General features: G+C 55.1%; 49 protein-coding genes and 1 pseudogene (1 of these 50 only partly in view). 15 read left to right on the top strand and 35 right to left on the bottom strand.

The window, feature by feature from the left end; all coding sequences use genetic code 11:
• Positions 1-110, bottom strand: partial view of a nucleoside triphosphatase NudI gene (gene nudI / locus MKZ79_RS11780; RefSeq protein ID WP_336142407.1) — the 5' end (the start) only. The gene continues 316 nt to the left of window position 1, outside the view; 110 of the gene's 426 nt are visible here — the first part of the coding sequence; its start codon is at positions 108-110; its stop codon lies off the left edge, out of view.
• Positions 111-520: 410 nt separating this feature from the next.
• The gene (locus tag MKZ79_RS11775; protein WP_336142405.1) at positions 521-3,415 is read right to left on the bottom strand and encodes an EAL domain-containing protein; all 2,895 of its coding nucleotides are present in this window, start codon (positions 3,413-3,415) and stop codon (positions 521-523) included.
• A 376-nt stretch (positions 3,416-3,791) separates the two neighbouring features.
• Between MKZ79_RS11775 and sbmA the strand changes: the two genes are divergently transcribed.
• The gene (sbmA, locus tag MKZ79_RS11770; RefSeq protein WP_336142402.1) at positions 3,792-4,997 is read left to right on the top strand and encodes a peptide antibiotic transporter SbmA; all 1,206 of its coding nucleotides are present in this window, start codon (positions 3,792-3,794) and stop codon (positions 4,995-4,997) included.
• A gap of 42 nt (positions 4,998-5,039) precedes the next feature.
• On the opposite strand, the gene MKZ79_RS11765 is transcribed toward sbmA, so the two are convergent.
• The 6 genes from MKZ79_RS11765 to gltP form a co-directional block, all read right to left on the bottom strand.
• Positions 5,040-6,686 (bottom strand): dihydroxyacetone kinase subunit DhaK, encoded by a 1,647-nt coding sequence (locus MKZ79_RS11765; RefSeq protein ID WP_336142400.1) that lies wholly within the window; start codon positions 6,684-6,686, stop codon positions 5,040-5,042.
• A gap of 686 nt (positions 6,687-7,372) precedes the next feature.
• Positions 7,373-7,789: a type II toxin-antitoxin system YafO family toxin gene (locus MKZ79_RS11760; RefSeq protein ID WP_336142399.1), complete on the bottom strand. Its 417-nt coding sequence runs from the start codon at positions 7,787-7,789 to the stop codon at positions 7,373-7,375.
• Positions 7,780-8,307, bottom strand: coding sequence for a hypothetical protein (locus MKZ79_RS11755; RefSeq protein ID WP_336142397.1), 528 nt, complete (start codon positions 8,305-8,307; stop codon positions 7,780-7,782). The genes MKZ79_RS11760 and MKZ79_RS11755 overlap by 10 nt, the downstream gene beginning before the upstream one ends.
• A 126-nt stretch (positions 8,308-8,433) precedes the next feature.
• The gene (locus tag MKZ79_RS11750; protein ID WP_336142395.1) at positions 8,434-9,978 is read right to left on the bottom strand and encodes a methyl-accepting chemotaxis protein; all 1,545 of its coding nucleotides are present in this window, start codon (positions 9,976-9,978) and stop codon (positions 8,434-8,436) included.
• Positions 9,979-10,253: 275 nt separating this feature from the next.
• Complete coding sequence (locus MKZ79_RS11745) at positions 10,254-15,308, bottom strand: autotransporter outer membrane beta-barrel domain-containing protein (protein ID WP_336142393.1); 5,055 nt, start codon at positions 15,306-15,308, stop codon at positions 10,254-10,256.
• A 482-nt stretch (positions 15,309-15,790) separates the two neighbouring features.
• Positions 15,791-17,086: a glutamate/aspartate:proton symporter GltP gene (gene gltP, locus MKZ79_RS11740; RefSeq protein ID WP_336142391.1), complete on the bottom strand. Its 1,296-nt coding sequence runs from the start codon at positions 17,084-17,086 to the stop codon at positions 15,791-15,793.
• Between the two features lie 529 nt (positions 17,087-17,615).
• Between gltP and acs the strand changes: the two genes are divergently transcribed.
• The 3 genes from acs to actP all read left to right on the top strand — a co-directional run bounded on the left by acs (position 17,616) and on the right by actP (position 21,690).
• A complete protein-coding gene (gene acs, locus MKZ79_RS11735) occupies positions 17,616-19,568 on the top strand; it encodes an acetate--CoA ligase (RefSeq protein ID WP_336142389.1) in 1,953 nt (650 codons plus the stop codon).
• 167 nt (positions 19,569-19,735) lie between these two features.
• Positions 19,736-20,044 carry a DUF485 domain-containing protein gene (locus tag MKZ79_RS11730; protein ID WP_336142388.1) on the top strand — a complete coding sequence of 103 codons (309 nt, stop codon included), beginning with the start codon at positions 19,736-19,738 and terminating at the stop codon, positions 20,042-20,044.
• Positions 20,041-21,690 (top strand): cation/acetate symporter ActP, encoded by a 1,650-nt coding sequence (gene actP, locus MKZ79_RS11725; protein ID WP_336142386.1) that lies wholly within the window; start codon positions 20,041-20,043, stop codon positions 21,688-21,690. Before MKZ79_RS11730 ends, actP begins: the two co-directional genes overlap by 4 nt.
• A gap of 37 nt (positions 21,691-21,727) precedes the next feature.
• Here the strand turns inward: actP and MKZ79_RS11720 are convergent, their stop codons facing one another.
• The 9 genes from MKZ79_RS11720 to MKZ79_RS11680 all read right to left on the bottom strand — a co-directional run bounded on the left by MKZ79_RS11720 (position 21,728) and on the right by MKZ79_RS11680 (position 30,401).
• Complete coding sequence (locus MKZ79_RS11720) at positions 21,728-22,498, bottom strand: hypothetical protein (protein ID WP_336142385.1); 771 nt, start codon at positions 22,496-22,498, stop codon at positions 21,728-21,730.
• Positions 22,499-22,554: 56 nt separating this feature from the next.
• A complete protein-coding gene (locus MKZ79_RS11715; RefSeq protein ID WP_336142384.1) occupies positions 22,555-23,103 on the bottom strand; it encodes a fimbrial protein in 549 nt (182 codons plus the stop codon).
• Positions 23,100-23,597 (bottom strand): fimbrial protein, encoded by a 498-nt coding sequence (locus MKZ79_RS11710; protein WP_336142382.1) that lies wholly within the window; start codon positions 23,595-23,597, stop codon positions 23,100-23,102. The genes MKZ79_RS11715 and MKZ79_RS11710 overlap by 4 nt, the downstream gene beginning before the upstream one ends.
• Before the next feature lie 47 nt (positions 23,598-23,644).
• Entirely contained in the window at positions 23,645-24,403 is a 759-nt protein-coding gene (locus MKZ79_RS11705) for a fimbria/pilus periplasmic chaperone (RefSeq protein WP_336142380.1), read from the bottom strand.
• A 16-nt stretch (positions 24,404-24,419) separates the two neighbouring features.
• Entirely contained in the window at positions 24,420-26,969 is a 2,550-nt protein-coding gene (locus MKZ79_RS11700; RefSeq protein WP_336142378.1) for an outer membrane usher protein, read from the bottom strand.
• Between the two features lie 412 nt (positions 26,970-27,381).
• Positions 27,382-27,918, bottom strand: a complete 537-nt coding sequence (locus MKZ79_RS11695) for a fimbrial protein (protein WP_336142376.1) — start codon at positions 27,916-27,918, stop codon at positions 27,382-27,384.
• Between the two features lie 676 nt (positions 27,919-28,594).
• On the bottom strand, positions 28,595-29,140 hold the full coding sequence (locus tag MKZ79_RS11690; RefSeq protein ID WP_336142374.1) for a YfaZ family outer membrane protein: 546 nt from the start codon (positions 29,138-29,140) through the stop codon (positions 28,595-28,597).
• 141 nt (positions 29,141-29,281) lie between these two features.
• Positions 29,282-29,980 (bottom strand): LrgB family protein, encoded by a 699-nt coding sequence (locus MKZ79_RS11685; RefSeq protein WP_336142372.1) that lies wholly within the window; start codon positions 29,978-29,980, stop codon positions 29,282-29,284.
• Positions 29,973-30,401, bottom strand: coding sequence for a CidA/LrgA family protein (locus MKZ79_RS11680; protein ID WP_336142370.1), 429 nt, complete (start codon positions 30,399-30,401; stop codon positions 29,973-29,975). The genes MKZ79_RS11685 and MKZ79_RS11680 overlap by 8 nt, the downstream gene beginning before the upstream one ends.
• Positions 30,402-30,500: 99 nt before the next feature.
• On the opposite strand from MKZ79_RS11680, the gene MKZ79_RS11675 reads away from it, so the two are divergent.
• The 7 genes and pseudogenes from MKZ79_RS11675 (at position 30,501) to MKZ79_RS11645 (ending at position 34,372) form a co-directional block, all read left to right on the top strand.
• Positions 30,501-31,403, top strand: a complete 903-nt coding sequence (locus MKZ79_RS11675; protein ID WP_336142368.1) for a LysR family transcriptional regulator — start codon at positions 30,501-30,503, stop codon at positions 31,401-31,403.
• Positions 31,404-31,503: 100 nt separating this feature from the next.
• Complete coding sequence (locus MKZ79_RS11670; RefSeq protein WP_336142366.1) at positions 31,504-32,328, top strand: DUF3289 family protein; 825 nt, start codon at positions 31,504-31,506, stop codon at positions 32,326-32,328.
• Entirely contained in the window at positions 32,325-32,807 is a 483-nt protein-coding gene (locus MKZ79_RS11665) for a DUF943 family protein (protein WP_336142365.1), read from the top strand. Before MKZ79_RS11670 ends, MKZ79_RS11665 begins: the two co-directional genes overlap by 4 nt.
• A 46-nt stretch (positions 32,808-32,853) precedes the next feature.
• A pseudogene (locus MKZ79_RS11660) lies at positions 32,854-32,955 on the top strand (LysR family transcriptional regulator); the annotation flags it as partial.
• A gap of 100 nt (positions 32,956-33,055) precedes the next feature.
• A complete protein-coding gene (locus MKZ79_RS11655; RefSeq protein WP_336142363.1) occupies positions 33,056-33,514 on the top strand; it encodes a DUF3289 family protein in 459 nt (152 codons plus the stop codon).
• Positions 33,498-33,884 carry a YPO3983 family protein gene (locus tag MKZ79_RS11650; protein WP_336142860.1) on the top strand — a complete coding sequence of 129 codons (387 nt, stop codon included), beginning with the start codon at positions 33,498-33,500 and terminating at the stop codon, positions 33,882-33,884. Before MKZ79_RS11655 ends, MKZ79_RS11650 begins: the two co-directional genes overlap by 17 nt.
• Positions 33,881-34,372 carry a DUF943 family protein gene (locus tag MKZ79_RS11645; protein WP_336142362.1) on the top strand — a complete coding sequence of 164 codons (492 nt, stop codon included), beginning with the start codon at positions 33,881-33,883 and terminating at the stop codon, positions 34,370-34,372. The genes MKZ79_RS11650 and MKZ79_RS11645 overlap by 4 nt, the downstream gene beginning before the upstream one ends.
• Before the next feature lie 58 nt (positions 34,373-34,430).
• Here MKZ79_RS11645 and MKZ79_RS11640 read toward each other — a convergent pair whose 3' ends face one another.
• From MKZ79_RS11640 to soxR, 4 genes are all read right to left on the bottom strand, one after another.
• The gene (locus tag MKZ79_RS11640) at positions 34,431-36,080 is read right to left on the bottom strand and encodes a Na+/H+ antiporter (protein ID WP_336142360.1); all 1,650 of its coding nucleotides are present in this window, start codon (positions 36,078-36,080) and stop codon (positions 34,431-34,433) included.
• Positions 36,081-36,252: 172 nt separating this feature from the next.
• Positions 36,253-37,602 (bottom strand): NCS2 family permease, encoded by a 1,350-nt coding sequence (locus tag MKZ79_RS11635; RefSeq protein ID WP_336142359.1) that lies wholly within the window; start codon positions 37,600-37,602, stop codon positions 36,253-36,255.
• A 346-nt stretch (positions 37,603-37,948) separates the two neighbouring features.
• Entirely contained in the window at positions 37,949-38,611 is a 663-nt protein-coding gene (locus tag MKZ79_RS11630) for a glutathione S-transferase family protein (RefSeq protein WP_336142358.1), read from the bottom strand.
• A 45-nt stretch (positions 38,612-38,656) separates the two neighbouring features.
• Positions 38,657-39,121 (bottom strand): redox-sensitive transcriptional activator SoxR, encoded by a 465-nt coding sequence (gene soxR, locus MKZ79_RS11625; protein WP_336142357.1) that lies wholly within the window; start codon positions 39,119-39,121, stop codon positions 38,657-38,659.
• 112 nt (positions 39,122-39,233) lie between these two features.
• Here soxR and soxS point away from each other — a divergent pair, with 112 nt between their 5' ends.
• Positions 39,234-39,620, top strand: a complete 387-nt coding sequence (soxS, locus tag MKZ79_RS11620; RefSeq protein WP_336142356.1) for a superoxide response transcriptional regulator SoxS — start codon at positions 39,234-39,236, stop codon at positions 39,618-39,620.
• On the opposite strand, the gene MKZ79_RS11615 is transcribed toward soxS, so the two are convergent.
• Complete coding sequence (locus MKZ79_RS11615) at positions 39,617-40,918, bottom strand: diguanylate cyclase domain-containing protein (protein ID WP_336142355.1); 1,302 nt, start codon at positions 40,916-40,918, stop codon at positions 39,617-39,619. The genes soxS and MKZ79_RS11615 overlap by 4 nt on opposite strands.
• An 804-nt stretch (positions 40,919-41,722) precedes the next feature.
• Between MKZ79_RS11615 and MKZ79_RS11610 the strand changes: the two genes are divergently transcribed.
• On the top strand, positions 41,723-42,004 hold the full coding sequence (locus MKZ79_RS11610) for a YjcB family protein (RefSeq protein WP_336142354.1): 282 nt from the start codon (positions 41,723-41,725) through the stop codon (positions 42,002-42,004).
• Between the two features lie 38 nt (positions 42,005-42,042).
• Here MKZ79_RS11610 and MKZ79_RS11605 read toward each other — a convergent pair whose 3' ends face one another.
• From MKZ79_RS11605 to MKZ79_RS11590, 4 genes are all read right to left on the bottom strand, one after another.
• The gene (locus MKZ79_RS11605; RefSeq protein WP_336142353.1) at positions 42,043-42,996 is read right to left on the bottom strand and encodes an ATP-grasp fold amidoligase family protein; all 954 of its coding nucleotides are present in this window, start codon (positions 42,994-42,996) and stop codon (positions 42,043-42,045) included.
• Positions 42,902-43,189, bottom strand: coding sequence for a hypothetical protein (locus MKZ79_RS11600; RefSeq protein WP_336142878.1), 288 nt, complete (start codon positions 43,187-43,189; stop codon positions 42,902-42,904). Before MKZ79_RS11600 ends, MKZ79_RS11605 begins: the two co-directional genes overlap by 95 nt.
• 155 nt (positions 43,190-43,344) lie before the next feature.
• Positions 43,345-44,292, bottom strand: a complete 948-nt coding sequence (locus MKZ79_RS11595; RefSeq protein ID WP_336142352.1) for an ATP-grasp fold amidoligase family protein — start codon at positions 44,290-44,292, stop codon at positions 43,345-43,347.
• A gap of 8 nt (positions 44,293-44,300) precedes the next feature.
• Positions 44,301-45,557, bottom strand: coding sequence for a polysaccharide biosynthesis protein (locus tag MKZ79_RS11590; RefSeq protein WP_336142351.1), 1,257 nt, complete (start codon positions 45,555-45,557; stop codon positions 44,301-44,303).
• Between the two features lie 541 nt (positions 45,558-46,098).
• Here MKZ79_RS11590 and MKZ79_RS11585 point away from each other — a divergent pair.
• Positions 46,099-46,494: a transposase gene (locus MKZ79_RS11585; protein ID WP_336142350.1), complete on the top strand. Its 396-nt coding sequence runs from the start codon at positions 46,099-46,101 to the stop codon at positions 46,492-46,494.
• 878 nt (positions 46,495-47,372) lie between these two features.
• Here the strand turns inward: MKZ79_RS11585 and MKZ79_RS11580 are convergent.
• Together MKZ79_RS11580 and MKZ79_RS11575 are read right to left on the bottom strand one after the other, a co-directional pair.
• Complete coding sequence (locus MKZ79_RS11580; RefSeq protein ID WP_336142349.1) at positions 47,373-48,332, bottom strand: DMT family transporter; 960 nt, start codon at positions 48,330-48,332, stop codon at positions 47,373-47,375.
• 76 nt (positions 48,333-48,408) lie between these two features.
• Entirely contained in the window at positions 48,409-49,233 is an 825-nt protein-coding gene (locus tag MKZ79_RS11575) for an AraC family transcriptional regulator (protein ID WP_336142348.1), read from the bottom strand.
• 260 nt (positions 49,234-49,493) lie between these two features.
• On the opposite strand from MKZ79_RS11575, the gene MKZ79_RS11570 reads away from it, so the two are divergent.
• Positions 49,494-50,429: a VirK/YbjX family protein gene (locus MKZ79_RS11570; RefSeq protein ID WP_336142343.1), complete on the top strand. Its 936-nt coding sequence runs from the start codon at positions 49,494-49,496 to the stop codon at positions 50,427-50,429.
• A 39-nt stretch (positions 50,430-50,468) separates the two neighbouring features.
• Here the strand turns inward: MKZ79_RS11570 and MKZ79_RS11565 are convergent, their stop codons facing one another.
• The 7 genes from MKZ79_RS11565 to MKZ79_RS11535 form a co-directional block, all read right to left on the bottom strand.
• Positions 50,469-50,900, bottom strand: a complete 432-nt coding sequence (locus MKZ79_RS11565) for a DUF3828 domain-containing protein (protein ID WP_336142340.1) — start codon at positions 50,898-50,900, stop codon at positions 50,469-50,471.
• A 283-nt stretch (positions 50,901-51,183) separates the two neighbouring features.
• The gene (locus MKZ79_RS11560; protein WP_336142338.1) at positions 51,184-52,107 is read right to left on the bottom strand and encodes a carbon-nitrogen hydrolase family protein; all 924 of its coding nucleotides are present in this window, start codon (positions 52,105-52,107) and stop codon (positions 51,184-51,186) included.
• Between the two features lie 170 nt (positions 52,108-52,277).
• A complete protein-coding gene (locus MKZ79_RS11555) occupies positions 52,278-53,552 on the bottom strand; it encodes a phospholipase D-like domain-containing protein (RefSeq protein WP_442897152.1) in 1,275 nt (424 codons plus the stop codon).
• A complete protein-coding gene (locus MKZ79_RS11550; protein WP_336142336.1) occupies positions 53,545-54,180 on the bottom strand; it encodes a MotA/TolQ/ExbB proton channel family protein in 636 nt (211 codons plus the stop codon). Before MKZ79_RS11550 ends, MKZ79_RS11555 begins: the two co-directional genes overlap by 8 nt.
• Before the next feature lie 16 nt (positions 54,181-54,196).
• Complete coding sequence (locus MKZ79_RS11545) at positions 54,197-56,440, bottom strand: TonB-dependent receptor family protein (protein WP_336142859.1); 2,244 nt, start codon at positions 56,438-56,440, stop codon at positions 54,197-54,199.
• A gap of 28 nt (positions 56,441-56,468) precedes the next feature.
• A complete protein-coding gene (locus MKZ79_RS11540; protein ID WP_336142333.1) occupies positions 56,469-57,203 on the bottom strand; it encodes an energy transducer TonB family protein in 735 nt (244 codons plus the stop codon).
• A gap of 1 nt (position 57,204) precedes the next feature.
• Positions 57,205-57,606: an ExbD/TolR family protein gene (locus MKZ79_RS11535; protein WP_336142328.1), complete on the bottom strand. Its 402-nt coding sequence runs from the start codon at positions 57,604-57,606 to the stop codon at positions 57,205-57,207.
• Between the last annotated feature and the right edge of the window lie 65 nt (positions 57,607-57,671).

Below are 57,671 nucleotides of genomic sequence, written 5' to 3'. Positions count from 1 at the left end.
CCAGATAACGCCCATTGTCCCGGAAATACGCCACGATCGGCAGCCATTTTACAGAGCAGAAACTCGCCGTCATTTTGTATAACAGGGCACACAATTATTCTCTGACGCATTTTATCTCCTTAATAAGAGTGCTGGAGAAAAAAGCATCCCGGGTACCTGGATTATGAAAACAGAGATTGCAGCGTGCAGTTATTCTAAAATCTAAAAGCAGGTTACTAATATTCATTACAAATCCTTTAACGTTGAATTTCAGCACCATACCCATAAAAAAAGAATGGATATCGCTACACCATACGCTCAGACCGGACAGGTTTAAAGCTTAAATCTCGTACAAGTGTTTAGCGCGGCGGCAGAGCCTGATGTTTCCCGGCTTATGCCCCTGATTAGGGTCAGAACCGGGAGCCGCAGGAATTTCAACGGTTGCAGCGCAGTATCTTATTTTTGACCAAAAAAAACGGAAGTTTCCTTCCGTTGCTATTGCCGATCGTCTGCTGACAAGCGCTGAAACGCCCTTCGTTTTCTATTCCAGAATCGCAGGCCGAATTTTCGTCTCCTGCTTTTCATTGACGCCAAACAGCTTGAGGCGCGTTTCCGACGGCTGCGGGCGGCCGAAATAGTAGCCCTGGAACAGCGTGCAGCCTTCAATCTTCAGCTGCTCGAACTGCTCGCTGTTTTCCACGCCTTCCGCCGTAATCTGAATATCCAGGCTGCGGCTCATACCGGTAATGGCGCGAATAATCGCCAGTGCCTCGCGGCTCTCTTTCATATCGTTAATAAACGACTTGTCGATTTTGATTTTATCGAAGGGAAAAGATCGCAGATAGCTGAGCGAGGAGTAGCCGGTGCCGAAATCGTCCAGCGCGATGCGTACGCCCAGCTTTTTCAGCTTTTGCAGAATGCGGATATTCACCAGCGTGTTGTCCAGCAGCACCGATTCGGTGATCTCCACCTCCAGCCGATGCGGCGCCAGACCGGACTCTTTCAGCGCCGCCTCTACGACAGAGACCAGCGAGCTGTTTTTAAACTGCAGCGGCGAGAGGTTAACCGCCACGCTCTGGTGATCCGGCCACTTCGCCGCCTCGCGGCAGGCTTCATGCAGGGCAAAGGCGCCCAGCGAATGAATCAGCCCGGTTTCTTCCGCCACCGGAATAAAGTCGAGCGGCATAATCAACCCCTGTCTTGGGTGATGCCAGCGCATCAGCGCTTCGTAGCTGATGATCTGCTGCCCTTCGCCGTTAGTGATCGGCTGATAGTAAAGCTTGAGATGACGATGGGTCATTGCCTCGCGCAGATCGGTTTCAATCATGCGCCGCTTGCTGGCGGCTTCGCCCATTTCACTGGAGAAGTGCTCAAAGCGGTTGCGGCCATTACGTTTGGCCTCGTAGAGCGCCATATCGGCGCAGCGCAGCAGCTCGTCAGGCGTAGTCAGGCCGCCTGCGGCGATAGAGATGCCAATGCTCAGTCCAACCGACAGGTTGTGCCCGTCCACGCTGAAGGTTGGCCGGATCGCCTCGATCAGCCTTTGTGCCACGGCTTCCGCCTCCAGCTGCTGCGTCAGGCCGGGCAGCACAATAGAAAACTCATCGCCGCCGTTGCGCGCCAGCGTGTCCTGTTCGCGCAGCACGCCGCGCAGGCGACTGGCGACGGCGCGCAGCAGATCGTCGCCGACCTGGTGGCCGAGCGCGTCGTTAACGTTTTTGAAATTATCCAGATCCAGGCAGAGCGCCGCCGTCTGCTTGCCGGTATCGAAATCGTTACGCAGCGCCTCGTTCAACCGCTGGCTGAACAGCACGCGATTCGGCAGGCTGGTCAGGTTATCGTGATGCGCCATATGGTGGATACGCGCGTCCGCCGCCCGCTGATCGGTGACGTCGTCGGCAATCAGCAGCACATAGTTATTGTGAGTGTCGTTACCGTGAATGATGGAAGCAGATGCGTTAATGATGCGCTCGCCGCCGCGTGTACGCAGCATCTGCTCGTTTTTATGCACGCCTTCGTTGCGTTGCGCGGCGGTCGCCAGCTGAGCGAAGTAGCTGCAGAGTTCCGAAGGCATAAAGTCGGCCAGCCTCTTGCCGCTCACCTCTTTCATTTTTACGCCCAGCAGCTGCTCCGCCTTGCTGTTCAGCAACAGCACCTCGCGCGACACCACGTCTTCCACTATCACGCAGGAAGGAATGTTAGCGATAATGGTGTCGAGAAAAGTCGATAGCGAGGCCATTTTCTGGCTGTTCTGCTCCGCCAGATCTTTGGCGCGCAGGATCTGCTGTTCATACTCGCGCACTTCGGTACAGTCACGAGTGATTTTGGCGAAGCCGAGCAGTTTGCCCTCTTCGGTATAGATAGCTTCGATAACCACATGCGCCCAGAAAGCGCTGCCGTCCTTGCGATAGCGCCAGCCCTGATCTTCAAAGCGACCAGCGCTTTGCGCGATAGACAAATTTTTATCAGGCAGACAGGCGAAACGATCCTGCGCGCTGTAAAAGCAGGAGAAGTGTTTACCGACGATCTCGCTGGCGGTGTAGCCTTTGGCTCGATGCGCGCCCGCGTTCCAGTTCACCACATGCCCTTTGGGATCGAGCATATAGATAGCGTAGTCGGTGACGCCTTCCACCAGCAGGCGGAACACCTGCTCTCTTTCGCGCTGTTCGCGCAGCAGGCGCTGCTGTTCGGTACAGTCGCGAGTGATTTTGGCATAGCCGATCAGCTTGCCGTCGTCATCATGAACGGCGTCGATCACCACGTGTGCCCAGAAAGAGGTGCCGTCTTTGCGATAGCGCCAGCCCTGCTCTTCGAAGCGACCGGTGCGCAAAGCGGTTTTCAGGTTAGTTTCCGGAAGTTTAGCCAGCCGATCCTGAGTGCTGTAGAAACAGGAGAAATGCTTACCGACGATTTCATCGGCGGTATAGCCTTTGGCACGCCTTGCCCCTTCGTTCCAGTTCACCACGTAGCCGTCCGGATCCAGCATATAGATGGCGTAGTCGGTAACGCCTTCCACCAGCAGGCGGAATTTTTGCTCCTGCGCGCGCTGTTCGGCAAGCTGGGCCTGCTGTTCGGTGCAGTCGCGGGTGATTTTGGCAAAGCCGACTACCGCGCCGTCGTCGTCGTAGACGGCATCGATAATAACATGCGCCCAGAAAGCGCTGCCGTCTTTGCGATAGCGCCAGCCTTCGGTTTCAAAACGCCCGACTTCTCTGGCGGTTGCCAGGCTGCGCTGCGGCACGCCTTTTTGCTGGTCTTCCTCGCTGTAAAAACAGCTAAAATTTTTGCCGATAATCTCTTCCGGCAAATAGCCTTTCGCCCGCTCCGCGCCCGCATTCCAGTTGGCTACGGTGCCGTCAGGCTCCAGCATATAAATGGCGTAGTCGACTACGCTCTGTACCAGCAGCCGGTACATGACATCGTTATTTTCGTTCATTCTCTTTCCGCCTGGAGGACGCTGTCCCGAAGAAGGCCTGGCCTGCAGATAAGCCCGTAGAAGCAGGCTTTTCCCGTAAGTCTGACTTTTCTGAGAAAATCCCGCGCCGCTGTTCCCTGTAAAAACTTGCTGAATCAGGCTCCGGAGCCTGAAGGGGCTTAATAGTTATCGGCTTCGTCTAAATAATATTCAGCATTTATTTTCCCTTTATCGTTCAGGGAGATAAAACAGATTTTTATCGAAAAAAACAGACCTTATAAGCAATTGAAACCGAATTATTACCGAAACAGGCAATCTGACACCAGCAGATACAAAGCACGCAAGACCATTAACAGGGAATCGCGTTAGATAGGCAGATTCCCGTTCTGGAGTTGCTATGTTTAAATCCTTTTTCCCTCGGCCCGCGCTGTTTTTCAGCAGCGCCGCTATCTGGTGCGCCGTTGCTATCGTCGTCTGGTTCGCAGGCGGCAAAAACTGGCTCTTTCATTTTGCGCCCTTTGCGCATCAGGAGCCGCTGCCCAACAACGCGCTGCGCTTTATTGCTCCTTCGGCAATCGCTTTTTACCTCTATTATTTGGCTGCTTTCGCGCTGTTTGCAGGTTTCTGGCGCTGGTTCAGCCCACATCCCTGGCAGCGCTGGTCGGTAGCCGGTTCAGCGCTGATTATCTTTGTGACCTGGTTTTCCGTGCAGATGAACGTGGCGGTCAACGCCTGGTACGAGCCGTTTTACGATCTTATCCAGCGCGCGCTAACCCATCCCAATTCGGTGCCGATCGCCACGCTTTATCAGCAGCTTGTGGGGTTTCTTAGCATCGTGCTGATTGCCGTGCTGGTGGATGTGCTGAATATGTTTTTTATCAGCCACTATATTTTTCGCTGGCGTACGGCGATGAACCACTACTACATGGCGCACTGGTCGCGGCTGCGCGGGATTGAGGGCGCAGCGCAGCGCGTGCAGGAAGATACTATGCGTTTCGCCTCCACGCTGGAGGATATGGGCGTCAGCCTGATCAACGCCGTGATGACGCTCATCGCTTTTCTGCCGGTGCTGGTTGGGCTGTCGGGACATGTGAAAAACGTGCCGCTGCTGGGCGATCTGCCCTATGCGCTGGTGATTGCCGTGGTGCTCTGGTCGCTGCTGGGTACCGGGCTGCTGGCTGCGGTAGGCATTAAGCTGCCGGGCCTGTCGTTTCGTAACCAGCGTGTGGAAGCGGCCTACCGTAAAGAGCTGGTTTACGGCGAGGACGATCCTGCGCGCGCCACTCCGCCGACGGTGCAAAACCTGTTCTGGCTGATACGGAAAAACTATTTCCGCCTCTATTTTCACTATCTCTATTTCAATATCGCCCGCTCGCTCTATCTGCAGCTTGACGCCGTTTTCGGGCTGGTAGTGCTGTTTCCTTCTATCGTCGCCGCCGCGATTACCTTCGGGCTGTTACAGCAGATCAACAATGTTTTCGAGCAGGTGCGCGGCGCTTTCCAGTATCTGGTCTATTCGTGGAGCACGCTGGTGGAGCTGCTCTCCATCTATAAACGTCTGCGGCTGTTCGAGCAGGTGCTGGACAGGGAAGAGGCGGCATAACGAAAGGGCGCGAAAGAATCCGCGCCCCGGCTGATGCTGCGGCTACTTCTGCGCCGCCAGCCTGGCGAACACCTGCTCGACCGCATAAGCGCCCGGATCTTTCACGCCGTGCAGACTCTCTTTATTCAGGTAGGAAGAGCGTCCCGCCTGCGCTTTGCTCATCTGCGCCGTCTTCTCCGCGCCCTCTTTCGCGGCGGCGGCCGCTTCGCTCAGCCCTTTGCCGGCGACTAACGCAGCGAAAGCCGGCTCCAGCGCGTCGATCATGGTGCGATCGCCCGCCCGCGCGCCGCCGTAGTGCTGCATCCGCTCCAGACCATAGCTCAGCGCCTGCGCCAGCGGTTCGCCCTCTTCCAGCTTCTGTCCGGCGGAGGTGAACATAATCGACATCAACACGCCGCTGGAGCCGCCCATAACGACCGCCAACGCTTCGCCGATCAGCGTCAGCAGGCTTTCCGGTTCGTTCAGCGGCAGCCTGTTCGCTTCCAGCTCTTTCAGGATTTTTTTCGCACCGGCAGCGAAGGTTGAACCGGTATCGCCGTCGCCCACTTTCGCGTCCAGCTGGTTCAGCTCGTTCTCCAGTTCCGCCAGCGTGCGGCATACGGTAGTCACCACAGCGGCGGCCTGGGCGTTTTCAGAAGGCGTAAAGCTCTGCTGCCGCGCGGCTTTCTCTCCCTTCACCGTGGTTAATTCGCCAGGCTTAAAAGCGGGCAGCCAGCCGCTGGCTTCGACCGGCGCCTGTAGCGCTTCCGCCAGCGCGTCGGTCAGCTGCAGCGTGGAAAGCGAGAAGCCTTTCATATCCAGCGCGCTGACCAGCGTCGCCGGGCCAATCAGCAGCGCCACGTTTTTTCCCAGCGGGGAATGCAACACTTCGCGGGTCAGTACTGCCATTTCCAGCGTGGAAAAACCGCCCAGATTATTGATTAGCAATGCGGTTTTCTTGTTTTCCGGATTGTGCTCCGCCAGCTTTTCCGCCATTAGCGCGACAATCTCACGGCTGTCCTGGGTTTTCAGCGTGGTGGCGCCAGGCTCGCCATGAATCCCCATGCCCAGCTCGCTTTGTCCCTCTTTAACGCGCTCGTCACGCTTTTCGCCAGGCACATGGCAACTGCTGAAGGCCAGGCCGAGACTGGCGGTGGCAGCAATCGCTTCGTTGGCGGCCGCCGTGACCTCTTCCAGCGATTTGCCGCTGGCCGCGGCGTAGCCAGCGACTTTGTGAATCAGCGCCGTGCCTGCGATACCGCGCGGTTGCGGATTGTCCGGCAGCGCAATGTCGTCGGTGACCATCACTAATCCGACCTTAAAGCCCAGCTTTTTCGCCTTTTCCGCCGCCAGGCCGAAGTTCAGCCGGTCGCCCGTGTAGTTTTTTACGATCAGCAGGCAGCCTTTTTCACCCGTGACGTTGATGATGACGCTAAGCACCGCCTCTACGCTCGGCGAGGCGAAGATATCGCCGCAGACGGCGGCGGTCAGCATACCTTTGCCGACGAATCCCACGTGCGCCGGTTCATGACCCGAACCGCCGCCGGAGATTAACGCTACCTGCGACTTATCCCAGTCGTTGCGTACCACGACCCGAATGTCGTCGCCCGCGTCCAGCAGGCTGAGATTGTGATACGGATTGCCGATTAGCGCGCCTTCTGTCGCTTCGCTGACCAGATCGCTTTTTTGGTGCATAAAAAACTGACTCATAACCCTTTGTTCTCCTGGCTGAAAAAAGAGGTGCACGAGTCACTAACTGTAGCTGAATTCCCGCTGCGCTCGCGCAGAAACCAGGCGCGCGATAAAAGGGAATATTGACGATAGAGTGGAATCAATTTTGCGTTTATACAGAGAGAGATTTCATTGGCATTGCCAAAAAAACAACAGAAGATTTTATATTTTATCGGTCGCGTTAATCGCGCTTATCGCCTGACCCGCTGGTCGGGCCTGTGCGCACTCACCATAGGATAAGTCTCAATAGAACAAATTAGTACCATGATATTTAAGGTGTTTATTATTTAATACCCCGGTATTATTCCTAATTATCGACCACATTTGGTTTTGAGATTGCAGTATATCAGTCACTTATTATACAGTTTTCATTATCGTTCTGCGGTCGCGGGTAATAAAAGCTTCATCGTTAATGAACGCACAGGCCGGTAAAGCAGGCGATTTTTTACCCTCCCGTAGCAGGATAAGCTTCATCACGTCATCACCAGGGCGTTATGCGGAGCAGGTCGCAAGACCTGCTCTTTTTTTATGCGTGCTCCAGGTGCTGTAAATCGATAACGTCCGGCCTCCAGCGATGGAGGCCGATCAGGATACAGCCAGAGATAGCAACGATTCGGGTAAGAGTTTAACGTAAAAGAAGCTTGAGTAAGCCGCTGAAGAATTAATCAGGATGCATGAAAAGCTTCAGCTATTTCAGAAAAATAGCTAAGTAAACGATTATCTTTAGCTGGCATCTTTTCATGCGCAGGGGTGACCAACCCCATAAGCAAAAATCGGCCTGTTTCCCACATATGCTCGGTGTAAACAAGATAATGGTTAGTTGTTCGGGCATAATTTTCTTTGCGGATATGCCAGCTTTTTTCGTTATATAAATTAACATGGATATGATGGATATTTGCTTCAACAGCAAAGGGAGGAAAATCGAAAGGCACATCACGGCCTAACAAATCGGAAGGCGCGCCTGTTTCCTTAAAAAGGATGAATTCTGCTTTCAGCTGGTTTTCAAGATGGGGATAAATCAGAAAAGTGGGAAGGAAAAATGCTTCCCACGTAGTCGCGCTATATTCAGCCGTTACAGCCACTTACCTGCAGCCCTGTTGCCGGTATTAAGCAAATGGCGCATAGCGTTTACATCTACGTCAGAATGACGTACGTCAGTTTTACGTTCCAGCTGCTCGATTAAGCTAAGATAGTTTTTGGCTGCGATACTGACCATTTTAATTGCTTTTACGAACATAAACTCAACAGAGGTTTTCTCCCAGGCTGTCATTACCGCTTTTTCAGGCAACATCAACACGAAGGATTCAGCAATGCCGGTCAGATGAACAACTTTATTTTTTATCTCCTGGGCCAACGTGACGGCTGCGCACCAATTTTCATCAGCGCAGCGCGCCAGCTCCGCGCGGCTTTCACGAATCTCTGTAGCCATAATGCTAAGCGCTGTAGTCAGATCCCGGATGTCGGTTTTGTTGACCTTCATACCCATCTCGTAAACTTTTTCGACAATCATAGGCTGACGTACAACTGCTTCGGCCTGGGGCTGAAGACTGGCAATAACGAGCGCGACGGCTGCCTGTAAATGCTGAATATTAAGTTTCAAGATAACCTCCCTACATCCATCGTCCGTCTGACGAGGCATAACATTCTACTCTTCAACTTCACTATAAGCCAAAAAATATTGAGTGCTTAAACAGCAGATCCCGGCAGAGTACCACCGGGATCTGCGTTAGCGGAACACGCTGATCGCTTCGACCAGCCGCGTCGCCTGGTGGGTCATACGGCCTGAAGCCTGCGCGCCCTCTTCCACCCGTTCGGCGTTTTGATGGGTAATGTTATCCAGCTCCTCTACCGCCAGGCTTACTTCGCTCAGCGCCGTGGCCTGCTCGGCGGTGGCCGAACTGATCTGTCCCACCAGCGAAGTGACGTTCTGCACCTGAGAAACGATCTCTTCCATGGTTTTGCCTGCGCCGTCGACGTGGACACTGCCGGATTCCACCTTCAGCGTGCTGTTCTCAACCAGCGTTTTGATTTCGCTGGCGGCTTTCGCGCTGCGCTGCGCCAGGCTACGCACTTCGCCCGCTACTACGGCGAAGCCCTTGCCCTGCTCGCCCGCGCGGGCGGCTTCCACGGCGGCGTTCAGCGCCAGGATGTTGGTCTGAAAAGCGATGCCGTCGATCACGCTGGTAATATTGGCGATTTTCTTCGAGCTGTCGGCAATTTCCACCATCATGCTGACCATATCTTTCATCACCACGCCGCCTTTGGTCGCCGCGTCGCGCGTGGCGGCGGAAAGGGAATTCACCTGCTGCGCCGTTTCGGTATTGCTTTTCACCGTGGCGGTTAGCTCATTCATGGTTGCAGCGGTTTGCTGGACGTTGGCCGCGGCCTGCTCGGTGCGGCGACTGAGTTCATTGTTGCCCTGCGCGATAGCGTCGCTGGCGCTCATCACGTTGATCGCCTGTCCGCTGACATCGTCCACCAGCCAGCGGAACATCAGCCCCAGCTGACCCACGGCGCGCAGCGTGGTGCCGATCTCATCCACGCGATCCATCTGGTCGACCTTATGACAGGCGCCGGTTGCCACGCTCAGCGCCTGTTTGCACAGCCGCTCGACGGGACGGGAGATCTGCTGTTCAAGCCAACCGGAGGCCAGCAGCAGCAGCACGGCCATCATGGCGCTGAAGATCGCCAGCGACTGGCCCGGTAGCCCAAGCGTCCAGACGCCCGCGACAGAGAGCGGCCACAGCGCCATCAGCGCGGAACGAATACGCCAGCGCAGCGACATGGTTTTAAACAGCGAGGCCCAGCGCAGCGCGCCGGTACGTACCAGCAAACCTTTATGAAAGCGCCAGCCAGTCCGCTTGCCTTCGCGAAACTCTTTATACAGCTTTTCGGCCTGGCCGATCTCCTGCGCGTCTGGCCTGGTGCGCACGGACATATAGCCCTGTACCTGACCGTTGCGCACCACCGGAATCGCGTTGGCGCGCACCCAATAGTGGTCGCCGTTCTTACGGCGGTTTTTCACCAGCGCGCTCCAGGGTTCGCCCTGTTTCAGCGTCGCCCACATATCGGCGAACGCTTCCGGCGGCATATCCGGATGGCGCACGATATTGTGAGGCTGTCCGGCAATCTCTTCCGGCGTAAAGCCGCTGACCTTGATAAAGGCGTCGTTGGCATAGGTGATATGGCTGCTGGCGTCGGTGGTGGACATCAGCGTGGCGTTATCGTCAAACACAAATTCCTGCTGTGTTACGGGTTGATTGGTGCGCATGAAGTGAATCCTTGAGGCGGGATTGGGCTTTAAGTGAATAAATTACCTTTTGTTATATTTTCGGCCCATCGCGCCCGAACTTTAGTTGCTAAAGCTAAATTCCCGTTGAGCGGCAAAAAACGGCAAAGCCAGATGGCAAGCCAGCTAGCGTAAAAGGAACCGGTTCCGGCGGCTGGCAAGACCTTGCGAAAGATAAGTCATTATTATGCAGCGATGTTTTAGTGAGCCGTGCGCCTGTGGCGGATGCGGGCCAGATCGCGCTGGCCCGCGCCGTGTCAGAATGTCCACCTCACGCCCGCGTTATAACCCCAGCCTTTGCCCCCGTTGCCGTCGATCTCTTTGCGGTAGTCAGCCTCGGCATAGAGCGACAGCGTATCGGTAAAGGCGGCGGTGCCGCCGACGCCAATCTCCCACATCTGGCCGAACTTGCCGCTGCTAAAGCGCTGCTCAAGGCCCTCGGTGCCTTTCGCGCCGACGGTGGTTTTGGCCTGGCCGCCCCAGCCTTTATAGTAGTTAGCGCGCAGCCAGGGCGTATACTCGCGGCCGCCGGCGTCGCTCCAGCGCCGGTCCAGCTTCGCGCCTACTCGCCCGATAGTCTGATCGTAGTCGTCATATTTCACCGCCAGATTCTCCTTATCGCTGAAGTTGTCCAGCCCCAGATGCAGATAAGTCAGCTGCGCCTGCGGCTCCAGCCTTATGCCGCTGACGAGATCGACTGGATAGCCGCTCTCCAGCGAAGCGCTCCAGCCTTTGCCTTTGATCTTCGCTACATCCTGTTTGCGGGCGATGTCCGTTTCACCGCGGTGCCAGCTGTAGGAGAGCGTGCCGTCAAGATAAAAGCCGCTTTCCTGTAGCCAGGTGCTATAGAGCGCCAGCGTGTCGCTGTCGAATGCGGTGCTGCTATAGCCGTCGGCCGCGTCCGGACGGATTCGGCTGTTGCCGCGCGTATAAGCGACGCCGCCGCGCAGGCTGCCGTTCTCGCCGTCCAGATGCAGCACGTTGCCGCCGACCTGCAGCGCGCTGTAATCCATATCAACGTTGTAGCCGAAGTCCCTGAAGCTCTGGCTGGTGCTGTAGCGCATATTGGCGCCGGTGTAGCGCAGGAACATTTCGCCGTCGCTGCCCCGATCCTGACTCTGCCGCAGCTCGCCCAGCCGGTTGTGCAGGTCGTTAAGCGTCGCGGCCGAGTAGTAAGCCAGGCCGACAGGCGCGGAAACATAGGACGGAACCTGCGGCACAACCGCGGCACGCGAAGATGAACCCTCGCTGACGATGCCGTTGGCCAGGCGATAGTCCCAAAACTGGTTGCCGCTGCCGTCCACCAGCCGTTGGGCGGCGTCGCTGCTGCCCGGCGCGAAGCTGTAGAGATCGTAGCGCCACGGCCCTGCGGCCAGATAGCCGCCCTGCAGCGCGAAGCTGTCGGCGCTGGCGTTGCCCGCTACCTGCGCCAGCGACACGCCCCGGCTGGCATCGCCTGGCGCGTTCTGACTCACCCCGCTGCCTGCCGCTGGCGTGACGTTGATTAGCGTGATGCCGTTGACGTCGCCGTTCACCCGCAAGGTATCGCTGTTCTGCTCGCCGCTAAGCGCGCTGACCAGCTTCAGCGTGCCGTTCAGCGAGTTCAGCGTGCCGTTAATAGTCAGCGTATTACCCGGCGATCCCGCGCCGTTGGTCAGATCCAGCGTGCCGGCGTTGTTTACCGTCAGCGAATCGTTGGTTCCGCCCGTTAACACCGGATTGACGTTGTTTCCGGCATAGAGCGTAGAGGCGCCGTCAATGTTGATGGTGCTGTGCGCCAGCTTGAGGTTGTCGGTTAGCGTCCAGGCGGTGCGGTAAAAGTTGATGGTGCTCCAGCCCGCGCCCAGGTTGACGCCGCGCAGCGGATCGTCGCTGGCGAAAGTACCGCCGCTGGCCGCAATCTCGCTCAGGCTGAGCGTGCTGCCTTCGCCGCCTGCGGTAGTGATATGGCCAACGTTGGCCAGGCTGACGTTCTGCACGAATGCCTGATTATCAACGCCGCCGCCCATCGTCAGATTGCCGTTAATGGTGCCGCCGGTCAGCGCCAGCGTATCTGTGCCTTCGCCGGTATCGATATCGCCGTTGACCGCGCCGCCCACCAGCGCGATTTCATCATTGGTCGCGCCGCCAACTACCAGCGGCGTATCCGGGTACTCCGCGCCAATGGATCCTTCGTTGATAAACACCGTCTGACCGCCGCGCAGGTCGATAACCGGCGCCACCGTACTCCAGGAGTAGATTTCGCCACGGTTGATCACTTCGCTGGCGGTGCTGGTGACGATTGCCGAGCCGCCGCCTTCGCGCGTCACGTAGATATTGCCTTCGGTAATAACCTGTCCTGTAGTCTTCGCCCGAATACCCGTACCGCCATCGCCGGTCAGAATCGCCATGCCGCGCGGCAGCAGCATATCGTTGCTGGTTGTCGAGCCGTCGGCGTTGGCAAAGGTATAGCCCGTCGCGCCGCCGGAAGGCTCGATGGTTACGCTGCCCTGCGGATCGATCGACACAGCGGAACGGATACCGCTGCTGCCGTTGCCGCGCGCGTAGATATAGGTGCTGGTCATGGCGATATTGGTGGTTTCAGCAAGGTTATTCAGCGCGCTGCCGCTGCCCGTCACCGTAATGGTGGTGCCGTCGACCGACAGCCCTGCCACGCCTTTCTCAAGTCGGATGCCGTCGGCGCTGCCGTCGCCCTCAATCAGGTTACGGAAAATGCCGTCGCCCAGTACGCTGAAATTCGCGCCGCTGTTTACCCGTACGGCTGCGATGCCGTCGCTGGCGACAAGCTGCGCGCTTTCCGGAAAATAGCGGCTGTCGCCTTCGCTGGCCTCCAGCGCGATGCCGGACGCGACCTGGATGCTGCCGGTATTAAACAGCGCGCCGTTGCGCAGGCGGACGCCGGTATTATTGGCGCCTGTCAGGTCGATTCGCCCGCTATTGCTCAGGATGTAGCCCACGTCAAAACCGGTGATAGCGCTGCCCGCGCCCGTCACCTCGCTGCGATTGCTTACAACGCTATAGTCAGTGTCGCTGTAGCCGCCCAGCGCGTTGTCGCCGTTAAGCACGAGGGGACTGCTGATGGTCACGCTGCCGCTGTTAAGCGCTTTAACGGCCGTTGCGCCATCGCCGCTAACGGTAAAGCGATCGGTGCTGCCCGCGTAGCCGCCATCGGCGACGATGCCGCTGCTGGCCGCGCCGCTCAGCGTGATATCGCCTGCGGAAGTGGCGTAGAAGTTGCCGAGGTTAAGCTGATATAGCGTTGCGTTGGCCGCGCTGACGTCGATAGTCGGGCCGTTGCTGTAGATAATCGCGTTGTAGCCTGTCGCCAGATAGCCGGTCTGATTGTCGTGATGGAAAGTCAGCGAGCTGCTTTTATCGACGATCAGGCTTCCGCCTCGTTCCACCATGGCGCCGGTCGCAGAGTCGCCGTTAAGGTTGATAGCGCCTTGCTGGGTGAAAGTGGATGTGAATCCGGAAACCAGCACGCCGCGCGAAGGCGCCGTTTCACTGCCGCCGTTAACGTTAATGCTGCCGCTGGACCAGACGCTGGCGCTGCCGTCGACGGAAAGCACCTTGATGCCGGTGCTGTTGCCGCCGTTTAAATTAATGGTGCCCGCGTTGCCCACCAGGCCATCGCTGCCGGCGTCAATCGCCAGCATGCCGATATTCTCTTCGGGCTGCAAAGTCGCGCGCCCGTCGATATCGATAACGCCGTTGTTCAGCATCTGGCCGTTCGGGGCGTTATCCGCCTGCATGGCGACGCTGCCTTCGGTTAGCGAACCCAGCACGATGCGGCCATTATTGACGGCGCGGCCGTTCAGAATAGTATGGATCCCCACTGAGTTATTGAGATGGACGTCGGTTGTCTCGTCCGTCGGCTTATTCTGCGGCGAACGCCCCAGGTAAAGCGTTCCGCCCTCGGCGTTCACAAAGCTGGCGTCGCCGCCGTTAACAGAAACGCCCTGAGCGCTTGACCAGTCAGAGACGCCAACGTTGATAGTGCCATTGTTGACCGCGCTGCCGCCGTAAACCGACAGCGTATTGCTGCGGCCCGTACTGTTGATAACGCCGTTATTGATAAAGCGGCTGCCGTCCTGCAACGCTACCGTGTCGTTGCTGTAGTCAACCGTGGCGCTGTCCACGCCGGTGCCGTCCGCCTTGTTGAAAAAGCCGCCGTTAATAACGCCGTTATTGATGCCCTTGCTGCCGCTAAGCAGCTCAAGCGCCTGGCTAACAGTGTTCGCGCCGTTGCCGGTGCTGGAAACTTTGCCGTCGACGATCGCCGTCGCGCCGTTGGAGGCCTGCACCGCACTGCTGGCGTTGACCACTTCCAGCACCGCGCCCGCCTTAACGCTGACGGTAGCTTTGGGGCCGTCGGCGCTCAGCACGATCAGATCGCCGACCGGTTGCGCGGCTTCGTCATTGTCGTTTTGCATCACCTTGTTGTAGACAATATTGCCGCTGGTGATAACTACCGCTTTATCCAGCTCGCTGCGATAGCTGTCGGGGCTGAGGCGGCCGCTTTGCAGCTGCTCGATCAGCCAGTTGTTGTAGTTTTTAAAGTCGTTAAAGCTGGTGACGTTAAAATTTGTCGTGACGTTATCTTTGGTGGTGACGCTGAACGCTCCCTGATAAAAGGCGACGTTATCGACAGGATAGTTCAGGTAAGGGCCGCCATAGGGCGGCGGCACTGAGGTAAAAGTGAGGCGGTTGTTCGATTCCCAGTTCATATTGCCGCTGCCGCTGGCCGTAAACAGCCGGCTCTGTTTGGCCGCCATCTGCCAGCCGTTGGTTTCGGCGGTTGATGCCGCGCCCGCCTCGCCAATATCGACGTTGATGGTGCCTTTACTGACCTGCGCGACGCGGGCGTTAATATATTGGCCGCCGTTCACGTCGACATAGTTCGGCACTTCCGTCTCCATGCCGATAGCGGGAAGCTCGACCATATTGGCGGAATTAAATACATCAAAAGTGTTATTGCCGCTGCCGTCCGTATCAGGCAGCGTAATGGTGTAGTCGGCACTGCCCGGATCGAGGCGCGACTGGCCTACCAGAGAATAATCCGTTCTGCCGCCGTAGTGCTCGCGCAAATAGCCCAGCGAAAAGCTCTGCTCGCCGGTGAGGCCAGGCGAAAATTGCTGCACGCCGCTCAGCGTTTGCGTCGAACCGTTGCAGACGCAAAACACGCCGGCCTTATTATCGTTTACGTAGGGCGAAAAAGGTTTCAGCGTTGCCGCCAGCGCGGCGGACGCGGGAATAAAAGCGCCCTGCGCCGCGATAAGGCTCAGAAAAAGGGGATGTAATTTAAACAAGGATATTTCCTCCAGAGCTGAAGAAAAAATAAAAACGCCTCGCCGGAAGAGATACCTTTTGCAAATAGCAGGCTCACGGCGTGACAAAAAATTAAAAATTGTTAATAGCAATCACATCACCGCCGGCGGGAAAGATCCATATAAAGTTATGGCTAAAAGGGCTTACAGAGGGAAAATAAGAATAGTGCCGTACCAGGTTATAATAATGCGTGGCTCTTTAATTGCCGCTTATTATCTTGATCGTTAAATAAATAAAATTATTTTTCAGGCTTAGCCTAAACTCGAACAGATGAGAAGTCCGCCGAAAGCGCGTGCTGTGTCAAAAGGAAAGGGTTAACGGAAAAGTGACTTATCGCCGAAATATTTATTAGCGCCGAATTTAATTAATTCATTGCAATAAAAATAATATCACCTTTGATTATTCAACCAATAGAGCAAAAAAAATGGCCCGCAGGCCATTTTATTGTTTACATCGAGTGGTGTCAGGAAGCGGACGCCAGACGCGCCTCGTAGGCCACCGCCTGCTCGGCGTCGAACTGGTTTTCCCACTTGGCGATCACCAGTACCGCCAGCGCGTTACCCACCACGTTCAGCGCGGTGCGCGCCATGTCCATGATGCGGTCGACGCCCGCGATAAAGGCCAGGCCTTCCAGTGGAATGCCCACGCTGCCCAGCGTCGCCAGCAGCACCACAAAGGAGACGCCAGGCACGCCGGCGATGCCTTTCGAGGTCACCATCAGCGTCAGCACCAGCACAATCTCCTGACCAATAGAGAGGTCGATGCCGTAGAGCTGCGCGATAAAGATCGCCGCAATGCTCTGATACAGCGTGGAGCCATCCAGGTTAAACGAGTAGCCGGTCGGCACCACAAAGCTGGTGATCGACTTAGGCGCGCCGTAGGCCTCCATTTTCTCCATAATCTTCGGCAGCACCGTCTCTGAGCTGGAAGTCGAGTAGGAAAGGATCAGCTCGTCTTTCAGAATGCGCATCAGCGTAGTGATGCGCAGCTTGCAGATGCGCGCCACGGTACCCAGCACCACGAAAGCGAAGAACAGGATAGCGACGTAAACCAGAATCACCAGCTTGGCCAGCGGCCACAGCGACGCGAAGCCGAAGTTGGCGATGGTCACCGAGATCAGGGCAAATACGCCGACTGGCGCATAGCGCATAATCATGTTGGTGACTTTAAACATGGTTTCCGACGTGGAGCGGAACACCTTCACCAGCGGATCGCGATGTTCCGCAGGCAGCGATGACAGCCCCAGACCAAACAGCACCGAGAAGAAGATGATCGGCAGCATTTCGCCTTTGGCGATCGCCGCAAAGATATTCTGCGGGATCAGCGACAGGATAGTGGTGACCAGGCTGTGCGCGCCGCCCTGCACCTGCTGCGTTGTAGCTTCATACTTAGAGATGTCCACCGTTGCCAGCGTCGACATATCAATGCCGTAGCCAGGTTGAAACAGATTCGCCAGGGTAATCCCTACCACAATGGCAATGGTGGTTATCACTTCAAAATAGAGGATGGTTTTAACGCCAATCCGTCCCAGTTTTTTCGCGTCGCCGACGCCGGCGATACCGACAATCAGCGTGGAGATCACGATAGGAACGACAATCATCTTAATCAGATGAATAAAGATATCGCCAGCCGGACTGAGAATGTTAGCGATTAACCATTCACGTTCGGACGGTTGATTATGCAGTATCGCGCCGACGACGATCCCCAGTACCAACGCCGTCAATATTTGCCAGGCAAGGCTGAATTTTGCAGCTTTCATAATAATTTTTTCCTTAACAAAACCCGCTCTCCGCGTCTGTAATGCGGAGCGATCACTCTCATGGGAAGCAGGCCGATGTCGGCGAATGCGCGGATAATGGATGGTTGATACCTGATTTGCAGGCGCGTAATCAGTACCATTTTCACGGGTATAAATGCAACCCTAAGTGATATATGGCTAAACAATCGCCGCCAGACAGGATAAAGCTCTGGAATCCCCGCATATTACTAACCCTTTGTTATAATTGGCAATATTTTTAACAAATTGCGCATAGCTATGCAGTGTTGCGCAAAGGCACGGCACAGCGGCCTGGTTTAATTGTGCGCAATTCGTACAGCTGATTTGCGTTATGCGGCGAATGAGTGGGCAGCAAGCGCGGAAAGTTCCGCCATAATTTGGCAACTTTTTAATCTATTTCATGACCTGGCGTTATGACGTGATCCACGACGCAAAAAGCAAACAAAGCCCGGCGGCTCGCTCCATCCAACCTTTGATTGACATATTATTAACATCTTCAAGGAGAGTAGCCATGAGCCAACAACACCGACATCCCGTTCCCGCCAACATTGCGGAAAATACGCTGATTACTGCCCCGCAGTATCAGTCGATGTATCAGCAATCCGTACAGGATCCCGAGGCGTTCTGGGGCGAACAGGGCAAAATTCTCGACTGGATAAAGCCCTACAGCCGCGTGAAGAACACCTCTTTTGCGCCAGGCGACGTCAATATTCGCTGGTATGAAGACGGCACGCTAAATCTGGCGGCCAACTGTCTGGATCGCCATCTGCACAATCGCGGCGAACATCCGGCGATTATCTGGGAAGGCGATGACGCCAGCGAAAGCAAAACCCTGACTTTCCGAGAACTCCACCGGGAGGTTTGCCGTTTCGCTAACTCTCTGAAAGAGTTAGGGATCAACAAAGGCGACGTGGTAGCGATCTATATGCCGATGGTGCCGGAAGCCGCCGTGGCGATGCTGGCCTGCGCGCGCATTGGCGCAGTGCACTCGGTTATTTTCGGCGGTTTTTCGCCGGAAGCCGTTGCCGGACGCATTATCGACTCCGCAGCGAAACTGGTGGTTACCGCCGATGAAGGCATCCGCGCCGGCCGCACCATCCCATTAAAGAAAAACGTCGACGAGGCGCTGGCCAATCCTGGCGTTACCACGGTTGGCAACGTGATCGTCTTCCGCCGTACCGGCGCGGATATCGGCTGGCAGAGCCGCGATATCTGGTGGCACGAGCTGATGAACAAAGCCAGCGCGCATCATCAGCCGGAAGAGATGGGCGCGGAAGATCCGCTGTTTATCCTTTATACCTCTGGCTCTACCGGCAAACCGAAAGGCGTGCTGCACACTACCGGCGGCTATCTGGTTTACGCGGCCACCACCTTTAAGTATGTATTCGATTACCACGCCGACGATATCTACTGGTGTACCGCCGACGTTGGCTGGATCACCGGCCACAGCTATCTGCTGTACGGCCCGCTGGCGCTGGGCGCGACCACGCTGATGTTTGAAGGCGTGCCTAACTGGCCGAAGCCGAGCCGTATGGCTGAGGTCGTGGATAAGCATAAAGTGACGCTGCTCTATACCGCGCCGACCGCTATCCGTGCGCTGATGGCGGAAGGCGACAAGGCGATTGCGGGCACCGATCGCTCCACGCTGCGTATTCTGGGATCGGTAGGCGAGCCTATCAATCCGGAAGCCTGGGAGTGGTATTACCAGAAAATCGGCGACAGCCGCTGTCCGATCGTCGATACCTGGTGGCAGACGGAAACGGGCGGCTTTATGATCGCGCCGCTGCCTGGCGCGACAGAGCTGAAGGCCGGCTCGGCGACCAAACCTTTCTTTGGCGTTCAGCCCGCGCTGGTGGATAACGAAGGCAACGCGCTGGAAGGCGCCTGCGAAGGCAACCTGGTGATTGTCGATTCCTGGCCCGGCCAGGCGCGGACGCTGTTTGGCGATCATGAACGCTTCGAGCAAACTTACTTTTCCACCTTTAAAAACATGTATTTCAGCGGCGACGGCGCGCGACGCGACGAAGACGGCTATTACTGGATCACCGGCCGGGTGGACGACGTGCTGAACGTTTCCGGCCATCGCCTGGGGACGGCGGAGATTGAATCCGCGCTGGTGTCGCATCCTAAAATCGCCGAAGCGGCGGTGGTCGGCATTCCACACGCCATTAAAGGCCAGGCTATTTATGCCTACATCACGCTGAACAGCGGCGAGGAGCCAACGCCTGAGCTGTATAACGAAGTGCGCGGCTGGGTTCGCAAAGAGATCGGCCCTATCGCCACGCCGGACGTGCTGCACTGGACGGATTCGCTGCCGAAAACCCGTTCCGGGAAAATCATGCGCCGTATTCTGCGTAAAATCGCCGCCGGCGATACCGCTAATTTAGGCGATACCTCAACGCTGGCCGATCCGGGCGTAGTGGAAAAACTGCTGGAGGAGAAACAGGGAATTGCCATGCCCTGACTTGCAGGAAAAGAAATAAAGCGTCGTCGGGCAGCGTATCGGGAATAACGCTGCCCTTTATTTATCAGATCTTCATTTTTCGATAACGAGGCATTACCGGCGCGGTCGCTAAACAGGATGGCAAAGCCGGATCGACAGCTTTTACCCTTATCTCTGGAGACCCTGCGATGAACGACAGATATCAGCGGATTGAAAAAAGCGCGCGCTTTAAAGAGTTGGTCAGAAAACGCCAGGCTTTCGCCACGCTGCTCTCGGTAATAATGCTTATTCTCTACGTCGGCTTTATTTTATTAATCGCCTTTGCGCCGGGCTGGTTAGGCACGCCGCTGGACGCCAATACCAACGTCACGCGCGGCATTCCAATCGGTATTGGGCTGATCGTGATCTCTTTCCTGCTAACCGGTATTTATGTCTGGCGAGCTAACGGCGAATTCGATCGCTTAACTAAAGCGCTGCTGGAAGAGGTGAAAGGATGAAACTTTTCCTTTATTTCGCTCTGCTGCTGCCTTTCTCTTCTCACGCGGCCGACGCTATTAGCGGCGCGGTTGAAAAGCAGCCCACGAATATTGAAGCTATCGTGATGTTCCTGGTGTTTGTGGCGGCCACGCTCGGCATCACTTACTGGGCTTCCAAACGCACCCGCTCGCGCAGCGACTACTATACCGCTGGCGGCAACATCACCGGTTTCCAGAACGGCCTGGCGATGGCGGGCGACTTTATGTCCGCGGCTTCGTTTTTGGGCATCTCCGCGCTGGTCTACACTTCCGGCTATGACGGTCTGATCTACTCGCTGGGCTTCCTGGTCGGCTGGCCGATTATCCTGTTTCTGATCGCCGAGCGGCTGCGCAACCTGGGCCGTTACACCTTCGCCGATGTCGCCTCTTACCGCCTGCGGCAGCTGCCGATCCGCACCCTTTCGGCCTGCGGTTCGCTGGTGGTAGTCGCGCTCTACCTGATTGCGCAGATGGTCGGCGCGGGCAAGCTGATCCAGCTGCTGTTCGGGCTGGACTATCACGTCGCCGTGGTGCTGGTCGGTATCCTGATGGTGCTCTATGTGCTGTTTGGCGGCATGTTAGCCACGACCTGGGTGCAGATTATCAAGGCGGTGCTGCTGCTGTTCGGTGCCAGTTTTATGGCGATTATGGTGATGAAAACCGTCGGCTTCAGCTTTAATAATCTCTTTACCCAGGCGATGGCGGTGCATCCGAAAGGCGTGGCGATTATGCGGCCCGGCGGCCTGGTTCACGATCCGATCTCCGCGCTGTCGCTTGGGCTGGGGCTGATGTTCGGCACGGCCGGTCTGCCGCATATCCTGATGCGCTTCTTCACCGTCAGCGATGCCCGCGAAGCGCGGAAAAGCGTGTTCTACGCCACCGGTTTTATGGGTTATTTCTATTTTCTGACCTTCATTATCGGCTTCGGCGCGATATTACTGGTCGGCGCCAATCCCGCGTTCAAAGACGCGACCGGGCTGCTGATTGGCGGCAATAATATGGCGGCAGTGCATCTGGCCGACGCGGTCGGCGGTAGCCTCTTCCTGGGCTTTATTTCCGCCGTGGCCTTCGCCACTATCCTGGCGGTGGTCGCCGGTCTGACGCTGGCTGGCGCGTCGGCGGTATCGCACGATCTCTACGCCAGCGTGGTGAAAAAAGGCCAGGCGACGGAGAAGCAGGAGCTGCGCGTATCGAAAATCACCGTGCTGGTATTGGGCGTGGTCGCTATCGCGCTGGGCATTCTGTTCGAAAAGCAGAATATCGCTTTTATGGTCGGGCTGGCCTTCTCGATTGCAGCGAGCTGTAATTTCCCGATTATCCTGCTGTCGATGTACTGGTCGAAGCTGACCACGCGGGGCGCGATGGCGGGCGGCTGGCTGGGATTGGTCACTGCGGTAGTGCTGATGATTCTGGGGCCGACGGTTTGGGTGCAGGTGTTGGGCCACGCGCAGCCCGTTTTTCCCTACGAATATCCGGCGCTCTTCTCTATGCTGATCGCCTTTGTCGGCACCTGGCTTTTCTCGATCACCGATCATTCCGCGGCAGGCGAGCAGGAGCGCCAGCGTTTTCAGGCGCAGTTTGTCCGTTCGCAGACGGGCATTGGTATTGAGAGCGGTAAAAGCCATTAGCGAAAACGCAGGCGCTGCACGGGCAGCGCCTGCCGAATCAGAAGTAATTAAGCGTGATCACCACGCTGTCCTCAATACGCTGCGCGGTTTTGGGCGTGCCGGTAGAGTGCATATAGAGCGACGTAGTCAGGCCGTTTCTGAACAGGCGCAGCCCTTCAAACAGCGTGCCGTTTTCATCGACGATCTTCTGTTGCAGCACATTGTCCGCCGAGGCCTGCTGAGTGATCTCCAGCGTGGTGTTATCTACGGTTTTACAGCGTATCGTCAGATCGCCCACTTTGACATTACGATCGACGGCCTCTCCGGCGATCAGGGTGCCGGCATCATTGCTGTAATTGATCATTTCCGAACTACAGTCGTCGGCTGGCGTCATCGGCAGCCCGCTGGTGCAGCGCGCATCCTTACCTGTTCCATCCCAGCCGGACCAGCAAACGTTGAAATCCCCTTCCTGCACCGGCACGCTGATCGATTGCGTTAAACGATATTGTGCGACTTTGATATGCGATGCGGTTTCATCAGTGGCGTCCTGGCACTGCTGCACCGTGGGGATGCCGGTTGCGGAGTCGCTCATACCGATAAAGGTCGCACCGACCTCGATATCGCGCGTTTCAAGCCCATAGATATGAAACACCAGGGTACGGTCGCTGCCGCGCGTGGAGCAGAGCCAGATATCCGTGCCGGCCTGTACCGATATCATGCCGTCTCTGACCGTCAGCCCTGTGGTAATTCCCGGAACGGAGTTGTAATACCAGGCGAAAGTAGGTATGGAAAAGCAGGTAAGGCAAAAAGCGAGCAGCAATTTTAACATTATGCGTCCTTATAACTTGTGGCGCCCGGCGAACAGTGCGCAAGCAAGCCGCGCCATCACAGGTAGTTAATGATGTAGTTCAGCGTGGCGGTGAACTCGCCCGGCTGCAGGGAATCGCTGTCCACGGCTTTTAAATAGGCCTGCAGGTGGATAACCACCTCGCTGGCGTTAAGCGGCAGTTTTAATGGCGCTGACGAGGCGTTCAGCGGTACTGGCTGACCGCGCAGGGTTTCGAAACCGATAACCACGCCTGCCGCCGTACTGCCCTCATCCATCTCCAGCATGCCGTTGCCGTCGCTTTGCCCGGAAAGGGAAACTTCAATCAGGCCAGCGCTTTCCGGATCGAGCTCGCAATCCTCCAGCCGAATGGCAAACGGCTGACGCGGCCCTTCCGGAACCACCTTCAGCGCGCTGAAGCTGACCTGCGCCAGGGGAAAAGTCAGAATTTCATCGCCGGGATGAATAGTGCACGGCGTCAGGTTTTCGATCAGCGTGCCGCTAAATTTGGCCTTGACCGACAGCTCCCGCTCTGCCGCAAACAGCGAAGGCGTAGAAAGCGCGATAAACAGACCTGCCCATCCACAGAGTTTTGCGAAATTAATCATTCGTAGTTCACCTTGATCGTCGCCGTGGCTTCAAAAGCTCCTAACGTCAAGACGGCCGCTTTATTTTTTACCGGCACCGCCGTTAAAACCGGCGGATTGCTGCCGTCGAACGCCAGCGGCGTATTGAGAGGCAATAAGGTGTCGCCCTGGCGAATTTCAATAGCCAGGCCAGGCCTGACATAAAGTAATCCCTGACCGAAGTCCGCTTCGACGCCTTCGATTTGCAGGGTCATCTCATTTTTCCCCACGCTATCGCAGTGAAAATTCCACTCAACGGGCGTTTTATAGTTGTAACCGTTGATTTTCCCGACCTCGACCAGGTCGCCGAAGGAGACTTTCACTTCTCTGCCGTCGTTCAGCTTGCAGGAGGCCGCCTGTACGACATTCGCCGTCATGGTGAACTTATAAACGTCGGGCTGATTCGCGGCGTGAACCGGATATAGCGGCAGCCAGGCCAATACGCAGAGCAGCGGCTTTTTTAAAATGGATAACATATTTATCCCCCCGTTCCCGGCCCGGTTAGTTGGCTACAATTTTCCACTCAGCTGCCACGGGCGTTGGTTTTTACAGGCGACGCCTTACAGTCGGCTCCGCGACAGGTAAATTGCAGTTTCGGACGACCGCCGAAGTCATTGACGTAGGTAAGAACCGGATTGCTGCCCAGCGCTTTGGCGGAAACCTCCAGCACTCCTTCGCTTTTCGGCGCCACCATCAGCGGCGTAAATCCTTCAACCGACGGGCCATTTACCGAGCTGCGGCCATCAACCAGTGTGATGTAGTAAGGCGTAGGATTGTTCACCCGATAATGTTCGCCGACGCGCGTCAGCGTCAGCTGTTCCTGGAACGGCACGGCGTTTCTTTCCAGAATTATCGCCTGCGGACGATAAAACAGTTTGATGCGCGTCTGCAGCGCGAGCTGCAGCGAGTTAGGCGTATTGCTGCGCGGTGGAATTTCCCGCAGGTTGAAGTAATAGAGCGTTTCCCGATCCTGCGGTAAGCCGGCGACCGATGGCAGCGCCTGAATCTTTACCTGGCTTTTGGTTTTGGGTTCGATACGCTGAACCGGCGGCAGCACCACAAGCGGATCGCGGATTTTTTTTCCTTCCTCGTTTTCAAGCCAGCCCTGCGCCAGATAAGGCAGCTCTTTGCTCTCGTTAGTCACCGTCATGCTGATCGATTTCTGATCGCCGTTAAACACGGCGCGGGTACGATCCAGCGCAACAGCGGCGTAGCCTGGCACACTCGATAAAACGCTTAACAGAACCGCCGCATACGGAAGCAGCTTGTGGGATGACTTCATTTTTCACCTTTGTCATTCATTGGTTTTTGATAGCCTCTTCACTCTGTGAAGAGGAGATAATTGCCAGCGCGCGGCAGGGTAAAAACAGGTTTTGCATAAAATCCGCCGGCAGCTTTTTGGGGAGTTCCAGTTCGCACTGCGCTTTGCCATTCCAGAACACGCGCATTTTTTCGCCCGGCTGCATCCCGCTCAGATAAACGCTGCCGTCATCGCCTACCACGCCGACATGCTGACGCTGGCTGTTTTCCACTACCGCGCCAAACGGCGGTGTGTCGCCCGTTTCCAGCCGCAGCATGGCCATAGCTTTGGCGCCCGATATCACATCAAACTTGCCGTAACCGATGGCGCCCTCGGTTAAGGTGCGCTGCATGACCGATCCCGTCGCTTCCGCATTGTCCGGCAGCCCGTTGATATCGATGCTGACGCGGTTGCGGTAATAGCTGCTGACATCACCGACCACCGCCAGGCCGAAGCGGTTGGTTCGGGTGTTGGCGCCCCAGGTTTTTATCGGCACGCCGCTTACGCCAGCGGTATCGATCATCATTCTGGTGCCGCCCATCATGCTGATACGATGGAGCGCCGCGCCTTGCGCCGTCGCCGTCGCGCCGCCCTGCGCCGAAACGCTCATCGTGGAGTAGCGATTGCTTTGATACGCGGCATTGAAATGGAGCTGCGCGATATCGCCCAGATAGTTGTAGTTGCCGCTGCCCGTGGCGCCATTGCGGGACATACCGCCGCTTACCTGATAGTTGTTCCTGTCGTCCAGACTGTTGAAATAGCCGGCCTGATGGGTGCTATCGTTATGGTTGAAAGCCCCGTTATAGCTGAGCGTGCCGCTGTTGCCCCAGGGCAAAGAGAACGACAGATAGAAGCCGTCGTCACGGCTGTTGCTGTATTTATTGCGGTACGCGGTCGCCGACAGGCTGATATTGCGCAGGCCGAGGAAGTTAAAATATTTCGCCGCCGTTAACGTAAAGCGATCGTTATCAGGTCGATCCCAATAGCTCTGATGGGAGTAGTTCAGATAAACGCTCATCCGCCAGTCGCGCAGCCGCTGGTTAAAGGTGGCGGTGTACATCTCCTTGCCGTTGCCGTAATTCTCGCCATATTTACGCGCATTCAGATAGTCGCCCATGCTCATATAGCCCTGCTCCGAATAGCGGTAGCCAGCGAAGTTTATTTCGCTATCGGTTTCATCAAAGCGTTTGGCATAGCTTAAACGCCAGGAGGCGCCGCTTTGCGAGCCGCTATCCTCAAAAGGCAAGCGACGCGCCCATGCCTGCGTGGCATCGAATGAAAGCGCGCCAAAAGCCATTAAATCCCGGCCAATCCCCATCGCCAGCGAGTTGTAATTCTCGCTCCCGATCGCGCCGCCATACAGCGACCAGCCGTTGCTGACTCCCCAGGAAAATTCGCCGGTGGTAAAAGCGGGGCCTTCCAGACTGTGGCGGAAGTCGGAAGGTCGGCCAGCGACCAGCTTGTAACGCAGTTGGCCAGGACGCGTCAGATAAGGCACGCTGGCGGTATTAACCCTGAAGGTTTGCACCGAGCCATCCTGCTCTTCTATCCGAACATCCAGCTCGCCGCTGATCATTTCGCTCAGATCCTGAATACGAAACGGCCCTGCGGCTACGCGAGTTTCCTGAATCACTCTTCCCTGCTGGCTGACGATAACTTTAGCGTTGGTTCTCGCTACGCCGCTTATCTCCGGCGCGTAGCCGCGTAGATTAGGCGGTAACATGCTGTCGTCCGTCGCCAGATTGACGCCGGTGTAGGAAAAGCTATCAAAGATATCCGAATAGAGAGAGTTCTCACCCAGCCCTAATTTGGCGTTGATTTTCGGCAAGGCGCGCCAGGCGTAAAAACGAGTCCATTCCAAGTCTAATCGTCTGCGATCGGTGCCGTTGTTATAGTTTCCCTGCCAGTTGGCGCGCAGGCGCCAGGGGCCGGTGTTAACGCCCACCACGCCGTTGCCGGTGACGGTGTTAACCGTGCCGCTATCGTTTTCACGACGGGATTGAGCGCTGGCGTAATAGTCGAAAAGCACGCCCGATACGCCTTCATCCCATAGCGAAGGCGGGTCCCAGTTAGGCGCGCGATATTCCATATAGATTTGCGGCACGTTCAGGTAAAGCGCGTTCGCGCCTAAATCGCCACGCGCGGTTGCGCCGGGAAGGCTGTCGAGATTCAGGCACTCTCCCTGATGCCACCACGTCAGGTCTGGCTTAAGCGCAGGCTTAAGACCGATAACCTCCACCAGCTTTGCGGTCAGGCAAGGCTTGCTCTCATTCTCATCGTCGTCGGCGGTAAACCAGTCAATCGGCAGCTCGGACATTTCACTGTCATTCACGCGCAACGTCAGCGTGTACTTACCTGGCATAATATAGCCGGCTCGTGAAAACCGACTGAAATCGATATTTTCTTTATCCTGTATGTCCACTATGCTGGTGTTAAATTCTATTTCTTCGGCATACACGTCCTTCACATAGCAGCACAACAATGCAACCCCAAATACAATATTCCATAACTGTACAGGATACCGTTTTAAAGAATCAATCTTCGTCATCAGGTTCCTTCCATCTGATAAAGCGCTATAAAAGCCGGCCTGAAAGCATTAGTCATGTTAGAAATTTTCGTTTTGCACCGTGGATAAAACAGAGAACGTCGACGGGAAGAAAGATCGGCTTTATGTATTAGAGCAATGCTCATAATCACGGCGCTTTATAATAGTAAAATTGTGTATGCCATGATTAGTTAATAATAATCCGGACACTTATCTTTAACATGACCTGCTTAAGCATAAAGATATCATCAACAATCTATACAAATTCAAATTAATTTATTATCACTCGGATAACAGCCGCCTCGTCCACGCCAGGTTAATTCTAAATAAAATTTATTAAACGGCTTATCACATTAACTTATTATATAAAAACTCCCTGCTTAAAAGCAGGGAGCGTACTTATTAATTAGCGCTATTACTGATAAGCCAGCGTAAAGTCAACGATACTCTGGAATTCACCAGGCACTACAACAGCAGTTGCTTTGCCTTCGGCATCTTTCGTATCATCGCCTTTCAGATAGGCAGAGAAGCTCAGCGTATTCTGTCCGTCCTGCAACTTCTGGCCTTGGCTGGCTGTGCCCAGCTTAACAATGCTGCCGTTACCATCGGTAATAACGATGCCGGCGCCCTGTGCCGTTCCTGTCATACCCAGCATGCCGTTAGCGCCTTCAGCGCCGCTGAAGGTGGTGGTGACAGTGGAAGCGGTACCCAGTGAACAGTTTTCCAGGTTGATCTGGAAAGGACGAGGCAAAGAAGTGCCGCCATCCGCCAAAGCCTTAGTAGAAACCTGACCCAGAGGAATAACCTGCTCAGTAGAATCCGGATTAATTGAGCAAGGCGCCTCAATGATCGATCCGGTAAAAGTTACTTTACCGTGTCCCTGATCGGCATGAGCCACAGATGCCATGCTCAAAGCCATCATTGCTGCTACAAAAGTCTTATTCATTTCCATTTAAATATTCCTTTAACTCAAAAAATAGATTAATCCCATTGGAGGAAAAAAGTTAAGAATGATAAAAAGACAAACTCCTCACTCGCAAAAGAGTCATTAAAAACCCTGAGCAATATAGATTAAGAAGCGTCTATCAGGTTGCTTGTAAATTAAGAAATAATTCTTTGAAGTTAACCAGCTCCTGATAAGAGAATTCTTACAGAACAGGCAAAAAAGGGGAAGAGAATTTAGGACAAAAAGGCGGAGAATCTAAAAAAAATTGAAAAATAAGCATAAATGAAAGAAATGCAAAAGATTTTCAGTGCGACAAGCCACAAAACAGGCATTATACAGTTTTTTATATTTGATATTTTTCTTAACTATTTATTTTAAAATAAATTCATTTGAAGTAAATAATTAATAAACACCGCGCTTTTTAATTATAATGCAGAGCAAATGTTTAATGACAGGATCAACCCATCAAATCAGCAAACAAAAGGAATTATATTTTAACAACTCTTTTAAATCAGAAAGGTAACGCATTATTTTAACAGCGCTGAAATCTTTCCACAAAAAAACCAAAAACAGATCAGTAATCGCGGTAACCTTATTAAAAATCATCAGCTTTCATGACGATTATTACAGAGAAGAACGAATCCGGCTGGCCTGGCTACCGGATTCGCTATGACAAAGAAGCTTAGAAGTGCAGAGAAGCACCTACGTAGGGGCCGTCGGCAATGACGTTATCTTTGCGGCCATTTTTGCCGTTCATCGCCAGGTACTGATAGCCTACACGCACGTCAACCAGCGAGATCGGCTGGAAGCTTACGCCAGCGGAGGCTTCCTGGTAGTTATCGATATGGCTGGAGAAAGCGTCCGGCGAGTAGTAGTACTGGCCGAAAACGTTGAACATGTTAGTGATCGGCGCGCTGGCACCGACGCCGACCGCAATGGCATAACCATCTTTATTGTCGCTCGGGTTGGTAGAGATCGCTTTAACGCCTGGCGAAATAAGCACATCGCCCAGACCTACGTTGTAACCCAGACCCAGACTGCCCATGCTGCCATCGTGATCGCTGCGCAGCCAGTTGCCGGAAAGCGCGAAACCTGGCGTAGTCGTGCCCAGACCCGCGTGCAGATTGGTATAGTCGCGACCCACATCGATGCCGCCTTCAATTGCCTGCGCCGAACCGGCCAGCGCCAGCAGCGCCAGAGCGCCTGCGGTAATTGCCACTGCTTTCATTTGATTCTCCTGATGAATTTCTGCCGTTTTCCCGACGGCAGCGAAGAGTAAACCAACATCCGCTGGAATTAAATGAGAATGCGATGAATTCTGCGGTTCGTTTAGTTAAGGTTACTGTCTCGCGGTAACAGAATATGTCCGCTAAGTTATAGTCCACATAATACGGCCGATCAGCGGTGCGATAATCACCGTTACCACGCCCGACAGCATCATCACCAGACTGGCTACCACGCCTTCTTCCTGCCCTATCTCATAGGCGCGAGCCGTGCCGGCGCCATGCGAAGCCGCACCGAAACCCGCCCCTTTCGCCAGTCCTTGCCTAACCGCCAGACGGATAAACAGCAGATCGCCGACGGCCATGCCGAACACGCCGGTGATAACCACAAACAGCGCCACCAGATCGGGCTGGCCACCCAGCTGTTTCGCCGCAGCCAGCGCGAAAGGCGTGGTGATGGAACGAACCGCCAGGCTACGCTGAATCGCTTCCGGCAGCGTCAACAATCTTGCCAGCCATACCGAACTGCACACCGCAACCAGGGTTGCGGTAAACACGCCTGCGCTGAGCGAAAGCCAGTGACGACGTACTATCGCCATATTTTCATAAACGGGCACGGCGAATGCCAGCGTTGCCGGCCCCAGCAGCCATAGCAGCCAGCGGTTTTCACCAATGTAATTATTCCAGGAGATATGGGTCAGCAGCAGCAGCGCGACCAGCACCATCGGTGTCATTACCAGCGGCATCAGCAGCAGCCTGTGCCAGCGTCGATAAAGACGCTTGTTCAGGAAATAAACCAGCAGAGTCGCCAGCAGACAAAACAGGCTGACAGATAAGTTACTCACCGCGCCGCTCCTTCTTCCTCTGCTCCAGCCATAGCTCAAGACGGTAGACGCGATCTACCACTATCGCTGTGGCGGAGAGCACTAATAACGTGCTGATCATAATGACCAACAAAATGCGCCAGCCGTCGACCCGCAGCAGCTGCGAATAGTTGACCACCGCTACCACCGCTGGAATAAAGAACAGCAGCATTTCCGCCAACAGCCAGCGCGAGCCGGCTTTAACCCAGTTTAGCGGCAGTACCCGCAGCATAATCAGTGCGAGCAGCAGCAGCATCCCGACAATATTGGCGGGCAGCGGCAGATGCAGCCAGTCGACCAGCTGCTGGGCGGCCATAAAGAAAAGGATATAAAACGCAACCTGTAGCGGCACCTGTATACGCTGCGGCCAGGTTGTTGGCGGACGGATCGCCGGGATCATCATGGTTTCTCTCCGAATAACGCGTTCAGAGAGTATAAAGCCGTGTCAAAGGGTGAAAAAAATGACTTAATGTTATCTTAACTATGCCTTACAGGAATGTTTATGGACGTCCGAGCCCTGCGTTATTTTGTAGAAGTGGTGCGCCAGCAAAGCTTTACCCGCGCGGCGGAGCAGCTGTACGTGACCCAGCCGACCATCAGTAAGATGCTGCGCCAGCTGGAAGAGGAGCTGGGCTGTACGCTGCTGATCCGCGAAGGACGCAAGCTGCATCTGACCGATACTGGCCAGGCGGTCTATCAACGCGGCCTGACGATCCTGCAGGAGTTCAAGCAGCTGGAAGCTGAAATCAGTGATATCAACGATCTGAAAACCGGCGAGCTGCGGCTTGGTATTCCGCCAATGGTCGGTATGCAGATCGCCGGTTCAATCTCCGCTTTTCGCCAGCGCTATCCCGGCGTCGAGCTGAAAATTTCCGAGTTCGGCGGCCTGACCGTACAGCAGGCGGTGCTTTCCGGCACGCTGGATATCGCTATGACCGCGCTGCCGGTAGCCGAGGATCTGCCGCTGAACGCGCTGCCGTTGATGAGCCATCCGCTCTGCGTGCTGGTGCCGAAAACGCGTGAATGGCTGCGTCGTACTCATGTTCCTCTTGCCGAGCTGGCCGGACATCCCATCCTTATTTATAACGAAGAGTTTTCGCTGAACCGCCAGCTGATGCGCGCCTTCCAGGCCAGCGGCTTTACGCCGCAGATTGCGGTACGCAGCGGCCAGTGGGATTTTCTCGCGGCGATGGTACAGGCAGGAATGGGCGTGGCGATCCTGCCAGAACCGATCTGCCAGCGGCTGGATAAGAGCCATCTGCTGTGGCTGCCGCTGGAGTCGGAGCTGGTCTGGCAGCTGGGCCTGATTTGGCGGGAAGGCAGCTATCTGTCGCGCAGCGCCCAGGCCTGGATCGCCTGTTGCCGCCAGTTCTGGCCTGGCCAGACGCCAACGCTATCGGTATAGCGGCCACGCTCAGCTAAACGTTTAAAGACGAACAAAAAACAAGCTGCTATCGTAGCGACATAGAGCACTGACGCTCGCCAGTCCGCAAAAGGAGTCTTGCATGACACAACATCCGCAGGCATTGCGCCTGCCTTTCACGCTTTTTCAGACGCAGAACCGCATGGAAGATTACAGCGCCGACGATATGCGCTGTGGAGATCTGAGTGAGCTTCAGCTCAGGAAAAACCTTCGGCTGGAGAAAGTCTCCGGCATGTACGATCCGTGGCGCGCGGAGAGAACCGATCTCCCCATCAGCAACTATGCCGTGATACGCCATAAAATGTCCCATCAGGCGGTAGCCAAAAAGCTGTTTGACGAGTTTCGCCGCGACTCGCTGCCCTTCTCTTTCCTCGGCCATCGCGGGCTGTTTACGGCGCTGGTCGATCATTTTCAGTATGGCGAGGGCAAACCCTTTGCCAGCAGTGAACTGAATGGGGCTTATCGGCGGCTAATAGAAGAGAAAAACGAAGAGGGTTCCCTTTACAAAATCAATGAAACGCTGACTGATATTTTATCCAAAAATGCTGGCTTTTATCCTGAACAAAAAAAGAGCGTTCTTCGTGATGCTGTAAGGAACAGCTTCTTGCCCCGTTTTAATCGTTGGAAGGATTCTGTCAATGGTCTGGGCATGTCAGTACACGATATTTACGCAACGAAAGTTACGCTAAAATCGCTGGAAGTCGACAGAGGTAATTACAGAGCCGTTTTGCATTATAAAGGGCAGGATCATTTTGGTCTTGATGACCGCGATATCAGGGATCCCCGTTTTCATCATCTCAATATTTTCCGCATCTGGTTTGTGTTACAACGCTGGGAAAAGTATGCCTGTCAACCTTTCCTTACTAATATGGAAGCGACCATTACGCTGACGGGAAGCCATACATGAGTAAAATGTTTCCCGCTCTTGTCATGGTCAGTTGGCTGTACGTTGTTTTACTTATGCTCCAGCCTGCAGAGATTGTGGCGGTGCATGAAAGTAATATCCTGGTCAGGCATTTTCCTCTTACCGATAAAGGGAAAATCCGCTGGTGGCAAAAAAACCAGGCGATGATAAAGGAAAAGTATGGTCTGCCGGAGGAGTATGAGGACTCAGGCACCAGGATGGTTTATATCTGGGATTTCGGCAAGGGATACGAAATTGAAAAACCGGATGAGACCACTTTTTTTCCCAGCGATGATACCAACCATTTGCTCTGTTTTGATGAGATAAACGCGGCGGAAAGATGTATTCGAAAAGAGAATCTGTTGATGTTTATTGGCAGATCGTCAACCGGTATAACCCGCTATCGAACAAAGGGTCGCGTTTACTATCAAAAACCCAACGGCCCGCTGGTGCTGGAAGAAAATAGCTTTAAAGTGGAGTAGAGATTTTCAGAGTGGCCGGTAAACCGCGAGCCTTTCGGCCCGCAGCCTGATTTGGCGGGAAGGCAGCTATCTGTCGCGCAGCGCCCAGGCCTGGATCGCCTGTTGCCGCCAGTTCTGGCCTGGCCAGACGCCAACGCTGTCGGTATAGCGGCCACGCTTAGCTAAACGTTTAAAGACGAACAAAAAACAAGCTGCTATCGTAGCGACACAGAGCACTGACGCTCGCCAGTCCGCAAAAGGAGTCTTGCATGACACAACATCCGCAGGCATTGCGCCTGCCTTTCACGCTTTTTCAGACGCAGAACCGCATGGAAGATTACAGCGCCGACGATATGCGCTGTGGAGATCTGAGTGAGCTTCAGCTCAGGAAAAACCTTCGGCTGGAGAAAGTCTCCGGCATGTACGATCCGTGGCGCGCGGAGAGAACCGATCTCCCCATCAGCAATTATGCCGTGATACGCCATAAAATGTCCCATCAGGCGGTAGCCAAAAAGCTGTTTGACGAGTTTCGCCGCGACTCGCTGCCCTTCTCTTTCCTCGGCCATCGCGGGCTGTTTACGGCGCTGGTCGATCATTTTCAGTATGGCGAGGGCAAACCCTTTGCCAGCAGTGAACTGAATGGGGCATATAGGCGGCTGATTGAAAGTGAATGGATATCAGGAGGTAATTCCTCTCTCTCGCTAAAAAAAAATCGAAAACACCATTAAATCTACTGACTGCTTCTATGCTGAAAAAAATAAATATGAGCTGATTAAAGCGGTAAACAAAAGCGTTTTACCCCGTTTTACCCGTTGGAAGGATTCTGTCAATGGTCTGGGCATGTCAGTACATGGTGTCTACGCGACGAAGATTACCCTAAAATCTTTAGAAGTTGAAAAAGGCCATTACAAAGCCATTCTGCATTACAAAGCACAGGATCACTTCGGTCTTGATGACCACGATATCAGGGATCCCCGTTTTCGTTACCTCAATATTTTCCGCATCTGGTTTGTGCTACAACGCTGGGAAAAGTATGCCTTTAAACCTTTCCTTACCAATATGGAAGCGACCATTACGCTGACGGGAAGCAAAAGATGAAGAAGGTAAAAAAAATTTTTCCTGCTTTTGTCGTGGTCAGTTGGCTGTACGTTGTCTTACTTATGTTTCAGCCTGCAGAGATTGTGGCGGTGCATGAAAGTAATATCCTGGTCAGGCATTTTCCTCTTACCGATAAAGGAAAAATCCGCTGGTGGCAAAAAAACCAGGCGATGATAAAGGAAAAGTATGGTCTGCCGGAAGAGTATGAGGACTCAGGCACCAGGATGGTTTATATCTGGGATTTCGGCAAGGGATACGAAATTGAAAAACCGGATGAGACCACTTTTTTTCCCAGCGATGATACCAACCATTTGCTCTGTTTTGACGAGATAAAAGCGGCGGAAAGATGTATTCGAAAAGAGAATCTGTTGATGCTTGTTGGCAAAAGTATGACAGGAACCATAGGCTACACCCTGGAAGGCGCGTCTTACTACCAGAAGCCCAACGGCCCGCTGGTGCTGGAAGAAAATAGCTTTAAAGTGGAGTAGAGATTTTCAGGATGGCCAGAAGGTTAAACCGCGAGCCTTGCGGCCCGCGGTCTGCGCATTACTCTTCTTTCTCTATCAGCAGCGCTTCCAGCAGATCGAGGTCGTGCAGCATCTTCTGCATGGTTTCGTTACTGATTTTCTGCGTAGCGCGCAGATGATACAGTTCGCCGCGTTCGGCGCGCAGCGCGGTCAGACGGAAGCGGCGCTCCAGATTTTCGGCATACAAGGCGCGTTCCAGATCCTCTTTGCCGTCCACGCGGCGGCGCATATTGCCGATGACCCGCGAGGCGATCTCTTTCACCAGGTCGGCGTCGATATTCTCTTCAGTGTCGGCCGCCAGACGCTCTTCCATTTTATGCAGGCTGTCGATAGCGGTTTCCGCCATCGCCGCGCGCGCCATCTGCATTTCGTGGCGGTGCGCCGTTTTATCCCGACCGGCAACGCCGCGCAGCAGCAGCGGCAGTACGATTACGCCTACCAGCAGCGAGAACAAGATCACGCCCGTCGCCAGAAAAACCAGCTCATAACGTGCCGGAAAAACATCGCCGTTATTTAAAAACAGCGGGATGGAGAGCACGCCCGCCAGGGTTATCGCGCCGCGTACGCCAGCGAAAGAGGCAATCAGCAGCTCGCGCAGGCTGTAGCTGGTGAACTCCATCGGCCTCTTCTTCAGCAGACGCTGGCTAATCAGGCGCATCGTCCACAGCCAGGCGAAACGTACCACCATCAGCGCGGCGTAAATCATCACCACAGAGAGCGCCAGCATCCAGAAATCGACGTTAGGATCCGCCTCCGCCTGGGTGACGGAGAGCTGCAGAATATCCGGCAGCTGCAGGCCCAGCATCAGGAACACCATGCCGTTAAAGACAAACTCCAGCATCTGCCAGACGCTGTTGGCGCGCAGGCGCATCGCCAGCGGCGCCTGACGGATAATGCCGGAGCGGGTGATCGTCATCCCCGCGGCCACGGCGGCCAGGATGCCGGAAAAACCAATGTGCTCGGCGATCAGATAAGAGGCGAACGGCAGCAGCAGCAGCAGTACCGTTTGCGTCGCCGGATCGTCACCGCTCCAGCGGCTAAGCAGGCGCAGCGATTTACCATACAGCCAGCAGATAGCGATACCCGCCACCAGACCGCCGACCGCCACTTTCACGAACTCCAGCGAGGCGCCGGAGACGGTGAAGACCATCGTGCCCATCGCTACCGCGACGGCGAACTTCAGCGACACCAGGCCCGAAGCGTCGTTCATCAGCGCCTCGCCCTGCAGAATCGACATGATTTTCTTCGGAATGCGTCCTTCTCCCACGATGCCGGAAAGCGCGACCGCATCCGTTGGCGACAGCACGGCCGCCAGCGCGAAAGCCGGCAGTAGCGGAATGCCCGGCACCAGCCAGTAGATGAGATAGCCGATACCGACCACGGTAATCAGCACCAGCACCAGCGCCAGGCCGATAATTTCGCGCCCGTGATGCAGAAACTCGCTGGTCGGCGTCTTCCAGCCATCGGCAAACAGCAGCGGCGGAATAAACAGGACCAGGAACAGCTCGGGATCGAAGTCGACGTGCAGGCCAAACGTGGGCCAGGCCAGCAGCGCGCCCATTACGATTTGCACCAGCGGCAACGGGATTTGGAAAGGAATAATACGCGCGGCGACGCCGGAGAGCGACACCATCAGCGTGAGGATTAAAATAGTGAAAAAGATTTCCATGTTGTCCTTACATAGCTTCCAGATAGCGACAATAAATCAGGCTCGGGACAAAGAATGCCCTGAGTGATAGTAAAGCAAAATGAAATGGCTTGAAAAAGCTGATGTGTGCTATTGCGCGGAAAAAGGCGGAAATTCGGAACGGAGGCCGGAAAAACCGACCTCCTGAGGGAAATCAGATGGCCCAGCCGCCCGCGTAGAAAGCGATCAGCGCCACGGCGATAACCACGGTGCCAACGTTAAGCTTGCGCCATTCGCCCGCGAAGAGACGACCGATCACCAGCGAGCCAAAGCCCAGCATAATACCGGTGACGATATTGCAGGTCAGCACGATAAACACGGCGGCCAGCAGCCCGGACATGGCGTCGACAAAATCGCTGAAGTCGATTTTAGAGACGTTGCTCAGCATCAGCAGACCCACATACATCAGCGCTGGCGCAGTAGCGTAACCCGGCACTAAATAGGCCAGCGGCGAAAGGAACAGGATCAGCAGAAACAGCACGCCCACCACGATAGCGGTCAGACCGGTTTTGCCGCCTGCCGCCGTACCCGCAGCAGATTCGATATAAACTGCCGCCGGTGACGCGCCGATCAGGCCAGAGAAGATGCTGCTGACTGAGTCGGTGGTCAGCGCTTTGCCGCCGTTGATAATCTGATGATCTTTATCCAGCAGGTTCGCCTGTCCCGCCACCGCGCGAATGGTGCCGGTCGCGTCAAAGACGGCAGTCATCACCAGCGCCAGCACGCTCGGCAGTACCGCAGGCTTCAGCGCGCCCAGGATATCCAGGCTGAACACCAGCGAGTTGCCCTGCGCATCTGACAGCGAAGGCATCGCGAACAGGCCCTGATATTTCACCGCCGGATCGAAAATCAGGCCCAGCACGGAAATAGCGATGATGGTCAACAGGATGCCGCCCGGTACGCGCAGCTTCTCCAGACCAAAGATGACCGCCAGGCCCGCCAGCGACATCAGCACGGGAAAAGAGGCGAAATCGCCCAGCTCTACCGGCAGCGCGCCCGGTACCGGGTTTTTCACTACCAGTCCCACGCCGTTGGCGGCGATCAGCAGCAGAAACAGGCCGATACCGACGCCCGTACCGTGCGCCACGCCCATCGGCAGATTACGCAGGATCCAGGCACGGATGCCGGTGGCGGAGATTAGCGTAAAGAGCACGCCCATCAGGAACACGGCGCCCAGCGCGACCGGTACGCTGATATGCTGGCCCAGCACCAGGCTGAACGCGGTAAAGGCGGTCAGCGAGATAGCGCAGCCGATGGCCATCGGCAGATTCGCCCACAACCCCATAATCAGCGAGCCGAAGCCGGCCACCAGACAGGTGGAGACAAAAACGGCCGCGGGCGGAAAACCTGCTTTACCGAGCATAGATGGCACAACAATCACCGAATAGACCATCGCGAGGAAAGTGGTTAGCCCGGCTAAAACCTCCTGGCGCACGCTACTGCCGCGCGCGGAGATTTTAAACCAGGCGTCTAACGATCCGCCGGTCTGATGATGAGTCGACATAATGGAAATCCCCTGAACTTTCTTATGAATTATCAATGCGTGACGGCTGGCTCGCACAACGTCTACATCCCTGATACCGCTATTGCAGATCGACAAAACCCCGCGGCGCGGAGCGGCGATCGGAAAAAAGCAAACGTTTAACCCGGCCGCCCTTTTAAAAGGCAAACGATTATCCTGCCTTTAAGGCCGCGTTTTCAACTACTGATGCCGGTAAGTTCGCACATTTTCGTTTCTTTCATCCCTTCGCCCGCCCGCTCTGACTTTAGCTGGCCGGCTGCCTGGCTCGTAATAGCGCTTTCTTATGATCGCCGTCGTGGTGAAACGCGAGCCGTCTTTGCACGAAAATTCATTCAAGATCAACCGCGCCGCCTTTTTGCAGCGCCCGCTGCCAGGCGGCCCGACTCCGCACTTTCGTCAGCCAGGCCTGAATGGCGGGCGAATCGCCGGCGCCGCCGCGCGCGCTGAGCGCCTGCAGCGGAAAACTCATCTGCACGTCGGCAATGCTGAAGCGCGAGCCGGCAAACCATTCATTGGTCGCGAGATGCTTTTCAATAAATTCCCGATGGGTGGCAAGCTGCTTGTTCAGATACGCTTTCTGCACGCCCTGACCAAACGCACGACCAACCGGCCGCAATAGCCACGGCACCGGCGCCTCGCCCATCCGACTGAAGATCAGCTTCATCACCAGCAGCGGCATCAGCGATCCTTCCGCGTAGTGCAGCCAGTAGCGAGACTCAATGCGCTCATCTTCGGTATTAAGTTTCAGGCGGTTTTCTGCGTCGTAATGCTCGGCAAGGTATTCAAGGATCGCGCCGGATTCAGCAATAACGCGATTTCCGTCGGTGATAACCGGTGATTTGCCGAGCGGATGCACTTTTTTCAGCGACTCGGGCGCCAGCATCGTTTTCTCACGCTGGTAGAGCTTGATTTGATAAGGGGTTTCCAGCTCTTCCAGCAGCCAGAGAACGCGCTGTGAACGGGAGTTGTTCAGATGGTGAACGGTGATCATGACCTTTCCTTGTGCGTAAACGAAGTGCTATCAGTATAGACAGGCTTATCTGTGTTCAGGCTCCAGCAGGATAGCGCCCGTGCCGCGCTCGCTCAGCCGGTCGTCCGGATTGCGCAGCGGGCAATCTTCCATTGAGAGACAGCCGCAGCCAATGCAGCCATCCAGGTCGTCGCGTAGCCGGGTCAGCGTTTCGATACGGCTGTCGAGTTCTTCGCGCCACTTGCGGGTCAGCTGCGCCCACTCTTTAGGCGACAGCCGCTTGCCTGGCGGAAACTGCACCAGATGCTCGCCGATAGTTGCCAGCGGAATGCCGATGCGCTGAGCGATTTTGATCACCGCTACCCGCCGCAGCACGTCGCGATGATAGCGGCGCTGATTGCCGCCGTTGCGGAAGCTGACGATCAGGCCTTTGCTTTCGTAAAAATGCAGCGTGGAGACGGCAACGCCGCAACGGGCCGCGACGTCGCCGGGCGTCAGCTCGCGCTTGTGATGAACGGAATTTTTTTTCATTTTACGCTTTACCTCAAGTTAACTTGAGGAATTATACTCCAGCCCCTGAGAAGGCGAAGCATGATGATTCGCCATGACGATCTGCCGCCAGCGAGCTGAGGAGAAGAACAGTATGCATGACGATATTATTCACACGCTTACCGACTGGATTGACAGCAATCTGGACAAGGCGCTCTCCATTGATGAGGTCGCCGCCCGGTCAGGCTATTCGAAATGGCACCTGCAGCGCATGTTCCGCGCCGTCACCAAACAGACGCTCGGCAACTATATTCGCGAACGTCGTCTGACGCTGGCCGCGAAAGAACTTTGCCAGACGCAGCGGCCCGTTTTCGATATCGCCATGCAGTATGGTTACGACTCGCAGCAGACATTTTCCCGTGTATTTCGCCGCCAGTTCGCGCAGACGCCGACAGCCTGGCGCAACACTATGCGCCGTCCGCAAAAGCGCCCTCTCTATTTTGACTGCTCCGAGTTCCCGTCCGCGGTTACGGAAAGCTAAACGCTTTCACACTGCAGCGCCGCCGCCTGCCGTTGGCTGCAGATCGTCGGTGAAAAATACCAGCCGCCGCCCAGCGCTTTGGTGTGATACATCGCCGCGTCGGCCTGGGCGATAGCGGCCTCGGCGGTGTGATGGTTTTTTGCCAGCGCGATGCCCACGCTGAGCGACTGAGTAATCTGCGTGTCGTCATCCAGCCGAATGGGATCGCGCATAGCTTCAATCACATTCTGCGCCACTCGCCCCGCCTGCTCGCCGCTGTCGATGCCCAACAGCAGCACCGCAAATTCGTCGCCGCCCAGCCGGGCGACCAAATCGCCTTTGCGCAGACGTCCACGTAGCCGCTGCGCGGTCACAATCAACACCCTGTCGCCAGCCGCATGACCATAGCTATCGTTAACCGCTTTAAAACGATCGCCGTCGATAAACAGCACCGCGACCCGGCTGGCGGTCAGCGGATTGTTCAGCTGCTTATGCAGCTCCTGCTCGAAAGCCGAACGGTTAGGCAAACCGGTCAGCGCGTCATGCCGTACCTGATGCGCCAGCGTGGCGTTTTCGCTTTGCAGATGACGCTGCCAGTCGGCAAGCTCATCCAGCAGGCTGTTGAAATCGCCGCTGAGTTTGTTCAGCTCGGCAATCGAAGAGGAAGGCACGCGAAGCGAAAAAGCCCGTCGTTTACGTACCTCGTGCGCCACGTGGGCAATATTCTGCAGCGCGCGAACGATGCCCGCGTGCATTCTGCGCGACAGATAAAAAGCCAGCAGCGCAGAGAGCAGCATACTGCAGCCCAGCCACGTCATCGCCTGTCGAAGATAGTGCATCACCCGACAGCCATCGCCGGTCAGCCAGATAAGTCCAACCTCTTTATCGGCGTAGCGCACCGGTATTTGCACGGGTTTTGGAAATAACCAGCGCGATACCAGCTCGCGAAAAGGATGGCTGGCCTGTCCGCTGTTCGCTGACCAGCTCGCCAACAGGCGATGGTTGGCATCGAGAATACGCGCCTGGCCAAACTGCGTTTTGCCGCCGATATCCTGCAGGATGGCGAGCGCCGCCTCGCTGTCGCCTGCCGCCACCGCATTGCGAGCGCTATAGCTGATGGTGGTCGCTAACAACTCGGAGTTGTTTTCGGCATAGTTGCGTAGCGCCAGTACGGAGAGCAGCGAAATCGACATGCCGCTGAACATCATTGAGGTAAGGATGATAATCAGATGAATGCGCCGTAGCGACTTACGTAGCGTCGGCAGCGGTTTTGCCGCCGATTGCGCGGAGTGGTTTCCCGCGGGATGGTCATGAACCATGATTCCTCCCACGCCGGCCGAACGGATCTCCGCTCATGCAGCGCTTCTGCATTGGCAACAGGACTTTGCTTCCGCGCTCGTCCACGGATGAACAAGAACCGTCAGCATCGGGCCCCTGCCGCGATATAAAGTAAAGAGCGAAGCTAAGCGAGCGGGGAAAAGTTCGTAACGGGCGGAAACGGCTTTCGACCCTGAACAGCCGCTGACAACCATGCTGGCTCCTGCTGTCTGACCTGAAAATTTCCGCCGTAGTCGCCAGGCGCGTTTTACCGGCTCAGGCGTGAAAGCAAATAAAACAGCAAAAATTTATTTTCAAAAATCCTACAACTCATCTTCATTTGGTACAACTTATAGCAGGTCGGATTCATCCCAAAGGTTTCAGTTATTGCCAGTAATTGCGCAAAGAGAGAGAAAGTATTTCGCGCAGATAAAAGAGGGAAATGTCTCGGGAAAAGAAGAAAAGAGATTATTGATGTAAAGCGTTATCATTAAATGTCTCAAAAACCACCCGCTATTTCTTTTATTTATTATTTCATCAGGCTACGGCAGGGCCATATTAAAGTGCAGCAGGAAACTGCTGGCGGATAAACAATAGCCTTAACTGCAATTATTGTCGGCGATCAAAAAACGTTCGTAACTGGCCTTAAAACTGTTCAAATCCCGTTTAATGCGGTGCTATAATGTGACCGTCATCACACTTACCCCCTACGTTCTGATTGACGAAAAGCAATCCTGGCCTTTTCGTCCGGACAGATGACGCTTTTTTCTTTCGCCAGGCCTGATTTTACGCGGAGTTTCAGAAATATGGGTACCTTAACCGCTAGCCTGGTGCTGATGAGATGGGAACTGGTTAGTGCAGTCATGATGTTTCTCGCCAGCACCTTTAACGTAAAGTGTCGTCAGTCCAGCCGTAACGGCATGGCTTTCATTTTTACCGGCGTGGGAATAGGCATGTCGTGCTGGTTCGTAACGGGCCTGTTAGGGATCACGCTAAGCATGGATAACCTGCTTAATTTCTGGCACATCACTAAAACAGTCTTTGTTGACGTCATGAGCCACACGCCAGCGGACTACCCTCTGCCGTAAAATGAGAAAGCCGCATTTCATCAATGCGGCTTTTATCACTACACTTTCTTCAGCGTTCCGGCCAGCGTCGCCGCTTCGCCGCCGATAGTCTTCAGCGTTTTCGGCTTGCGCTCCTGCAGCCACATATCGCCCATGATCCTGTCCAGTCCCTGATCCAGACCGGTGACCATGCCTGCGCCAGGCGTAAAGGTCAGCTCGCCAAAGTAGATCTGTCCTTCGCTGATATACCAGTCGACACGCACATAGTCGAAGTCGCTGGCCAGCTTCTTGCTCAGCGCCAGCGCTTTCTCCAGCGTTTCCAGATCGCCGCTGATATCCAGTCCCGTATCGCGGATCTTATAGAAGCAGGATTTCAGCGTGTTGACGTAAAAGTTCATCGACAGCGGCGAGTTACCGCAGCGGTTATAAATAATCTGCAGAACGTACTCGAATGTGCCGTCTTTTTTGTTGAACATATGGAATTTGTAGTCAACGGCAGCGAACTTGCCGTCGCCCACATACTGTTCAACCAGAATGCGCGGCTTAATATAGCGATAGTGAATTTCGCGGGCTTCATGGGAGAAATCCCGGCTCAACCACTCTTCGCAACGCTTAATCAACAGCTGCTTCTGCAGACAGTCTGGCTCCTCCAGCAGGATTTCCACCATGCCCGAGCCGTGATTAGGCTTGACCACGGTATTTTTCAGCGAGCTGAGCCCCAGCAGGGTAATGGGATCGGCCGTTTCGTGCAGCAGCGGGATCAGGTACTCGTCGCCAATCGTTTGCGAAATATAGTCTCGCACCAGCAGCTTATCGGAGAGCAGGCCGTAGCGCATGTAGTCGCCGGTCACGAATTTGCGATACAGCACCTTCTCATTAAACAGTTTTGGCTGGTGTATGTTCGGCAACTTTTTAAATTTATGCAGATAATAAATTCTGTCCTGGTAAGACCAGGGCATCTTTTTGAAAAGGAAAAGGAAACCTTTTCTTAATTCTGCTTTGAGTTTTAACATTTTCGACCTCATTTGCAGGCTTTATAGTTGTGTGAGGAAAACTGTGTTCAGGCGCGGCGCCCTTCACTTTCCCTGCGGAATTGTGACACGTGCGTCTCATTTTTCCCGTCAGGCATAAAAAATCCGCCAGCTGCTTTATTCCGCCGCGACAGATATCGCGGCCTCTGCTTCCTGCAAACGGCGCCAGACTCATGTCTCTGGCGCCAGAAGTAGAGAAAAACTGACTGACGAAAAGGCCCGTTCAGGTTCCGGTAAACCTGCTTCCGCTTACCGGACTCTTGTTAACGGTGCGACGACTCCATCTTTATTGAACATGACGATTCGGCTTCGCGATCGTCCCCAATGTCGTTAAAGCTTTTTCCATGCCGCGGACGGCGCACTTTCCTGATGAAGGGATAAATCGGCTGCTTTACCGTCCTGCAGCCACATTTTGCCCATCATCTCATCCAGGCCATGCTTGAGTACCGGCATCAGGCCTGCGCCTGGCGTAAAGGTCAGTTCACCGAAGTAAACGTCGTTCTGGCTGATATACCAGTCGACCCGCACATAGTCGAAATCGCTGGCCAGTTTTTTACTCAGCGCCAGCGCTTTTTCCAGCGCGGCCCGGTTGCCGCGGATATCCAGGCCGGTATCGAAACGGCGATAGAAACAGCTGTCCAGGTTGTTGACGTAAAACAGCATTGATAGCGGCTGGTTGTCGCTGCGGTTGAAGACGACCTGCAGCACATATTCGAAGTTGCCGTCCTGCTTGTTAAACATATGAAATTTGTAGTCGATCGCGGTCGACTTACCGTCGCCTACGCGCTGCTCAACCATGATTTGCGGCTTGATATAGCGATAGTGGATTTCGCGCGACTCGTGCGAATAATCCTTTGTCAGCCACTCTTCACAGCGCTGGATCAGCTGATATTTCTCTACAAAGTCAGGCTCTTCCACAAAAACCTTGACCATACCGGAGCCGTGGTTCGGCTTAATCACGGTATCCTTCAGGGTTTCCAGCTCAAACAGGGTTTCAGGATTATCCGTGGTGTGCAGCAAGGGAATTAAATATTCCTCACCAATCTTGTGGGCAATATAATCCCGCACCAGAATTTTGTCTGATAACGCCGCGTAACAGTCGTAATCCCCTTTAATAAACTTACGAAACAATACTTTTTCATTAAAGGAATAGGGATGACGAATATGCGGCAACCGTTTAAACCGATGAAAATAATATAATCTGTCCTGGCAAGACCACGGCATAATTCGGATGCAGTTCAGCGCGGCCTTCTTGATTTCTCTTTTCGCGTTTACCATTTTCTTACTCACCTATAGGTTTTGTAGTTGAGTGAGGAAAGCTGCATCTTCAGAATGACCCCATTCTTGAAGAAATAATTCATCAGCGTCAGGGAGAGCAGCTCGGTGGCCAGCACGCTCCATGCGGCGCCCGTCAATCCCCAGGTACGAATGAAAAACCAGTTGGTTACTACGCTGATCGCTACCAGTAAGATAATTTTCACCAGCAGATAATTAAAGCCGCCCTCTTTCACCATATAGCGATAGGCTACGGTGCCCATCGCGGAGAAGCAGGTCGCCAGGGAGAGCAACGTAACCAGGTTGCCCGATTGCTGATAGTCATGACCGTAGAGCAGGCTGACGATCTTTTCGCCGAACAGCGCGACGACCAGCAGCATCAACAGTGAAACAGCCATCACGTAGCCATTGAGCCTGGCGGCCAATCTCAAGGCTACCTCCGAACGCTCCCTGAAAATTTCAGAGAAGCTGGACGTAATAATCGCCACCGGAATAAATATCCATGAGGCGGAAATAGTATTAGCGGCGGTAAAAAGGCCCAAATCGTGCGCCGATCCCACACCGACCAGGAAAAACTGCGCCAGCTTGACCTGAACAGAGATAAACACGCTGGAGATAGCCAGCGGCAGCCCTGCGTGGAACAGATAGCGCAGATAGCTGCGGTGCTTACGCTTTGACGGCGCGCTCAGGCTGTTTTCCTGCAGAAACAGGATGCGCTTAATCAGGTAAGGCACCAGCGTCACCGCGACGATTGAGAATGAAAGCAGCAGTGGATTAAGCTTGAACCAGGCGATACCAAAGCTGATAGCGAAACTGATAATCATTCCCGTTGCGTTCGCAATGGTGTTCATCCGCGACTGTAGCCGCGCATTGTTATAAACGCTGAAAATATCCTGGGTGACAAAAATAGCCGACAAAAACGAAGCGACGGCGAAAACCAAAAAATTCTCCCGCATCTCCAGCCAGACCCAGGCCAGCACCGGCAGAGAGAGCAGCAGCAGCAGCACGATACGCAGCTGCTTCGCCACGGCCATCAGCCGCAGCCCTTTCGCGGCGCTTTTGCTGATGCTTTTAAACAGGATGGTTTCCGTACCAAAAATGGCGACGGTCTGTACGATGGAAAAAATGGACGCCGAAAACGCGATTTGCCCAAAAACAGAAGGCCCAAAAGATTTCGCAACATAGGACGTAACAAAAATTACACCAAATACCGAGACTACCTTCTCTGACATCATCCAGGCAGCGTTAGAGATGACACTGTGTTTCATTGAAGCTTCCTTCGTAGAACTAATAACTTATAACGAAAGTCAATACATCCTTGTCTACAACAGAGAAAGTAAAGCCTGGTCGATACCTGGCGAATTAAGCGTCCGGGATATTATTTTACGGCAAAGAGAAGCCGCTCTTATTTAAAAGATTTATTTTTATCAGATCGTTTTTTTAACCAATCGTCTGATTTTCCCTGGACTTGATAACTGGCAAGCCGTTTACGTCAGCATGCACATCGCTGAGGAATATCCTGGCACAGAATTTTTCTTCCGCATGCTGGATCATTCTGAATTACTTACTGGCCTTGCTGATGGCGTGAATCGAATTTATAACAAAAAGCCGTTTATCGAAAGCTAACCAGGGTGTTTGCAAATAAAATAGGAGAAATCCCATGATGATATTTATTCATAATCCCTTAACTTAAAGCCTGCAATTCAAATCGCGCACTTAACGTCGTTGCCCTGATTAATGGATAAAACAGATCCATTCTTTAGTGCAGCCATTCTCATCACTTTATAGTTAAGAAAGGTAATAGCATCCATGAGAAAGTCACGATATACCGAAGAGCAAATCACCAGTGCCATTAAAGCATCTGAATGCGGCGTAAAGGTTAAGGAGATTTGTGAAGAACTGGGGATTTCCGAGGCCACCTTCTATAGCTGGAAAAAGAAATACGCCGGTCTTTTCTCAGAGGAAGGTCGTAAAATCAAAGAGTTAGAAGAACGCGTACACAGCATGGAACGTGAACTGCAGATGCTCTCCGCCGACAAGGAGATGCTGCAGAGCGTATTGAAAAACTTCTTTACTACCAATGACAAGCGTCAGGCGGTTAATTTCCTGCAGGATACATTTGATATCGGTACGCGCCGTAGCTGTCGCTTACTCGATATTAGCCGCAGCGTTTATCATTATCCTTACAACTGCGAAAACCAATAATTGCGACGCAGTACGCAATTTTTTTATCGCTCAGGGCCAAAATAAAATATTCTGATCCTTAATTAAAAACGACCGCACCTTTTTATGGAAACCTGTTTCAGTGATGAGTTTATTCTGATAGCCCCCGCTGAGCAGGCTGCTAAAATTGCCAGCCACCAGAAAAAGAATCATACTTTCAATTAGTTATGAGCGCATTTATCTTTGCCATCAAAGATAAATGCGCCAATTCTGACATAAATCCCGCTTACAGTTTCTGTCCTGAGACGCGCATCTACTTTAGTTATGGTTACCTTTATCTGTTTAAGAATGGTTTACGCTTCTCATTGTTTCGCATGGCTTAACATAACGGAAAGTTGGCAAAACCCCCACCGCACAAGCGCTCACTGCTTCGTCAGGTGCTTTTCAATGCCATTGATTATACAAAAACGCTTAAGATTACTAACCTTTACCCTTTCAAAAAGTGACCAGCGCTAACCTTTTCCTGAGGTTTATTAATGTATTCAGTCGCGGGACAAAACGGTTTCTCCTCGTTGAGTTGCGGTCAATTTGAGTTAAGAATGGTTTGCCACTGAAAAAACCGTCTCAAAAAATGAGCTGACATTAATGTATAGCAAGAATTGACTGTGCCGGAAATTAAGCAAATCAGATTAGCGATTATTCTTATAGCGGAACAATTGGCGAATGTGTCATGGCGCCAGGCATTGCCACAGGCTTTTTTTTGCGTCCGAAAAGCGAACCAAACGTGATAGCAATCACAGAAACGCGTAAAGTTAATGGGGAATTACGACCAGCCACAACAAAAAAAGAGCACAAAAAGTGCTCTTTCCCTGGCTTTAATCAATGCCGAAAGAAAAATAATCTGCTTAGCAAAGATCTTTTTAAGGACAAACGGCTTTCTCTACCGGCTCCGGCTTGATGCGCGTCGCCAGCACCACGCCCGTAATAAGCGCCGCTATCCCACCAACAACAAGCGCCGACGGCCAGCTTTGCCTTAACAGAAAGGTGTAGGCCAGCGCCGCCAGGGTTTCGAAGACGATGAGCGGGCCAACCAGCACGGTCGGCAGGCGCTGGCTGGCTTCATTCCAGCAGAGTGCTCCCAGCCAGGAGCAAAACAGGCCTATCACGCTCATCAGCCCGATAAACAGGCCTGGCTGCGGGCCAAACGGCAGCGCAAAGTCGGGACGGGTTATATGCAGCTGCAGGCTAACCAACAGGTAACCCGCCAGCGCCAGCGGCAGCGTGGCGATACCCTGCGCGGTTGCCCAGGTTGTCGCGCTGTTTTGCGGATGCCTGCGCAGCCAGCGCGCATTGCGTAACGGATACCATGTCCAGCAGATCATCGCCATCACCGCCAGCCCGATACCGCCGAGGTAGCGCGGCAAATCGTCATGCAGCGCGCCGCCATGCCACTCCGCAATATTGACGCAGCCCAGTCCCAACGCAATCAGCAGCAGCACAGGCGCCAGCTTGCGCCACGGCAACCGCCCTTCATGATGACCGTAAAACAGATTCGCGCTGACCGAGATAACGACCGGCAGCGTGCCGATGATCATGCTGGATACCGGCGCCCCGGTACGCTGGATAGCGCTGGCTAAAAATGTGTAATAAAGAAGGTTGCCGACCAGCGCCAGCTTCAGCGCTTCTACCCAGTCGCTACGCGACAGCTGACGCAGCCGATGGCGATCCTGCCACGCCAGCGGCAGTGAGATCAGGCCGAAAGCCACATAGCGGCCTACGGACTGGAGCGCGCCCGGATAATCTGGTATCAGCAGCGGCCCGATAAAGATAAGTCCCCACATCAACCCTGCGCTCAGGGCAAACAATACGCCAGCTACCATATAGCGATTCCGTTATTCAGATCGAAAACCGCTATTCTGACCAGCTAACGCGCGAAAAGATTGTAGCAAATTGCGCTTAGCGTCTGACCTGCTTCTGGTAGCGGACTGGCGTGGTGCCGTAGCGGTTAGCGAAGCTACGCGTCAGGTGCGCCTGATCGGTTAGCCCGACGGAGAGCGCCACGTCGGCGGCCGGCACGCCCAGCGCCAGCAGCTCTTTTGCGCGGAACAGGCGAAAAGCCATCAGCATCTGATGCGGCGTAACGTGGTATTGCGCCTTAAACTGCCGCTGAAAATGGTAAGGGCTGAGCGACGCCAGCGCCGCCAGCTCGTCCAGGGTCACACTGGCGGCGAGATTGTCGCGTAAATACTCTTTGATCCGATCGAAGCGGTGAGCCGGTTCAGGCAGAACCCGGTCGGCAATGCGGGCGCAGGGCCGCAGCAGATCGACCGCCGCCAGCAACAGGCTGTCTCTCGCCAGCGGCTCCTGCGGCTGCCAGAGCATAGCCAGCAGCGCAGAGAGCCGTAGCGCCCGTTGCGGATCGTAACGCACCGCGTCGGTGAACCACCAGCCGCGCTCGCCGGTCAGCGCGGCCAGCCTGTCAGGACTGAGGTAGATCATGCGATATCGCCAGCCCTCTTCGCTGGCGGATTCGCCGGTATGCAGCTCGTCCGGATTCATTAATACCAGCGACTGTGCCGGTGCCGTATGCAGCGCGCCGCGATAGCGAAAACGCTCCGCGCCCGCGTCAATTGTACCGATGCCGAAAGCCTCATGCGTGTGCGGCTCAAAGGCGTAGCGGGAAATATGCGCGTGATAAAGCTCCACGCCCGTCAGGCCATCGAGCTGGCGAAAGCGGGCGCGGTCTGTTTCATCGCTGAACTGCGCGGGTACACCCTGCAAGCGGAACCTCCGGAAGAATCTGAACGTTCAGAGTAGAACCTCTACGTCGTAGATGTCACTTCATAATCCAAACAAAATGCTAACCGGTTTAATGATGTCGGCCTTAACTCACTCAATTAACACAATAAATTTGCTTTAAGTAACAAATAAACTAAACATTCATTCAACCAAATTACAATACATTTAACTTACAAATCACCATTTACCCGGCGTTGAAGTTAGCGGTGTTCAACTGACTTTTTTTCACTGGAACGCCGAAGATGTCCGATCTCACCCTTACGCCTGGCCAGGAAAGTAGCCTGGCGCTTTATCTGTCACTGGTTACGGGCAAGCTGAAACCCGGAAAGCTGTGGTATGACCGTGAATATCGCGTCAAATACCTGTTCCGCTCGCTTGTCTGTCCACGTCAGACAATAAAAATGGCGGACGCGATTATTCGCGAGCCGGTGATGCGCGAGATCCTGACCATTCAGCACACGCTGCCGAGCAAAATCCACCGTCCCTATCTGTATGGCGGTATGCCGGTAGCGGCGCGGGCCGAGGCAATTATCGCCCACTACCGCTTCGCCAAAAACTTGCCTTATCCGCTTTTTCGCCAGGCGCTGCTCAGCCAGCAGGGCGCGGAGCTGCTGCGTTTTACCGGTAAAGGCGGCGAAAACTTCACGATTACGATGGCCTGTACCGGCCGCTGTGAAAGAGAAGGCGAAGTAAATCTGTTTTTCAGCCAGGACGATATCAAGCTGGCGATAGTGACTTTTGCCGTTACTGAACAAAATGGGGAAAAAGTGGCGGTAATCGGCGGCATTCAGGGCGCGCATCGCGATACGCCGCACGAGCTGATCCGCACGGCAACCAAAGCCTGTTATGGCCTGTTCCCTAAACGTCTGCTGATGGAGACGCTGACGCTGTTTTGTCAGGCTACGGGTATCGCCCGGATTGAGGCCGTTAGCGACAGCGGTCATATCTTCCGCAGCTGGCGCTATCGCCTGAAAAAGAAGAGTTTATTCCACGCCAGCTACGACGAATTCTGGCAAACGCTGAACGCCGTGCCGCTGTCGTCAAAGCTCTATAGCGTGCCGCTGACTTTCGCGCGCAAGCCGCTGGAGGAGATTGCCAGTAAGAAACGCTCGGAGTACCGCAAACGTTATGAGCTGCTGGATCAGCTGGCGCAGCAGTTCGCCGCGCACAGCCGCTAAGTTTTTCCTGCAGGCGAGCCGCACGCTGAGCGGTTCGCCTTAGCGATTTTCCTTTTCCACGTCATCGATCTTCCAGCCGTCGCGATCTTTGCGCATCGTTACCAGCAGCAGCTGACGATCGTCAGGATCCTTGCCTAATACGATCTCTCCCGACGCGTTTTCGCCATTGACGGTAAACCGACTGACGCTAACGCGATCCACCCAGCTGTCGCTGTAGTCCTGATCCTGCAGGAAATAATCGTCATCCATGCCATCAGGGCTTTTGATCAGGACATTGATCTTCTGCAGCAGCTGCGGCGTGACGTAGTGATTCAACACAGGATCGTGCTCGTCGATCGGGCTCTCATCTTTGCTTAAGGCACTCAGATACCAGCTATAAAATTCCTGGCTCACCCCTTGCGGATCCTGCTCCGCCGCGCCAGCCTGCGACGTCAGTAGCGCTATGCTCAGCGCCAGTATCCATTTCTTCATTAATGCGGTCTCTGCCCGTTACTCTTTTGCGTGGCGGCTCCACGCTGCCGATTAATTTACCTTTTCATTTTTCTGAAGGAATCACTTTCTGGATTATTTTTGGTAAATGTTTATACCGCACGCTTTTGCAGCCGGTCGAGCCAGCGCGGCTGGCTGCAAAGCCGGCATCCGCAATAACCTCCAGCACGGCATCAAGGATGTGGCCGCGCAGCGTTTGCGACGCCTGCAAAGTGCGCATCCGGTCTTCCGCAGCGGTGATAACCAGTGTCGGGCGAGGTATCGCTCAGGACAAAAACGTCACCGTCTTCTTTGGCCTTTCGTCTACCTGCAGCGCGAAAACATCGGGCCGCGAATAGTGGCCGGAAACATCAAAATCGTAGCGGGCGCGGATCAGCTCATCCGTGTCGATTTCAGCGGTCAGCAGACCTGTAGCGTCTTTAAAAGGCCCGGCCAGCACTTCACCCAGCGGCCCGACGATCATGCTGTTTCCCCGAATCAGCGCCCTGTCCGCTTCCCAGCCTGGCACCCTGATACCCAGCCCGGCGGGCGACGGCTGCACCTGACAGGCGGTAATCACGAAACAGCGTCCCTCGTGGGCGATGTGGCGCATTGAAGCCTGCCAGACATCGCGCTCGTCCACCGTCGGCGCGCACCAGATTTCCACGCCTTTGGCATACATAGCGGCGCGCAGCAGCGGCATATGATTTTCCCAACAGATCGCGCTGCCCGCTTTTCCCGCTTTCAGCGCTACAACCGGCAGCGTGGAACCGTCGCCCTGCCCCCAAATCAACCTTTCGGTGCCGGTCGGCATCAGCTTGCGGTGTTTCGCCACCAGGCCCTGCTCCGCCGAGAAAAACAGCGAGCTGCAGTAGAGCGTGCTGCCGTCGCGCTCAATCACGCCGATAACGATATCCGCGCCGGTGCGGCTGGCAAGATCGGCCAGCGCTTCCGTTTCCGGGCCGGGCACATCAATCGCCTCGTTAAAGTAGGCGGCGAACTCTTCACGCCCTTCCGGCAGGCGAAATCCCAGCCAGGTGCCAAAATTGCTGCCTTTGGGATAGCCGCCCAGCAGCGCTTCCGGCATCACCACCAGCGACATGTTTTTATGGCTGATCTCTTCGGCAAAGCCGAGGATCTGTGTCAGCGTATCGGCTTTACCAGCCGGAGAGGAACCAAGCTGCAGCGCAGCGACGACGGAACGGGGCATAAGCTTCTCCTGAAATAGTATCCTTGCGGAGGCGTCGAGCGACGCCGCCAAACACTATTGCCATAGGCCTGGTTAATGAGCAATGGCCAGAGATTGATTCATATCAACAGACAGGCTTGCCGCCAGCCGAAACAGCGGATTTCAACTTCCCGGCTTTAAGCGCTGTCCGCTTACCCTTTTACCCTGGCCTTCTGATCTTCAGTCACCCGCTTCAGTCCGCCAGGATCTGGCGCGGGATAGTCGTAATCCATCCGCAGAGGTTCAGCGTAGCGGCTTTGCCACAGCTTCTGGTACAGCACGTCCAGACGTGCCGCCATCGCGCTATCGTTGAGCACCAGCTCCAGATTGCGCGAATTATCAAAATAACCGCCGCTCCAGTTGCTGGTGCCGACCCAGGCCAGCTCGCCGTCGATGGTCATGATCTTGCTGTGAACCACGCGGGCATAGGGAATAAAGCCGCTGCTCGCCTGCGGAATAGTGACAATTTTGATCGTCACGTTCGGCACCAGCGCCAGGCTCTTCAGCCAGGCGATTTCAGGCTGCTTCGTGTTCCAGCTGGCGACCATCAGTTCAACCCGCACGCCGCGAGCCGCCGCCGCGCGCAGCGCGTTATCGATGGTGGGATAAAAAGGACGGCTTTTCTTCGTGCCGAAAGAGAGCGGCGCATACTCCATTACCTGCACGCGGATCCGCTCTCTGGCAGAGGCCAGCAGCTGTGGCAGCACCGCCTGTGAATCGGCGATACCTGACGGATTCCAGGCGCGCGGACTGGCGACCAGATAGTTCCCTGCGCGAAGATTAGCGGGCTGCGCATCCGTGCCGGTTTCCGGCACCTGCTCGCCCGCTTCCAGCAGCGGCTGCGCCTGCCAGTCGTGGTTAAAAATCGCGGCGATCTGCGCTACCACCGGCGCGTCGCTAATCAGCAGGCCCGTTTCCTGAATATGCTCCAGCGCCCGCCAGTCGAAATTCTGACTGCCGACAAAGCTCTGCCTGCCGTCTACCAGCATATATTTCGCATGAATAATGCCGCCGGCCAGCTTGCTGAAAGGGATTATCCGCAGCGTCAGTCCCGGTATGGCTTTCAGCTGCGCTATCGTCTCCGCGGTACTCAGCTTCACGCCATTTTTATCCAGCAGAAAACGGATTTTCACGCCGCGTTCGCCCGCCTGCCGCAGCGCCTGGATCGCCTTATCCAGTCGCGATCCCGGTTCGTTCGCCACATAAAACTGCGCGATATCGATCTGCTGGCGAGCGCTGGCGAACATCGCCTGCCAGACCTCGCTGCCGCGACGAAGATCGGACACGGCCAGCGTGGTTTCTGCCGGCGCGTCATATACCAGCTCAAATCCGGCGGCCGCTTTCGCCTGAGCGAACGGACTGCAAAACAGCAGCCCGCAGCAGAGCAGTTTTTTGATCCTACGGAAGATTTTGCCGACTTCAGGCATAGCGCTGGACGCCATTTTCCCACTCCGCTTGATTATCGGCGGCGGCGTGCTGGACAGGCGTGGCCGCCCGCAGCAGCAGCACCTTAAGCAACTCATTAACGCGCTCCATTCGGTTCTGCAAAAAGTTATTGCTGACCAGGCAAACCAGCGCGATCGCGATGCCCAGCCCGGTAGCGTACAGCGCGGTACCCATGCCGGCGGAAACCTGGCTGGCGTCCGAAACGCCTGCCGCCGCCAGCGCTTTAAAGGTGTCGATAATGCCCATAACCGTACCCAGCAGGCCCAGTAACGGCGCGGCGGTAACGACGGTTTCCAGCAGCCACAGGCCGCGCGTCATCGCCGCTTTGCTTAACAGATACTGCGCGTCCACCTCGTCGCTGAGCGCTTCGGCAGAAGCGTGCGTTTTGCGCGCCAGCACCGGCTCTACCGCGCGTAAAGGGACGCTGCTGCGCCGGCTCACGCTATCCGGCAGAGTGCGGGTTTCCGCTGTCAGCACGCTCGCCAGCTGTTTCGCCTGCCGCTGGGTCCAGGCGAACCAGATGGCCCGTTCAATAATAATCACCAGCGCCGCCGCCAGCGAGAAATACATCACATAAAAGATGACATCGTGCATCAGGGTTGCATTCATGTTTTAGCTCTTCCGGTTAAAAGGTGGCTTCCAGCGAAACGGTATAGGTACGCTCCACGCCAACGTTGTAGTAAGGCGTGCTGGCATTGAGGCCGTTACGCGACTCCGCGTTGAATACCGTTGTGCGGGCCGAGGTGAGGTACTCTTTATCGAACAGGTTCAGGATGCCGAAGCGCAGCGCCGCGCTTTTAACGATCTTTTTATCAACCGGCAGATAAACGCCCGCTGCCAGGTCATAGACCGTTCTGCCGCCAACCTTTTCGTCGTTGGTCATATCGCCGTAGAACGCGCCGACGTACTTACCGCTGACGCTGCCGTAGTAACGGCCGTCGTCGTAGCCCAGGGTCATATTCAGCAGATTTTTCGGCGTGTTCGGCAGCTGTTTGCCGCTGGTCGGCAGCTGAACATTCTGCTGCGTCACGTCGTCCTGCTGTTCCGAATCGGTCCAGGTGTAAGAGGTGTAGTAGTTGAAGTTGTGCGGCAGCTTGCCGCTCCATTCGACCTCCACGCCACGGTTTTCTACCTTGCCGACGTTCATCATTTCGTAATCGCCGTCTGCGTTGGTGGTGGAGAGCTGGCGATCGGTATAGCGCATATAGAACAGCGTAGTGCTCAGCAGCATATCTTCGCGCTGGAAGCGCCAGCCCAGCTCGTGGTTCCAGCTCAGCTCCGGTTTGGTGTTGATCGAGTCGCCGACGTTATACAGCACGTAGTTCTGCGGCGTGCGCATATTGCGCGTCAGGTTATAGAACAGCTGATTTTCCTGATTAAGCCGGTAACTGGCGCTGAAGTTCGGCAGAAATTTATGGTAGGTCGCCCTGCGATGTTCCGGCTCGTTGCTCAGGCTGCCTTTGTTCTCGCCGCGACGTTCGACGTGCTGCCAAGCCAGGCCGCCAACCAGCGTCCAGTCCGGCGTAACGAACCAGCTATCCTGCACCCACACCTTCTGCGCTGGCGTGATGGTGTACTGGTTGCGGCCCTGAACGGTGTTGCCGTTGGCGTCTTTCGCCTGATCGGAACCGCCCGGCTCGCCCCACAGATTTGCCGGATTGCCGTCGCTTTGGATAGCGATATACGGCTGGGTTTGCAGCTGGCGCGCGCGCTCGTACCAGTAGCCTAAATCCAGGCTGTGCTGCTCGTTAATATCCCACTTCAGTTTGGTGGTGATGCCCGGACGCCAGGTTTGCGTCCACGACGGACGATAGTAAGTGTTGCTGGTCAGATTGCTGAGATCGTACTGTCCCGCCTGGTCAGAGGTCGGCCCCAGCGTACTGGCGCTCTGGCCGGTAAAGCTGCCGCCGTTGCCCCAGTAGTAGTAGGGCTGCAGGGTCAGCGACAGGTTATCCCGCAGCTGCAGTTTCTGCGAAAAGCTGAGGGTAAAGTTCTCAAACGGGTTGCGGTTCAGCTTGTAATAACGTGAAAGCTGGCCACGGCTGTTGTACTGCGGCGTGTCCGGATAGTCGTTGCCGTAGCGGCCGCCCTGGTCGAACTGCGCTTTGCTCAACGTGTTGTAGTTGGCGTTTTCCTGACGGTTATATTTCATTATCAGGTTGCTGCTGTTGCCGTTTTCCGCTTCGAATAGCGAGTTCATCTCGAACTTATTGGAATAGAGCCGTCCTTCGCCGCGCCACTTTTTCGACTCGGTGTGCGAGTAAGAGAGCCAGTTGCTGAAGCCGTGGTACTCGCCGGTTTCCAGGCGGGCAAAGGTTTTGCTCAGGTCGTTGCTGCCCAGCGTTTGCTTGACGAAGCCACCAAAATCCTTCTGTGGCCTTTTGGTCACCAAACCGATATTGCCGCCGCTGGAGCCGATATGCGGGCCGTCCGCTTCTGACGATCCCTGGGTGACGAAAACCTGCTCGATATTTTCTTCGTCGCCCACCAGATTGGGATAGACCGCGTAGTTGCCGGAGTCGTTAATCGGGATGCCGTCAAGCGACAGGCCGATCTGATCGGAGTTCATGCCGCGCATGGTGTAGTCGACGCCGCTCAGGCCGCTGGCGTCGTTGCTGTTGACGTTCAGACCGGGCGTGTATTTCAGCCGATCCAGCGCGTTACCGGCCATATCCGCCTGTTTCTGCATCGCCTCTTTGGTAATGGTGGATCGTGCTTTCGCCGACTCCTCCTGCACCATCATGCCGCCGCCTAATGATTCGCCCTGCACGTTAATCGCGCCGACGTCGGTGCTCTCCGCCGCCTGCGCGGTAATTGACAAGGCAGACAGCACCGCAAGGCAAACCCCCGAACGTATAAATTTCATTATTCTTTTCCCGTGTATGAATGTTGGGCGATTACGGCGCCCGATAATTCAGCGTGGCGGTAAAGCGCCGGCTGTTTTGTCCGGCGAAGGCGTCGGTCGGGAACGGCTTCACCTGGCGAATGCTTTGCAGACTGTTCGTTGCCGCGCGATTCAGCAGCATGCTGCGGGCTTTGCTGCTGATGCCGGAAGCCAGCACGCGTCCGCTGCGATCGACCTCCAGCCAGATCTCTACGCTGCCTTCCGGCCGCTCCAGTGAGGCCTGGCGCCCGGTCGGATAGCGTTTTTGCGCCTCCAGATCGCTGCGTAATCCTGCTACCCAGCCGTTTTCGATAGCGGCATTGTTGACGCGCGGCGCGGCGGGTTTTGGCGCGGCGGCAACCGGTACGGCAGCGGTTGGACGACGTACGGGCTGAGACGTTTCGGCCGGTTTAGCGGCTTTATTAACGCGCTTTGGTTCCGGTGTCGGTTTGGTTTTTGGTTTTGGCGCCGGTTTGGGCTTCGGCGGCGGCGCAACGGGTTCAGGCGAAGGCGCCGTCACTTCCGGCTGCGGTTCTGGCTCCGGCTGCGGCTGCGTTTCCGGTTCTGGTTCCGGCTGCGGCGTTTCGGCTACGGGCTGCGGCGGCTCCACCAGCGCCAGCTCCATCGTGGAGTCGTCATAGCGAGGCTTGATGGAAAGCGCGGTATGCTGATTCATCAGCATCCAGCCCGCTGCCATCATCACAGGCAGCCAGCTGAAAACATGACGGAAACGGTAAACGGCATACATATCACAGCTTCCGTGTCGCGATAGAGATAGCGGTAAAGCCGCCCTGGCGCAGGCTGTCCATCACCGCAATCAGCCGCTCGACCGGCACATTTTTATCGCTGTTCAGCACAATCGAGGTTTTCTGCTCGCCGCGTGACCGCAGCTGGCTGACCAGCGTCTCCGGCGTCACCGGTTCACCATCCAGCTCCAGGCGATTGTTATCGCCCAGGGTAACGATGGCGTGCTGCTGCGGTTTTAGCTGCTGCGCGCTGGCCGCGCCCGGCAGCTGGGTTTTCAGGCCCTGCGAGGGAATGACGTTCAGGCTGATCAGCACAAAAAACACCAGCAGAAACATCATCACGTCAATCATCGGGATCAATTCAATATGGGCTTTATTTTTGACAGGTTCATTCCAGCTACGCATCAGACTCCCCTCTTTTTGGAAGGCCAATATAGGAGCGGAATGTTTATTTCTGGTTACACTTTTAA

The organism is Erwinia sp. CGal63, assembly GCF_037026505.1.
Lineage (GTDB): Bacteria > Pseudomonadota > Gammaproteobacteria > Enterobacterales > Enterobacteriaceae > Erwinia.
Note: the sequence above shows the minus strand (reverse complement) of the source record. Positions and strands in the feature narration are given on the sequence as shown.

What these genes read in the sequence shown, in the direction of transcription:
- MKZ79_RS11775 (WP_336142405.1), bottom strand. Translation starts at nt 3,415, where the DNA reads ATGAACGAAAATAACGATGTCATGTACCGGCTGCTGGTACAGAGCGTA.
- MKZ79_RS11595 (WP_336142352.1), bottom strand. Translation starts at nt 44,292, where the DNA reads ATGGTAAACGCGAAAAGAGAAATCAAGAAGGCCGCGCTGAACTGCATC.
- MKZ79_RS11695 (WP_336142376.1), bottom strand. Translation starts at nt 27,918, where the DNA reads ATGGAAATGAATAAGACTTTTGTAGCAGCAATGATGGCTTTGAGCATG.
- MKZ79_RS11670 (WP_336142366.1), top strand. Translation starts at nt 31,504, where the DNA reads ATGACACAACATCCGCAGGCATTGCGCCTGCCTTTCACGCTTTTTCAG.
- MKZ79_RS11645 (WP_336142362.1), top strand. Translation starts at nt 33,881, where the DNA reads ATGAAGAAGGTAAAAAAAATTTTTCCTGCTTTTGTCGTGGTCAGTTGG.
- MKZ79_RS11715 (WP_336142384.1), bottom strand. Translation starts at nt 23,103, where the DNA reads ATGATTAATTTCGCAAAACTCTGTGGATGGGCAGGTCTGTTTATCGCG.
- MKZ79_RS11580 (WP_336142349.1), bottom strand. Translation starts at nt 48,332, where the DNA reads ATGGTAGCTGGCGTATTGTTTGCCCTGAGCGCAGGGTTGATGTGGGGA.
- MKZ79_RS11655 (WP_336142363.1), top strand. Translation starts at nt 33,056, where the DNA reads ATGACACAACATCCGCAGGCATTGCGCCTGCCTTTCACGCTTTTTCAG.
- MKZ79_RS11550 (WP_336142336.1), bottom strand. Translation starts at nt 54,180, where the DNA reads ATGAATGCAACCCTGATGCACGATGTCATCTTTTATGTGATGTATTTC.
- MKZ79_RS11690 (WP_336142374.1), bottom strand. Translation starts at nt 29,140, where the DNA reads ATGAAAGCAGTGGCAATTACCGCAGGCGCTCTGGCGCTGCTGGCGCTG.
- MKZ79_RS11720 (WP_336142385.1), bottom strand. Translation starts at nt 22,498, where the DNA reads ATGTTAAAATTGCTGCTCGCTTTTTGCCTTACCTGCTTTTCCATACCT.
- MKZ79_RS11730 (WP_336142388.1), top strand. Translation starts at nt 19,736, where the DNA reads ATGAACGACAGATATCAGCGGATTGAAAAAAGCGCGCGCTTTAAAGAG.
- MKZ79_RS11640 (WP_336142360.1), bottom strand. Translation starts at nt 36,080, where the DNA reads ATGGAAATCTTTTTCACTATTTTAATCCTCACGCTGATGGTGTCGCTC.
- sbmA (WP_336142402.1), top strand. Translation starts at nt 3,792, where the DNA reads ATGTTTAAATCCTTTTTCCCTCGGCCCGCGCTGTTTTTCAGCAGCGCC.
- MKZ79_RS11615 (WP_336142355.1), bottom strand. Translation starts at nt 40,918, where the DNA reads ATGGTTCATGACCATCCCGCGGGAAACCACTCCGCGCAATCGGCGGCA.
- MKZ79_RS11565 (WP_336142340.1), bottom strand. Translation starts at nt 50,900, where the DNA reads ATGAAGAAATGGATACTGGCGCTGAGCATAGCGCTACTGACGTCGCAG.
- MKZ79_RS11665 (WP_336142365.1), top strand. Translation starts at nt 32,325, where the DNA reads ATGAGTAAAATGTTTCCCGCTCTTGTCATGGTCAGTTGGCTGTACGTT.
- MKZ79_RS11590 (WP_336142351.1), bottom strand. Translation starts at nt 45,557, where the DNA reads ATGAAACACAGTGTCATCTCTAACGCTGCCTGGATGATGTCAGAGAAG.
- gltP (WP_336142391.1), bottom strand. Translation starts at nt 17,086, where the DNA reads ATGAAAGCTGCAAAATTCAGCCTTGCCTGGCAAATATTGACGGCGTTG.
- MKZ79_RS11610 (WP_336142354.1), top strand. Translation starts at nt 41,723, where the DNA reads ATGGGTACCTTAACCGCTAGCCTGGTGCTGATGAGATGGGAACTGGTT.
- soxR (WP_336142357.1), bottom strand. Translation starts at nt 39,121, where the DNA reads ATGAAAAAAAATTCCGTTCATCACAAGCGCGAGCTGACGCCCGGCGAC.
- MKZ79_RS11710 (WP_336142382.1), bottom strand. Translation starts at nt 23,597, where the DNA reads ATGTTATCCATTTTAAAAAAGCCGCTGCTCTGCGTATTGGCCTGGCTG.
- MKZ79_RS11555 (WP_442897152.1), bottom strand. Translation starts at nt 53,552, where the DNA reads ATGCCTGAAGTCGGCAAAATCTTCCGTAGGATCAAAAAACTGCTCTGC.
- soxS (WP_336142356.1), top strand. Translation starts at nt 39,234, where the DNA reads ATGCATGACGATATTATTCACACGCTTACCGACTGGATTGACAGCAAT.
- MKZ79_RS11700 (WP_336142378.1), bottom strand. Translation starts at nt 26,969, where the DNA reads ATGACGAAGATTGATTCTTTAAAACGGTATCCTGTACAGTTATGGAAT.
- MKZ79_RS11585 (WP_336142350.1), top strand. Translation starts at nt 46,099, where the DNA reads ATGAGAAAGTCACGATATACCGAAGAGCAAATCACCAGTGCCATTAAA.
- MKZ79_RS11635 (WP_336142359.1), bottom strand. Translation starts at nt 37,602, where the DNA reads ATGTCGACTCATCATCAGACCGGCGGATCGTTAGACGCCTGGTTTAAA.
- MKZ79_RS11675 (WP_336142368.1), top strand. Translation starts at nt 30,501, where the DNA reads ATGGACGTCCGAGCCCTGCGTTATTTTGTAGAAGTGGTGCGCCAGCAA.
- MKZ79_RS11600 (WP_336142878.1), bottom strand. Translation starts at nt 43,189, where the DNA reads ATGAGTCTGGCGCCGTTTGCAGGAAGCAGAGGCCGCGATATCTGTCGC.
- MKZ79_RS11605 (WP_336142353.1), bottom strand. Translation starts at nt 42,996, where the DNA reads ATGTTAAAACTCAAAGCAGAATTAAGAAAAGGTTTCCTTTTCCTTTTC.
- actP (WP_336142386.1), top strand. Translation starts at nt 20,041, where the DNA reads ATGAAACTTTTCCTTTATTTCGCTCTGCTGCTGCCTTTCTCTTCTCAC.
- MKZ79_RS11535 (WP_336142328.1), bottom strand. Translation starts at nt 57,606, where the DNA reads ATGCGTAGCTGGAATGAACCTGTCAAAAATAAAGCCCATATTGAATTG.
- MKZ79_RS11765 (WP_336142400.1), bottom strand. Translation starts at nt 6,686, where the DNA reads ATGAGTCAGTTTTTTATGCACCAAAAAAGCGATCTGGTCAGCGAAGCG.
- MKZ79_RS11560 (WP_336142338.1), bottom strand. Translation starts at nt 52,107, where the DNA reads ATGCCCCGTTCCGTCGTCGCTGCGCTGCAGCTTGGTTCCTCTCCGGCT.
- MKZ79_RS11540 (WP_336142333.1), bottom strand. Translation starts at nt 57,203, where the DNA reads ATGTATGCCGTTTACCGTTTCCGTCATGTTTTCAGCTGGCTGCCTGTG.
- MKZ79_RS11570 (WP_336142343.1), top strand. Translation starts at nt 49,494, where the DNA reads ATGTCCGATCTCACCCTTACGCCTGGCCAGGAAAGTAGCCTGGCGCTT.
- MKZ79_RS11630 (WP_336142358.1), bottom strand. Translation starts at nt 38,611, where the DNA reads ATGATCACCGTTCACCATCTGAACAACTCCCGTTCACAGCGCGTTCTC.
- MKZ79_RS11705 (WP_336142380.1), bottom strand. Translation starts at nt 24,403, where the DNA reads ATGAAGTCATCCCACAAGCTGCTTCCGTATGCGGCGGTTCTGTTAAGC.
- acs (WP_336142389.1), top strand. Translation starts at nt 17,616, where the DNA reads ATGAGCCAACAACACCGACATCCCGTTCCCGCCAACATTGCGGAAAAT.
- MKZ79_RS11680 (WP_336142370.1), bottom strand. Translation starts at nt 30,401, where the DNA reads ATGATGATCCCGGCGATCCGTCCGCCAACAACCTGGCCGCAGCGTATA.
- MKZ79_RS11750 (WP_336142395.1), bottom strand. Translation starts at nt 9,978, where the DNA reads ATGCGCACCAATCAACCCGTAACACAGCAGGAATTTGTGTTTGACGAT.